This window comes from Micromonospora sp. D93, from assembly GCF_018070365.1.
Classification (GTDB): Bacteria; Actinomycetota; Actinomycetes; order Mycobacteriales; family Micromonosporaceae; genus Micromonospora; species Micromonospora ureilytica.
The window spans coordinates 1-54,568 of sequence record NZ_JAGPXW010000011.1; the positions used below are offsets into that span (position 1 = coordinate 1).

61 protein-coding genes (1 of these 61 cut by a window edge) are annotated in these 54,568 nt (G+C 72.5%); 32 read left to right on the forward strand and 29 right to left on the reverse strand.

Annotated features, from left to right (window positions below; genetic code table 11):
* Positions 1-144 precede the first annotated feature (144 nt).
* The 4 genes from KBX71_RS14650 to KBX71_RS14665 all read right to left on the reverse strand — a co-directional run bounded on the left by KBX71_RS14650 (position 145) and on the right by KBX71_RS14665 (position 3,741).
* The gene (locus KBX71_RS14650) at positions 145-1,245 is read right to left on the reverse strand and encodes a magnesium and cobalt transport protein CorA (RefSeq protein ID WP_210818434.1); all 1,101 of its coding nucleotides are present in this window, start codon (positions 1,243-1,245) and stop codon (positions 145-147) included.
* Between the two features lie 135 nt (positions 1,246-1,380).
* Positions 1,381-1,992 (reverse strand): class F sortase, encoded by a 612-nt coding sequence (locus KBX71_RS14655; RefSeq protein WP_210818435.1) that lies wholly within the window; start codon positions 1,990-1,992, stop codon positions 1,381-1,383.
* Between the two features lie 86 nt (positions 1,993-2,078).
* Positions 2,079-2,564, reverse strand: coding sequence for a hypothetical protein (locus KBX71_RS14660; RefSeq protein WP_124821057.1), 486 nt, complete (start codon positions 2,562-2,564; stop codon positions 2,079-2,081).
* Between the two features lie 343 nt (positions 2,565-2,907).
* Complete coding sequence (locus KBX71_RS14665; RefSeq protein ID WP_210818436.1) at positions 2,908-3,741, reverse strand: metalloregulator ArsR/SmtB family transcription factor; 834 nt, start codon at positions 3,739-3,741, stop codon at positions 2,908-2,910.
* Between the two features lie 154 nt (positions 3,742-3,895).
* Between KBX71_RS14665 and KBX71_RS34280 the strand changes: the two genes are divergently transcribed.
* Genes KBX71_RS34280 through rnhA form a run of 3 tightly spaced genes read left to right on the forward strand, consistent with a single transcriptional unit; the run spans position 3,896 to position 5,841 of the window.
* On the forward strand, positions 3,896-4,024 hold the full coding sequence (locus tag KBX71_RS34280) for a hypothetical protein (RefSeq protein ID WP_256442041.1): 129 nt from the start codon (positions 3,896-3,898) through the stop codon (positions 4,022-4,024).
* A gap of 55 nt (positions 4,025-4,079) precedes the next feature.
* Positions 4,080-5,357, forward strand: coding sequence for a lycopene cyclase family protein (locus KBX71_RS14670; protein ID WP_210818437.1), 1,278 nt, complete (start codon positions 4,080-4,082; stop codon positions 5,355-5,357).
* Between the two features lie 10 nt (positions 5,358-5,367).
* Positions 5,368-5,841 carry a ribonuclease HI gene (rnhA, locus tag KBX71_RS14675; protein ID WP_091406604.1) on the forward strand — a complete coding sequence of 158 codons (474 nt, stop codon included), beginning with the start codon at positions 5,368-5,370 and terminating at the stop codon, positions 5,839-5,841.
* A 7-nt stretch (positions 5,842-5,848) separates the two neighbouring features.
* On the opposite strand, the gene KBX71_RS14680 is transcribed toward rnhA, so the two are convergent.
* The 3 genes from KBX71_RS14680 to KBX71_RS14690 form a co-directional block, all read right to left on the reverse strand.
* On the reverse strand, positions 5,849-6,085 hold the full coding sequence (locus KBX71_RS14680) for a preprotein translocase YidC (RefSeq protein WP_124821059.1): 237 nt from the start codon (positions 6,083-6,085) through the stop codon (positions 5,849-5,851).
* Positions 6,086-6,157: 72 nt separating this feature from the next.
* The gene (locus KBX71_RS14685; RefSeq protein WP_210818438.1) at positions 6,158-7,045 is read right to left on the reverse strand and encodes a pentapeptide repeat-containing protein; all 888 of its coding nucleotides are present in this window, start codon (positions 7,043-7,045) and stop codon (positions 6,158-6,160) included.
* A 73-nt stretch (positions 7,046-7,118) separates the two neighbouring features.
* Positions 7,119-8,216: a DUF5919 domain-containing protein gene (locus tag KBX71_RS14690; RefSeq protein ID WP_210818439.1), complete on the reverse strand. Its 1,098-nt coding sequence runs from the start codon at positions 8,214-8,216 to the stop codon at positions 7,119-7,121.
* Between the two features lie 73 nt (positions 8,217-8,289).
* Here KBX71_RS14690 and KBX71_RS14695 point away from each other — a divergent pair, with 73 nt between their 5' ends.
* Together KBX71_RS14695 and KBX71_RS14700 are read left to right on the forward strand one after the other, a co-directional pair.
* Entirely contained in the window at positions 8,290-8,898 is a 609-nt protein-coding gene (locus KBX71_RS14695) for a hypothetical protein (protein ID WP_210818440.1), read from the forward strand.
* A 23-nt stretch (positions 8,899-8,921) separates the two neighbouring features.
* The gene (locus KBX71_RS14700; RefSeq protein ID WP_210818441.1) at positions 8,922-9,524 is read left to right on the forward strand and encodes an MBL fold metallo-hydrolase; all 603 of its coding nucleotides are present in this window, start codon (positions 8,922-8,924) and stop codon (positions 9,522-9,524) included.
* On the opposite strand, the gene KBX71_RS14705 is transcribed toward KBX71_RS14700, so the two are convergent.
* A complete protein-coding gene (locus KBX71_RS14705) occupies positions 9,497-10,228 on the reverse strand; it encodes a B3/4 domain-containing protein (RefSeq protein WP_210818442.1) in 732 nt (243 codons plus the stop codon). The genes KBX71_RS14700 and KBX71_RS14705 overlap by 28 nt on opposite strands.
* Before the next feature lie 7 nt (positions 10,229-10,235).
* Positions 10,236-10,847 (reverse strand): LysE family translocator, encoded by a 612-nt coding sequence (locus KBX71_RS14710; protein WP_196926937.1) that lies wholly within the window; start codon positions 10,845-10,847, stop codon positions 10,236-10,238.
* A 62-nt stretch (positions 10,848-10,909) separates the two neighbouring features.
* On the opposite strand from KBX71_RS14710, the gene KBX71_RS14715 reads away from it, so the two are divergent.
* Together KBX71_RS14715 and KBX71_RS14720 are read left to right on the forward strand one after the other, a co-directional pair.
* Entirely contained in the window at positions 10,910-12,382 is a 1,473-nt protein-coding gene (locus tag KBX71_RS14715) for a PLP-dependent aminotransferase family protein (RefSeq protein ID WP_210818443.1), read from the forward strand.
* 35 nt (positions 12,383-12,417) lie between these two features.
* Complete coding sequence (locus KBX71_RS14720; RefSeq protein ID WP_210818444.1) at positions 12,418-13,128, forward strand: helix-turn-helix domain-containing protein; 711 nt, start codon at positions 12,418-12,420, stop codon at positions 13,126-13,128.
* On the opposite strand, the gene KBX71_RS14725 is transcribed toward KBX71_RS14720, so the two are convergent.
* Entirely contained in the window at positions 13,110-13,688 is a 579-nt protein-coding gene (locus KBX71_RS14725; protein ID WP_210818445.1) for a dihydrofolate reductase family protein, read from the reverse strand. The two genes, KBX71_RS14720 and KBX71_RS14725, sit on opposite strands and share 19 nt — an antisense overlap.
* Before the next feature lie 386 nt (positions 13,689-14,074).
* On the opposite strand from KBX71_RS14725, the gene KBX71_RS14730 reads away from it, so the two are divergent.
* Positions 14,075-15,106 carry a PHB depolymerase family esterase gene (locus KBX71_RS14730; RefSeq protein WP_210818446.1) on the forward strand — a complete coding sequence of 344 codons (1,032 nt, stop codon included), beginning with the start codon at positions 14,075-14,077 and terminating at the stop codon, positions 15,104-15,106.
* A 30-nt stretch (positions 15,107-15,136) separates the two neighbouring features.
* Here the strand turns inward: KBX71_RS14730 and KBX71_RS14735 are convergent, their stop codons facing one another.
* The 7 genes from KBX71_RS14735 to KBX71_RS14765 all read right to left on the reverse strand — a co-directional run bounded on the left by KBX71_RS14735 (position 15,137) and on the right by KBX71_RS14765 (position 24,341).
* Positions 15,137-16,558, reverse strand: a complete 1,422-nt coding sequence (locus KBX71_RS14735) for a DUF6297 family protein (RefSeq protein ID WP_210818447.1) — start codon at positions 16,556-16,558, stop codon at positions 15,137-15,139.
* Positions 16,555-17,172, reverse strand: coding sequence for an ABC transporter ATP-binding protein (locus KBX71_RS14740; protein ID WP_307847077.1), 618 nt, complete (start codon positions 17,170-17,172; stop codon positions 16,555-16,557). The genes KBX71_RS14735 and KBX71_RS14740 overlap by 4 nt, the downstream gene beginning before the upstream one ends.
* A 46-nt stretch (positions 17,173-17,218) precedes the next feature.
* On the reverse strand, positions 17,219-19,603 hold the full coding sequence (locus KBX71_RS14745) for a tetratricopeptide repeat protein (RefSeq protein ID WP_210818449.1): 2,385 nt from the start codon (positions 19,601-19,603) through the stop codon (positions 17,219-17,221).
* A complete protein-coding gene (locus KBX71_RS14750) occupies positions 19,600-21,366 on the reverse strand; it encodes an ABC transporter permease subunit (protein WP_210818450.1) in 1,767 nt (588 codons plus the stop codon). The genes KBX71_RS14745 and KBX71_RS14750 overlap by 4 nt, the downstream gene beginning before the upstream one ends.
* Positions 21,363-22,643 carry an extracellular solute-binding protein gene (locus KBX71_RS14755; protein WP_210818451.1) on the reverse strand — a complete coding sequence of 427 codons (1,281 nt, stop codon included), beginning with the start codon at positions 22,641-22,643 and terminating at the stop codon, positions 21,363-21,365. Before KBX71_RS14755 ends, KBX71_RS14750 begins: the two co-directional genes overlap by 4 nt.
* Positions 22,640-23,272, reverse strand: coding sequence for an ATP-binding cassette domain-containing protein (locus KBX71_RS14760; RefSeq protein WP_196926930.1), 633 nt, complete (start codon positions 23,270-23,272; stop codon positions 22,640-22,642). The genes KBX71_RS14755 and KBX71_RS14760 overlap by 4 nt, the downstream gene beginning before the upstream one ends.
* Before the next feature lie 91 nt (positions 23,273-23,363).
* Positions 23,364-24,341, reverse strand: a complete 978-nt coding sequence (locus KBX71_RS14765; RefSeq protein WP_210818452.1) for a YafY family protein — start codon at positions 24,339-24,341, stop codon at positions 23,364-23,366.
* A 44-nt stretch (positions 24,342-24,385) separates the two neighbouring features.
* On the opposite strand from KBX71_RS14765, the gene KBX71_RS14770 reads away from it, so the two are divergent.
* From KBX71_RS14770 to KBX71_RS14785, 4 genes are all read left to right on the forward strand, one after another.
* Positions 24,386-24,865, forward strand: a complete 480-nt coding sequence (locus tag KBX71_RS14770) for a hypothetical protein (RefSeq protein WP_210818453.1) — start codon at positions 24,386-24,388, stop codon at positions 24,863-24,865.
* Positions 24,865-25,320, forward strand: coding sequence for a hypothetical protein (locus tag KBX71_RS14775; protein WP_210818454.1), 456 nt, complete (start codon positions 24,865-24,867; stop codon positions 25,318-25,320). The genes KBX71_RS14770 and KBX71_RS14775 overlap by 1 nt, the downstream gene beginning before the upstream one ends.
* A 73-nt stretch (positions 25,321-25,393) precedes the next feature.
* Complete coding sequence (locus KBX71_RS14780) at positions 25,394-26,902, forward strand: NAD(P)/FAD-dependent oxidoreductase (protein ID WP_210818455.1); 1,509 nt, start codon at positions 25,394-25,396, stop codon at positions 26,900-26,902.
* 22 nt (positions 26,903-26,924) lie between these two features.
* Complete coding sequence (locus KBX71_RS14785) at positions 26,925-27,836, forward strand: SDR family oxidoreductase (RefSeq protein ID WP_210818456.1); 912 nt, start codon at positions 26,925-26,927, stop codon at positions 27,834-27,836.
* Positions 27,837-27,871: 35 nt separating this feature from the next.
* Here the strand turns inward: KBX71_RS14785 and KBX71_RS14790 are convergent, their stop codons facing one another.
* Positions 27,872-29,053, reverse strand: a complete 1,182-nt coding sequence (locus tag KBX71_RS14790; protein ID WP_210818457.1) for a low temperature requirement protein A — start codon at positions 29,051-29,053, stop codon at positions 27,872-27,874.
* A 24-nt stretch (positions 29,054-29,077) separates the two neighbouring features.
* Entirely contained in the window at positions 29,078-29,497 is a 420-nt protein-coding gene (locus tag KBX71_RS14795; protein ID WP_124822560.1) for a DoxX family membrane protein, read from the reverse strand.
* A 185-nt stretch (positions 29,498-29,682) separates the two neighbouring features.
* Here KBX71_RS14795 and KBX71_RS14800 point away from each other — a divergent pair, with 185 nt between their 5' ends.
* The 4 genes from KBX71_RS14800 to KBX71_RS14815 all read left to right on the forward strand — a co-directional run bounded on the left by KBX71_RS14800 (position 29,683) and on the right by KBX71_RS14815 (position 33,178).
* Positions 29,683-30,771, forward strand: coding sequence for an S-(hydroxymethyl)mycothiol dehydrogenase (locus tag KBX71_RS14800; RefSeq protein WP_210818458.1), 1,089 nt, complete (start codon positions 29,683-29,685; stop codon positions 30,769-30,771).
* Entirely contained in the window at positions 30,768-31,397 is a 630-nt protein-coding gene (locus KBX71_RS14805) for an MBL fold metallo-hydrolase (protein WP_124822558.1), read from the forward strand. Before KBX71_RS14800 ends, KBX71_RS14805 begins: the two co-directional genes overlap by 4 nt.
* Positions 31,398-31,497: 100 nt before the next feature.
* Positions 31,498-31,968 (forward strand): VOC family protein, encoded by a 471-nt coding sequence (locus KBX71_RS14810; RefSeq protein WP_210818459.1) that lies wholly within the window; start codon positions 31,498-31,500, stop codon positions 31,966-31,968.
* A 496-nt stretch (positions 31,969-32,464) separates the two neighbouring features.
* Positions 32,465-33,178 carry a hypothetical protein gene (locus KBX71_RS14815; protein WP_210818460.1) on the forward strand — a complete coding sequence of 238 codons (714 nt, stop codon included), beginning with the start codon at positions 32,465-32,467 and terminating at the stop codon, positions 33,176-33,178.
* Between the two features lie 67 nt (positions 33,179-33,245).
* Here KBX71_RS14815 and KBX71_RS14820 read toward each other — a convergent pair whose 3' ends face one another.
* Positions 33,246-34,613 carry a hypothetical protein gene (locus tag KBX71_RS14820; protein WP_210818461.1) on the reverse strand — a complete coding sequence of 456 codons (1,368 nt, stop codon included), beginning with the start codon at positions 34,611-34,613 and terminating at the stop codon, positions 33,246-33,248.
* A 189-nt stretch (positions 34,614-34,802) separates the two neighbouring features.
* Here KBX71_RS14820 and KBX71_RS14825 point away from each other — a divergent pair, with 189 nt between their 5' ends.
* From KBX71_RS14825 to KBX71_RS14840, 4 genes are all read left to right on the forward strand, one after another.
* Positions 34,803-35,126, forward strand: a complete 324-nt coding sequence (locus KBX71_RS14825; RefSeq protein ID WP_210818462.1) for a MazG-like family protein — start codon at positions 34,803-34,805, stop codon at positions 35,124-35,126.
* A 396-nt stretch (positions 35,127-35,522) separates the two neighbouring features.
* The gene (locus KBX71_RS14830; RefSeq protein ID WP_210818463.1) at positions 35,523-36,107 is read left to right on the forward strand and encodes a hypothetical protein; all 585 of its coding nucleotides are present in this window, start codon (positions 35,523-35,525) and stop codon (positions 36,105-36,107) included.
* 280 nt (positions 36,108-36,387) lie between these two features.
* The gene (locus tag KBX71_RS14835; RefSeq protein WP_210818464.1) at positions 36,388-37,404 is read left to right on the forward strand and encodes a hypothetical protein; all 1,017 of its coding nucleotides are present in this window, start codon (positions 36,388-36,390) and stop codon (positions 37,402-37,404) included.
* Positions 37,405-37,524: 120 nt separating this feature from the next.
* Positions 37,525-38,499, forward strand: coding sequence for a pirin family protein (locus tag KBX71_RS14840; protein ID WP_210818465.1), 975 nt, complete (start codon positions 37,525-37,527; stop codon positions 38,497-38,499).
* A gap of 303 nt (positions 38,500-38,802) precedes the next feature.
* On the opposite strand, the gene KBX71_RS14845 is transcribed toward KBX71_RS14840, so the two are convergent.
* A complete protein-coding gene (locus tag KBX71_RS14845; protein WP_210818466.1) occupies positions 38,803-39,471 on the reverse strand; it encodes a DUF1345 domain-containing protein in 669 nt (222 codons plus the stop codon).
* A 41-nt stretch (positions 39,472-39,512) separates the two neighbouring features.
* Entirely contained in the window at positions 39,513-39,785 is a 273-nt protein-coding gene (locus KBX71_RS14850; RefSeq protein ID WP_030332551.1) for a DUF2795 domain-containing protein, read from the reverse strand.
* A 155-nt stretch (positions 39,786-39,940) separates the two neighbouring features.
* Here KBX71_RS14850 and KBX71_RS14855 point away from each other — a divergent pair, with 155 nt between their 5' ends.
* From KBX71_RS14855 to KBX71_RS14880, 6 genes are all read left to right on the forward strand, one after another.
* Positions 39,941-40,351 (forward strand): DUF2267 domain-containing protein, encoded by a 411-nt coding sequence (locus KBX71_RS14855; RefSeq protein ID WP_210818467.1) that lies wholly within the window; start codon positions 39,941-39,943, stop codon positions 40,349-40,351.
* Positions 40,352-40,570: 219 nt separating this feature from the next.
* Positions 40,571-41,596: a TerC/Alx family metal homeostasis membrane protein gene (locus tag KBX71_RS14860; RefSeq protein ID WP_210818468.1), complete on the forward strand. Its 1,026-nt coding sequence runs from the start codon at positions 40,571-40,573 to the stop codon at positions 41,594-41,596.
* Positions 41,597-41,671: 75 nt separating this feature from the next.
* A complete protein-coding gene (locus KBX71_RS14865) occupies positions 41,672-42,271 on the forward strand; it encodes a sulfite oxidase-like oxidoreductase (RefSeq protein WP_124819386.1) in 600 nt (199 codons plus the stop codon).
* A gap of 7 nt (positions 42,272-42,278) precedes the next feature.
* Positions 42,279-43,043 (forward strand): ferredoxin reductase, encoded by a 765-nt coding sequence (locus tag KBX71_RS14870; protein ID WP_210818743.1) that lies wholly within the window; start codon positions 42,279-42,281, stop codon positions 43,041-43,043.
* A 35-nt stretch (positions 43,044-43,078) separates the two neighbouring features.
* The gene (locus KBX71_RS14875; RefSeq protein WP_210818469.1) at positions 43,079-43,372 is read left to right on the forward strand and encodes a DUF6510 family protein; all 294 of its coding nucleotides are present in this window, start codon (positions 43,079-43,081) and stop codon (positions 43,370-43,372) included.
* Positions 43,373-43,406: 34 nt separating this feature from the next.
* Entirely contained in the window at positions 43,407-43,853 is a 447-nt protein-coding gene (locus KBX71_RS14880) for a hypothetical protein (protein WP_210818470.1), read from the forward strand.
* Here KBX71_RS14880 and KBX71_RS14885 read toward each other — a convergent pair.
* The 3 genes from KBX71_RS14885 to KBX71_RS14895 form a co-directional block, all read right to left on the reverse strand.
* Positions 43,832-44,476: a hypothetical protein gene (locus KBX71_RS14885; protein WP_210818471.1), complete on the reverse strand. Its 645-nt coding sequence runs from the start codon at positions 44,474-44,476 to the stop codon at positions 43,832-43,834. The genes KBX71_RS14880 and KBX71_RS14885 overlap by 22 nt on opposite strands.
* A 23-nt stretch (positions 44,477-44,499) precedes the next feature.
* Entirely contained in the window at positions 44,500-44,907 is a 408-nt protein-coding gene (locus KBX71_RS14890) for a pyridoxamine 5'-phosphate oxidase family protein (protein ID WP_210818472.1), read from the reverse strand.
* 77 nt (positions 44,908-44,984) lie between these two features.
* Positions 44,985-45,329, reverse strand: coding sequence for a helix-turn-helix domain-containing protein (locus tag KBX71_RS14895; RefSeq protein ID WP_210818473.1), 345 nt, complete (start codon positions 45,327-45,329; stop codon positions 44,985-44,987).
* 71 nt (positions 45,330-45,400) lie between these two features.
* Here KBX71_RS14895 and KBX71_RS14900 point away from each other — a divergent pair, with 71 nt between their 5' ends.
* From KBX71_RS14900 to KBX71_RS14915, 4 genes are all read left to right on the forward strand, one after another.
* The gene (locus KBX71_RS14900; RefSeq protein ID WP_210818474.1) at positions 45,401-46,165 is read left to right on the forward strand and encodes a group II truncated hemoglobin; all 765 of its coding nucleotides are present in this window, start codon (positions 45,401-45,403) and stop codon (positions 46,163-46,165) included.
* 96 nt (positions 46,166-46,261) lie between these two features.
* The gene (locus KBX71_RS14905) at positions 46,262-46,984 is read left to right on the forward strand and encodes a VOC family protein (protein ID WP_210818475.1); all 723 of its coding nucleotides are present in this window, start codon (positions 46,262-46,264) and stop codon (positions 46,982-46,984) included.
* Positions 46,985-47,064: 80 nt separating this feature from the next.
* Entirely contained in the window at positions 47,065-47,592 is a 528-nt protein-coding gene (locus tag KBX71_RS14910; protein WP_307847078.1) for a GNAT family protein, read from the forward strand.
* A gap of 42 nt (positions 47,593-47,634) precedes the next feature.
* Complete coding sequence (locus KBX71_RS14915; protein ID WP_210818476.1) at positions 47,635-48,936, forward strand: NAD(P)/FAD-dependent oxidoreductase; 1,302 nt, start codon at positions 47,635-47,637, stop codon at positions 48,934-48,936.
* Between the two features lie 9 nt (positions 48,937-48,945).
* On the opposite strand, the gene KBX71_RS14920 is transcribed toward KBX71_RS14915, so the two are convergent.
* The 3 genes from KBX71_RS14920 to KBX71_RS14930 all read right to left on the reverse strand — a co-directional run bounded on the left by KBX71_RS14920 (position 48,946) and on the right by KBX71_RS14930 (position 51,978).
* Positions 48,946-50,031 (reverse strand): AI-2E family transporter, encoded by a 1,086-nt coding sequence (locus KBX71_RS14920; RefSeq protein ID WP_210818477.1) that lies wholly within the window; start codon positions 50,029-50,031, stop codon positions 48,946-48,948.
* A gap of 58 nt (positions 50,032-50,089) precedes the next feature.
* The gene (locus tag KBX71_RS14925; protein ID WP_210818478.1) at positions 50,090-50,884 is read right to left on the reverse strand and encodes a spermidine synthase; all 795 of its coding nucleotides are present in this window, start codon (positions 50,882-50,884) and stop codon (positions 50,090-50,092) included.
* Between the two features lie 116 nt (positions 50,885-51,000).
* Complete coding sequence (locus KBX71_RS14930; RefSeq protein WP_210818479.1) at positions 51,001-51,978, reverse strand: DUF2267 domain-containing protein; 978 nt, start codon at positions 51,976-51,978, stop codon at positions 51,001-51,003.
* Positions 51,979-52,179: 201 nt separating this feature from the next.
* Between KBX71_RS14930 and KBX71_RS14935 the strand changes: the two genes are divergently transcribed.
* Entirely contained in the window at positions 52,180-52,482 is a 303-nt protein-coding gene (locus tag KBX71_RS14935; protein WP_210818480.1) for a hypothetical protein, read from the forward strand.
* A gap of 86 nt (positions 52,483-52,568) precedes the next feature.
* On the opposite strand, the gene KBX71_RS14940 is transcribed toward KBX71_RS14935, so the two are convergent.
* Positions 52,569-52,907 (reverse strand): STAS domain-containing protein, encoded by a 339-nt coding sequence (locus KBX71_RS14940; RefSeq protein ID WP_210818481.1) that lies wholly within the window; start codon positions 52,905-52,907, stop codon positions 52,569-52,571.
* A gap of 213 nt (positions 52,908-53,120) precedes the next feature.
* Between KBX71_RS14940 and KBX71_RS14945 the strand changes: the two genes are divergently transcribed.
* On the forward strand, positions 53,121-54,568 hold the 5' portion of the coding sequence (locus KBX71_RS14945; protein ID WP_210818482.1) for a PP2C family protein-serine/threonine phosphatase. It continues 310 nt past the right edge of the window; the window shows 1,448 of its 1,758 coding nt (coding positions 1-1,448); it begins with the start codon at positions 53,121-53,123; its stop codon lies beyond the right edge, outside the window.

The window sequence follows — 54,568 nt, forward strand, 5'->3', positions numbered from 1 at the left end:
GCCCCCGCCCCCGCGATCTTGCACTTTCTGTGGCGACAAAGGTTGATGAAAGGTGCGAGTCGACGACACATAATGCAAGATCGCCGGGCTGCGGGCTGCGGGCTGCGGGCTGCGGGCACCGGGGGCTGGGGGCCGCAGCGGCGTTCAGAGCCAGCCGGAGCGGCGGAACAGGCGGTACAGGAACAGGGCCGCCGCCGCCATCAGGGTGAGGGCCCCGGCGTAGCCGTAGCGCCAGGCCAGCTCGGGCATGTGGTCGAAGTTCATGCCGTAGATGCCGGCGATGCCGGTCTGGGTGGCCGCGATGGCCGCCCAGGCGGCGATCTTGCGCATGTCGTTGTTCTGCTCCACGGCGAGCTGCGCCAGTCGCGACTGGACGATCGAGGTGAGCAGGTCGTCGTACGCGGCGACCCGATCCACCGCCCGGCTCAGCCGGCCGTCGACGTCGACGAACCAGCGGTGCAGGGCACGCGGTGGGCCGCCGGGTTCGAGCAGCGTACGCATCGGCGCCTGCAACGGCAGGACCGCCCGCTTGAACTCCACCACCTCGCGTTTGAGCTGGTAGATGTGCTGGATGTCGGCCGAGCGGTCGCGGGCGAACACCGCCTCCTCGACCCGCTCCAGGTCCCGTTCCACGTGCCCGGCCACCTCCAGGTAGGAGTCGACCATGCGGGCGCAGACCGCGTACGCCACCGCCCACGGGCCGGCGGCCAGCAGCGCGGGGCGGCGCTCGATGTCGGCGCGGACGCTGCGCAGCGCCCCGGCGGCGCCGTGCCGCACGGTGATGGCGAAGCGGTCAGCGAGCAGCACCATGACGTCCCCGGTGTCGATCACCTCGGAGGTGTCGGTCAGCTCGTCGTGCTCCACGTACCCGGCGGTGCGCAGGACCAGCAGCGTGACCGGCCCGTGGCGCTGCACTGTGGGCCGGTGCCCGTCGGCGAGCGCCTGTTCGACGGTCAGCTCGTCGAGGCCGAAGGTCTGGCCGACCGCGGCGAGCACGGCCGGGCCCGGATCGTGCAGTCCCAGCCAGACGAAGGCGTCGCGGCCGTGCCGCGCCCGGGCGTACGCGTCGGCGTAGTGCGGTTGACCGGGTTCCCGGCGGCCGTTGACGTAGACGGCGCAGTCGACAACGGCGTCCGGGTTGGACCGGCGGAGGGTGGGGGAATCGCCCTCGACCCGTCCGAGCAGTCGACGGGCCAGGGCGCGTACGCCTCGACCGGTCCGGTCCCGTACCGGTCGCTGATCCACCGCGTGCCTCCCCGTCGCCGGCGCACCGCCCCGTCCAGGGGATGGTGCCACCGCATTCTGCCGAGCAGGGTCCGGCTCCCGACAGCGGGGCGGTGACTCGGTGGGTGCGGGCGGGTTCAGGTAGTGCGGTCCGGTTCAGGCGGTGCGGGTGGCGAAGACGACGACGTTGTCCACGTAGTTGCCGGTCGTGGCGTCGAACCGGCCGCCGCAGGTGATCAGGCGCAGCCCGGCGGCGTCCGCCGGGCCGTAGACCAGCGTGGTGGGGAAGTGCTCCTTGGGGTACGCCCGGACGTCGTCCACTGTGAACGTGGCGACCCGTGCGTCGGCGCGGGTGACCTGTACCTGCTGCCCGGCGCGGAGCCGACCGAGGTCGAAGAAGACCGCCGGGCCGGCCGGTGAGTCGACGTGTCCGACCAGGACGGCGTTGCCGGTCTCTCCGGGGCTGACCCCGTGCCGGTACCAACCGGCGAGGGTGGGCCGATCCAGTGGCGGCACCTCCAGCACCCCGGCGGCGTCCGCGCCGACGGGGACGATGTCGGCGCGGACGTCGATGGCGGGGATCTGCACCCGGACCGGCGCGGCGTGCGGCAGCGGCGCCAGGTCCGGTGCGGGGTGGGTGCGTGTCGGCGCGTCGGCCGACGGTCGTGGTGGCCGCGCCGGGTCGGCGGTGAGGCCGACGGTGATCAGCCCGAGCCCGGTCACGCCGAGCAGGGCGACCACGGCCGGTAGGGTCCGCCGCCACCACACGTGTGCACCTCCGTACGGGATCGTCGGGGTGCCCGCACCGGTGTCACCGGCGCGGGCACCCGTCTCAGGGATGGAGCGGTCGCCGATCAGGCGACAGTGGACACCGGACGACGCCGGCGGATCAGGACCACCGCGCCGGCGAGGGCGGTGCCGAGCAGTGTGCCGCCGGCGGCGAGAGCGCCGGTGTCACGGTTGTCGCCGCCGGAGCCGGCCGGCGCGCCGCCGATCGGGGTGACGGCGAACGTGGCGGTGCCGGCCGAGCTGCCGTCGCCGCAGGTCGCCGCCACCGTGTAGGTGCCCAGGGTGAATCCGGCGGTGAAGAGTTCGGCGCTCAGTCCGCCGCCGGCGGCGGCCGTGGTGGATCGCACGTTCTGGTCGCGGTTGGGGCCGGTGACCCGGAAGATGGCGTCACCCGACTTCGGGTTGCAGGTCGTCGCGGTTAGCACGACGGTCCCACCGACCGGGGTGGTGGCCGGTGACACAGTGGTGTCGGCCAGTGCGGCGCCTGGCAGCAGGAGCGTGCCGAGGCCCACGCCGAGCGCCGCCGAGCAGAGTGCTGTTGAGACCTTCATACGCGTCTTCCCTCACTTTTCGTCCGCTGACTGCGTGGGACGTCGTTCGGGTGGCCAACTCCGTGACTAGCACCGGTGTGCCCAACACTAGGTGGGTTGGGTCCTCGATCAGGTGAAAATGAGAAATCCTCGTTGCCGTCACGTGTCCACCCGAAGGCGGGGAGAGCTGCGGAAAGGCCCGGACGGCCCGACCGGCACCGGTGCTCCCATCGATGTCCATCCGGTCGGGCTGTCGTCGCTGGGTCGATGGCGAGGTATTGCCGGAGACGGCGGAAATGCACCCGCCTGGCCGACGCGATCCGCTGCGGGGCCCGGTCCGAAATTGGACCAGGGCGCGCTCGGGTCAGCGGGCCTGGGCCTGGGTCGGGTCGGGCATCGGCTCGCCGGTCTCCAGCAGGGTCTTGAGGCTGGCCAGCAGTTCCGGCCAGCCTCCGCTGCCGTCGAGTTGGCCGCTGATCGCCCGGTGCATCTCGCTGTCGGGGGAGAAGTCGTCGTGAATGACGGTCAGCCGGACGGTCGACCCGCTGTGCGGCTCGATCTCGAAGGTCACCGTCGACCGGCGCTCGCCGAGCCGGGCGGCCAACTCCTCCGCGGACCAGCCGAAGTGCTCGGCGTGCTCGGGTTGGAAGCCGTGCCAGCTGTAGGAGAGGCGACGGTACGGCTCGGCGACGAGCACCCGCTGGCCGAGGTCGCGCGGCTCGCCGTCCGGTGCGTCCTGCCACAGCACGGGTGACCCGACCTGCCAGTCCGAAACCAGCGCGACTCCACCCCAGTAGCGACGGGTGAACGCCGGTTCGGTGAGCGCGGACCACAGTCGCTGCGCGGTGGTGGTGACGTAGGTCGTGTAGACGAAGGTCGGGCTCTCCATGGGTTGTCGCTCCAATGCGGTGGTCAGGTCGGCGAGGGTGGCGGCGCGCTCGCGGTCGTAGCGGCTGAGCCACCGGTCGGCGATGGCATTGATCGGGGCGGCGTTGAGGTAGTGCAGCTTCTCCCGGCCGCGCCGCACGGTCGTGACGAGATCGGCCGCCTCCAGCACCGACAGGTGCTTGCTGACGCCCTGGCGGGTGGTGGCCAGCCCGTCGCACAGCTCCCGCAGGGTCTGGCCGTTGCGCTCGTTGAGGCGGTCCAGCAGTCGACGCCTGCTGGGGTCGGCCAGCGCCCGAAACGCGTCGTCCATCGACCCTCCCCGCAACAGGAAACCATTCGGTTGCTTCTCAACTTAGGCAACCAATGGGTTGCCTGTCAACCTGGCCGAGGCCAGCCTTCTGCCGGAGGGATAAACCACCGTCGCCGCGCCACTCTTCGTCGCGTCGCGTACCGATGACCCGCTCGTGGTCGCCGGGGCGTCCGCCGTGGCGATCGGCGTCTCCGCCGCCACCTGGCAGGTCTTCAACCGCGCCGCTGTCGCGCGCGCCTACGCCGACCCGCCCCCGGTCGAGTCGCCCGCCCCGGTGGCCTGAGCGCCGATCCGGCCCGTCCGGTGGTGGCGGGCGGCGGTGTGGCAGCGTGATGCGGGTGACCGACTCCGCGCCGCTCGACGTCGACCTCGCGCTGCTCGGTGGCGGCGGCGCGGCCTCGTTGCTGCTCGCCGCACTGGACCGGCACGGCGTCCGGGACCTGCGGATCGCCATCGTGGACCCGGTGCGCCGACGCGGCCAGGACCGCACCTGGGCGTTCTGGGGCCACCCCGACACCGACCTGGACCCGCTGCTCAGCGCGAGCTGGCGGCAGGTCGAGGTGGCGACGGCGGCGCGGCGCCGCGTCCTGGACCTCACCCCGCTGCGGTACGCCATGCTCCGCTCCGGCCCGGTCTACGACCGGGCTGCCGACGCCGAGCGTCGCCTCGACGCCACCCGCATCGTCGCGCCCGCCGAAACGGTGCGCGACGACGGCACCCGGGTGCTGGTGCGTACCGGCGACGGGAGCGCCGTACGGGCCGCCTGGGTGCTCGACTCCCGCCCCCGCCCGCCGGCGCGAGCGGGGCGAACCACCTGGTTGCAGCACTTCCGGGGGTGGTGGCTGGAGGCTGACCGGCCGGTGTTCGACCCGAGGCGGGCGGTGCTGATGGACTTCCGTACCCCGCAGCCGCCCCGGGGCGTCTCCTTCGGGTACGTGCTGCCGGTCAGCGACCGCTACGCCCTGGTCGAGTACACCGAGTTCTCGCCGGACCTGCTCACCGACGCCGGGTACGACTCGGCGCTGGCCGGCTACCGGGATCTGCTCGGGTTGGACCCGGCCGGGCTGCGGGTGCGCGAGGTGGAGAACGGGGTGATCCCGATGACCGACGCGCCGTTCCCGGCCCGTCCCTCGCCCCGCGTGGTCCGCCTCGGCACGGCCGGTGGCGCGACCCGCCCCTCCACCGGCTTCACCTTCTCCGCCATGTACCGCCAGGCCGACCAGGTGGCCCGCGCCCTCGCCGAGGGTCGCGCGCCGGTGCCCGCGCCGGCGTACCCGCCCCGGCACCGCTGGATGGACGCGGTGGCGCTGCGCGCCCTGGACCGGGGCGGGGTGGGCGGCCCCGAGTTCTTCGACCGGCTCTTCGACCGCAATCCGGCCGAGCGGGTGCTGCGCTTCCTCGACGGCGGCACCACCCCGGCCGAGGAGGTCGCGATCATGAATTCGACCCGGCTGTTGCCGATGATCGCCGCCACCGCCGGTGACGTCGTACACCGCGTCCGTGACCGGCTGCGCCCCACCCGGCCCGCGCCGGCGATCCCACCCGCGGTGGGTTCGACGCTGACGACTCGGCGCGCCGGCCCCCCGAGCGGGGAGGACGACGTCCGCGCCCGGTAGGTTGCCGGGCATGGTGGACGCGGCGGCCGGCAGGGGCGTGCAGATCTGGACCGACGGGGCGTGCAGTGGCAACCCCGGGCCGGGTGGTTGGGGAGCGCTGCTGCGCTACGGCGATCACGAGCGCGAGCTGTGCGGCGGTGAGGCCACGCCCACCACCAACAACCGGATGGAGCTGATGGCGGCCATCCAGGCGTTGGAGAGCCTGAACCGGCCGGTCACCGTGGAGCTGCACACCGACAGCACGTACGTGCGCAACGGCATCACCAGTTGGCTGGCGTCGTGGAAGCGCAACGGTTGGCGGACGGCCGCGAAGCAGCCGGTGAAGAACGCCGACCTGTGGCAGCGGCTGGAGGCGGCCTGCGAGCGGCACGAGGTCACCTGGCTGTGGGTCAAGGGGCACAACGGGCACCCGGAGAACGAGCGGGCCGACGGGCTGGCCAACAAGGGCATGACCGAGGCTCGGGGCGCGCTGACCAGCCGCTGAGCCGGGGTCAGCGGGTCGCGTCGGGGTGCCCCGGCATGGTCGACCCGCCGCCGCTGCTGCCGGACGAGCCACCGGCGACGCCCGAGTTGTCGGGCTCGGTCACGATGTCCGGCTGGACGTCGGTGTCCGCCGGTGCGGGGACCTCGGTGTCCGCCTCGACCTGTACCAGTGGCACCTCGCCGGCCTCGTCCTCGCTGTGCTGCGGGTCGCCCGGCTGCTCACCTTGGCGATTTCGGTAGCCCACGCCGTGCCCCCCGTCGATGCCGGTCCGCGTCGGCGCTGGCTACCCGGCGTCGTCCCGGCCGAAACCTCGCGGTCAGCGGCGGCGGCCCCGGCGGGCGGGTGCGGGGGAGCGGTCCGGCTGGCGGACCGGGGTGAGCGGCAGCGCCGTCCAGTGCGCCGGCCGGGTGAGCGTCTGCGGCAGCCCGGTGCGCACGTCACCCCGGGCGGCGTCCAGTTGGGTCTGGTGCAGGAAGAAAGTGTGGCGCAGGTCCGCGCCCCGCAGGTCGGCCCCGCGCAGGTCCGCGCCGGTGACGTCGGCCAGGCCGAGGTCCGTCCCACGCAGGTCGGCGCCGATGAGCAGCGCCCCGCGCAGGTTGGCCCGGCGGAGGTCGGCGCGGCGCAGGTCCACCCCGAGCAGGTGCGCGCCCCGACGGTCGGCGCCGCCGGGGGCGCGGGCCGCGTCGCTGGCCCGGGACAGCAGCGGGTTGACCCGGTCCCGGTGGCCGGCGACGTCCACCGCGCGAAGCTGCGCCGGGTCACCCTCGGTGAGCGTCAGCGTCTCGGCGCGGGCGCGTTCCAGTTCGGCGCGCAGGTCGGCCGGCGGGCGCAGCGCCACCGCCTCGGTGAGATACCAGAGCAGTTCGTGCAGCGGTCGCAGCACCGCGAACGCCTCAGCCATCGCCGGCAACGTCTCCGGGGCGTCCCGCCAGTCCCGTCCGCCGAAGGTCACCTGGGCGACCTGCTGCCCGGCGCCGAAGCAGTCGAACACCGTGCAGCCGGGAAACCCGCGTTGCCGCAGCTCGGTGTGGATGCCGCAACGGTGGTCGGGGCGCAGGTTCGGGCAGGGCGAGCCGGCCGGCTTGTCGATGGCGAAGTCGGTCGACGCGGCGAAGGCGGGCACCACGCAACACAGGCCGAAGCAGCGTCCGCAGTCGGCGCGCAGCTGCGCCGCCCCGGACGGCGGTGCGGTGCGGTGCGACACGCCGACGATCCTCCTGGCGATCAGGGTGGACCACCATTGTTTCCTGTGCCGAGCCGACCGGGCAGGTCGGGGGTCACCGTGCGTGCGTGTCGCCGGCCGTCGCGGGGCGGGGCGCCGGGGTACGGGTGTCGCCCGGCGGCGGCACCAGTCGGCGGACGTCCCGCTCGCCGTCGCCGGGCCCGTACTTCTGGTCGAAGTGCCGTTTCACGACGGCGGCCGGGGTGCGGTCCCCGTCGGCGGGCTCGGCCAGCGCGAACACGCCAGGGGCCGCCCCGGGCGCGCGGGGCGGCAGCACGGCGCGCACCGTCAGCGGCCCGGTTACCCGGAACCCCCGGCAGTCGACGTAGTGCTGCCCGTCCACCGTCACGTACGGCACGCGCACCTCGACCACGTCCGACTCGTCGTGGCGCAGCGTGACCGTGACCGACCAGTACCGCTGCAGGTCGAGAGTGGCCTGCTCGTGCTCCCACAGCTCCTCGAACCGGGCGTGCACGAAACCGCCCCACGGGCTGTCCATGTCCACCTCGAGCTGCGGCACGTTGAACGACAACTTCCCGATCGGGAAGAACGAGATCAGCGCCCGCCCGTCCCACTGGTAGAGCTGGATCGACGGGGACGCGTCGTAGAGCCGAACCTGTAGGCGGTGGCGCAGCCGCGAGTCGAGCGCGTCGGCGAACGCGGCCAGGTGACGCAGGTTGGTGCGGATCTGCCGGGGCACGTCCACCCGTTGCCGTTCCAGCTCCTCGGAGCGTTGCTGGGCGGCGGTGCAGTCGGGGTCGAGGAGGAGCAACTGCACCTGGGCGCCGTTGGCGAGCGCCGCTCGCACCGCGCTCAGGGTCTCCTCGCGGTGCCGTTGCTCCAGCAGGATCGTCCAGGTGTCGAGGATGCGCACCCGGCGACCGGAGCGGTGCAGCCGTGTCACGAACGCCTGCTGGTCGAAGCTGAGGTGCTCCTGCACCCGCGCCTTGCGGGCCTCCTCGAACATCGGGTCGAAGATGACGTACGAGATGGCCGCGAGGACCACGCTGGCTCCGAGGTTGAGCAGCAGATCGCTGAGGAAGCCGGTGCTGCGCCAGGCGGCCAGCAGCATGACGACGGCGACCGCGAAGAGTGCCCCACCGACCACGAAGGCGCGTCGCTGCCGCTTGCCCCGACCAGCCCACCCGGGCATCCGGTCCCCTTCCGCCGTCGGTCGCTCGTAGGGTGACGGTAACGGAGTCGTGCGACCACGGAGGGGCGGCGGGGTGGACGAGAGCGAACGCGAGCGGGCGCTTCTCTCCGTCCTGACCACCGAGCACTACGCGTTGCAGACGTCCCGCGCCGGCACCATCGCCGAGGCCACCGGCCGCGCCACGATCTTCCTGTCCGTCCTGTCGGCGGCGCTGATCGGCCTCGGTTTCGTCGCCAGCAACGACAAGCTGGTCCGGCCGTACCTGGCCGCGGTGCTGCCGACCCTGGTCATCATCGGGGTGCTGACGTTTCTGCGGCTGGTGGAGACCACCGTGGAGAACTCGTTGGACCTGCGGCGGATCCAGCGCATCCGGGCCTACTACCAACATCAGCTCGCCGGCGAGCACGACTTCTTCGCCGACGCGGTGGTCGCCGACGACGCCATGAGCACGGCCTGGAACCTGGTCGGCACCCGACCGGGGCGATGGGAGTTCCTGCTGACCACTGCCGCACTCGTGGGCGCGGTCAACGCCGTGCTGAGCGGGCTCGGCATCGCCCTGGTGGCCACGACCGTCGGGGCCGGGGGCGTGGTGGCGGTAGTGGTCGGGGTGCTGGTCGCGGTCGTGGCGTTCGCGGTGCAGTTCGTGTACATCGTGCGGATGTCGGCCGGGCGGCGACGCTGACCGACAGGCGTACCGTCGGCGGGGTGCGGATCACCCGGTTCACCCACTCGTGCGTGCGGGTCGAGCACGACGGCGGGGTCCTGGTCGTCGACCCGGGAACGTGGAGCGAGCCGCGAGCCCTGGTCGGCGCGGACGCCGTCCTGGTCACCCACGAGCACACCGACCACGTGGACGTGTTGCGGCTCGCCGGTCTCGGCGTCCCCGTGTACGCCCCGGAGGGCGCCCGACTGCCGGATCTCGCCCCACTGCCGGTGACCCGGGTGCGCGCGGGGCAACGGTTCACCGCGGCCGGAATTCCGGTCAGCGCGCACGGCGGCCGGCACGCCGCGATCCACCAGGGGCAGCCCGACTGCCCGAACCTCGGCTACCTGATCGGCGACGAGCTCTACCACCCGGGTGACGCGCTGTACGTGCCGGACGAGCCGGTGCGCACAGTGCTCGTCCCGGCCCAGGGGTCCTGGCTGCGCCTCGACGAGGCGATCAGGTTCGCCGGCGCCGTGGGCGCGGCGGCGGCGTACCCGATCCACGACGCGCAGCTCAACGAACGCGGCCTGGCCAGCGTCGCCGGCTGGTTCGCCGAGACGATCCCCGGCTACCGTCACCTGGCGCCCGGCGACACCGCCTGACCACCTGCCGTCGGGGTACGGAAACGGGGCGCGGCGGCGGTGAGCACCGCGGCGGCCGTCGGGGCGGCCCATCCGTCGGTCAGCTCCGTGACGAGGTCGGCGACCAGCCGGGTCACGGCCGGTTCGCCGCCCGGGTGCAGCGCCTCGGCGACGATCAGCACCGACGAGGTGCCCGACCGCACGGCCGACCAGCCGCTCTGCCGGTTCGTCCACCGCCGGGCGTGTGCGCGACCGGCGGAATCGACGAAGGTCACCTCGCCCGGCTCGGGATGTTCGGTGTCACCCGCGAAACTCAGGTACGCCTCGTCGCCGTGTGCCGGCCGGACCACCAGGTCGCCGTCGACCCGGTCCAGGTCGAGCACCGCGACCGGGATGGCGTACGCGGCCGAGATGGCGTTGCAGAGATCGACGAGCGGGTGCACCCGGGGCAGCTCGCCGTCCAGGCGCAGCCGACGCAGCAGGGCCTCGGCGGCGCACCGGTACCTGGTGGGCCGCAGCCCCATCGCCGCGTACGCCCGGCGCCACGCCTGGATCTCGGGGAACCCGCTCTCGGCGCCGCCGGCCAACCGCCGCCGCGCGTCGGCGAGATGATCGGCCGTCCGTCCTGTCACGTCGGCGGTGGCGGTGATCCCGGCGACCTGCACCACGCCGGCGACCAGGTCGGGGTACGCGTCGCGAAGCTGCGGTGAGTGTTCGAAGTGCACTGTGGTCCTATCGTTCGGTGAGGGCGAGGGTCACGCCGAGCGCGACGAATGTGCCGGCGGCGGATCGGCGCAGCCAGTCGGTGACCCGGGGTCGGGTCAGCACCCGGTCGCGTACCCGGGCCGCGAAGACGCCGTAGCCGCTGAACACCACGAAGGTGAGCAGCATGAACACCGCGCCGCAGCCGAGCATCGCCCGGGTCGAGCCCGGTGCCGTGGTGTCCACGAACTGTGGCAGGAACGCTACGAAGAACATCGTCGGCTTCGGGTTGAGCAGGTTGACCAGCACCCCGGAGACGATCACCCGGATTGCCGAGCGGGGTGGGGCGTCGGTGGTCACCGCGAAGGCGTCGCGGTCCCGCGCCATGGACCAGGCCAGGTAGAGCAGGTAGCCGACGCCGAGGTAGCGGACGGTCTCGAACGCCGCGGCGCTGGTCTGCATCAGCGCGGCCAGCCCGGTCATCGCGGCCAGCAGGTGCGGCAACGTCCCCAGCGTGCACGCGAACGCGGCCAGCACTCCGGCCCGCGCACCCCGCGACAGGCCGGCGGAGAGCGTGAAGATCACCCCGGTGCCGGGGGTGACCACCACGATCAGCGTGGTGATCAGGAACGGGATGGTCACGATCGTCCTCCGGCGGAGTTGGCAGGTCTGGCTCCTGCTCACTCTGCTGCCACAATGGTCCGATGGGCAGAGCCAAAGCGACTGCGTCCGAGGGGTCCATATCGGCCGGGTCCGACTTCCTGCACCTGACCGTCACCGACGCGGCGCCGGGCGGGCGCGCCGACTGGCTGACCGACAGGCTGCGGCAGGCCATCGCCGAGGGCCGGGTGCCGGTCGGTGACCGGTTGCCCCCCACCCGGGTGCTCGCCGCCGACCTCGGCGTCTCCCGGGGCGTGGTCACCGAGGCGTACCAGCGCCTCACCGAGGAGGGGCACGTCTCCGGTCGGGGTCGGGCCGGCACTGTGGTCGTCGCCGCGCCGGCCACGCCCACATCCGCCCCGGCCGCCGCGCCGGCACCGGTCGCGATCTTCCCACCGACACCGGGCACCGACATCTTCGACGCGGTACGCGCGGCGCACGCGACCATCGACCTGACGCCCGGCGTACCCGATCTGGCCGCCTTTCCGCGCGCGGACTGGCTGCGCGCCGAACGGACCGTGCTGCGCCACCTCGCCGCGGCCGACCTCGGCTACGGCGACCCGGTTGGCACGCCCGCGCTGCGGCAGGCCGTCGCCGCCTGGTTGGCCCGCAACCGCGGCATCAGCGTCGACCCCGCCGAGGTGATCATCGTGGCCGGCGTCTCCCAGGCGCTGGGGCTGCTCGCCCAGGCACTCACCGCTGTCGGCGTCGACCGCATCGCGGTCGAGGACCCGGGCTCGCTCGGGGTACGGCAGCACCTGAACAACTGGCGGATGGACACCCCGCCGATCACCGTCGACGACGCCGGGCTGCGGGTCGACGAGTTGGCCGCCAGCGGTGCACCGGCCGTGATGCTCACCCCCGCGCACCAGTTCCCGACGGGCGTGGTGCTCGACGGTGACCGTCGCCGCCAACTCGTCGCCTGGGCCCGGGCCGGCGGTCTGATCATCGAGGACGACTACGACGCCGAGCACCGCTACGACCGTCCTCCGGTGCCGGCGCTGCGCGGTCTGCTGCCCGAGCAGGTCTGCTACGCCGGCAGCGTCTCCAAACTGCTCGCCCCCGCCCTGCGGGTCGGCTGGCTGCTCGTGCCGCCGCGACTGCGCGAGGCGGTGGTGGCCGCCAAGCGCAACGCCGACCTGGGCAACGCCGTGCTACCGCAACTGGTGCTGGCGGAGTTGATGACCTCCGGCGCCTTCGAGCGGCATCTGCGGCTGCTGCGCCGTCGACACATCCGCCGACGCGACACCATGATCGCCGCTCTGGCCCGCGCGTTGCCATCGGCGACGGTGCACGGCGCCGCCGCCGGTCTGCACCTGATGATCACGCTGGACGACGCCGTGGTCGACACCGAGCTGGCCGCGGCGACGCTGGCGCGCGGGGTGAAGGTGCAACCGCTGTCCTGGCACTGCCAGCGTCCCTACCGGCCGGGCCTCGTGCTCGGCTACGCGGCCCGGACGCCCACTGAGATCGAGGACGGAGTCGCCGCTGTCGCCGCCGGGCTCGCCTCCGGCTAGACCGTCCAACGTTTTCGCCGGCGTATCCTTCGCCAGTGGGACTGCGGTTCGAGACGCGCGGGTCCGACTCGCCATGGGTCGACACCGTGTGGACCTGCACGAGCGAGCAGGTCACCTCGATGACGTCAGTGGCAGGGGTGCGCTGGGGCCTGGTGTTCTGGGAGCAGGCTGGCCGGACGTACGCGAGCATCACCGGTCCCGAGACCCGCACCGGCACGGCGCCGGTGCCGGAGGGCGCGACCTTCACCGGCATCGAGTTCGCCGTGGGCACCTCGCTGCGGGCCGTGCCCACGCCGACGCTTGTCGACGGCGGCATCGAGCTTCCCGACAGCACGCGCCGGACGTTCCGGCTGGACGGCGCGCGCTGGGAGACGCCCGACCCCGACGACGCCGAGGCCCTGGTCGACAGCCTCGTCCGGGCCGGGACCGTGGTCCGTGACCCGCTCGTCGCCGAGCTGCTGAGAGGCCACCGTCCGGCCGTCTCGGCGCGTACCGTCGAACGCCGGTTCCGCGCCGCGACCGGGCTGACGCGCGGCGTGGTCCGGCAGATCGAGCGGGCCCGCGCGGCGGCGGAGCTGCTGGCTACCGGAGACCCGGCCGCCGACGTGGTCGCCAGGCTCGACTACTTCGACGAGCCGCACCTGGCCCGGGCACTGCGCTGCTACCTCGGACGCACCGTCCGGCAGCTACGCGAGGGCACCGGCGGCGCCATCGCCCTCGACCTGGGTCAGCGCCTGACGTCGTAGACCACCTTCAGGATCCCGTTCGAATAGCTCTCCGACTCCCGCAGCGTCAGCATGTGCTTGTCGCGGTCGGCCCGACCGAACAGGCTCTTACCGGCGCCGAGCAGCACGGGGAAGACGAGCAGGTTGTACTGGTCGATCAGCCCCTCATCGGACAGCCGTCGGGCCAGCTCCGCGCTGCCGTGGATGAAGATCGCTCCGCCCTCGCTCTGCTTGAGCGCGGCGATGTCCCCGGTCGAGCGCAGAATCGTGGTCGGGCCCCACCCGTCGACGAGCGCGTCGTCGGGCAGCGTGCTCGACACCACGTACTTGGGCAGCTCCTTGTAGTCGGCGTGGTCCTCCGAACCAGGCCAGACCGGTGCGAACGCCTCGTAGCTGCGACGGCCGAACATCAACGCCGTCGTGTCAGCGAGTTCCTCGCCCTTCAGCGACCAGGCCTCTGGGACGAACTCGAGGTCCTTGAACACCCAACCGCCGCTGCGGTGCTCCTCGCCAGGCCCGCCGCCGGGCGAGTCCACGACGCCGTCGAGCGACATGAAACCGGTGTAGACCAGGTCACGCATTGTGGTGTCTCCTCATGCTCGGAGCGGGCTGCCGGGTCCACGCTAGATCGCTGTCGCGCCGCTGTCTTGGACGGAAACGACATCGGGTCCCGACGCGCTGCCGGGCGTGGTGGTGCGCCCGGTCGGCAAGTGTGGTCAACCCGCTTTGCTCTGCTGCAGCGAAGGAAACACCCGTTGTCCGGATATCGGACGCGGATGTTGCCTCGGTTGAAGCAGAGCAAAGGTGGCGATCTGGAGTAGCCGCGCTTTCCCCGATCCAGACGTGGGCGTGGGGGACACCTCGACGCGGTTGGACGTGGCGGTTACGCTCATATCTGGTGTGGTCTATGTCACGGTAGCTTCGGCGCACGCCGACGCCCCCGTTGGCGCTGCCGAGGAGAGCGCCCATGCCCACACCGCTGAAAGCCGCCACCACCCTCGCGGCCTTGTTCCTGCTGATCCTGACCGCGGCGGCACCCGCCCAGGCCGCCAACCCGCCCACCAAGCCCCCGGTCTCCGGGTCGCTGGGCACCTACAACGTCTCCGGCGTCTACGTCGCCGGGGTCTCCTCCGGTGGCTACATGGCCACCCAACTGCACGTCGCCTACTCGTCCCGGATCCGGGGAGCGGCCGTCTTCGCCGCCGGACCGTACTACTGCTCCCAGAACACAGTCGCCCAGGCGCTCTACGGCTGCGGCGACAACCGGTACCCGACAAACGTGTCAGCGCTGCAGACGTACACCCGGACCTGGGCGTCGTACGGCTGGGTCGACCCGGTCGGCAACCTGTCCGGCGACCCGGTGTACGTGTTCCACGGCGGCAACGACACCACCGTCAAGAAGTCCGTCACCGACGACCTGGTCCGGTACTACCAGCACTTCGGGGCCAGCGTGCAGTACGACAGCGGCTCCGCCGCCGGTCACTCCTGGGTCACGCCGTACGGCACGCTCGGATGCGCGGCGACCGCGTCGCCGTACCTCAACGACTGCGGCACCGACCCGCAGAACGCGCTCCTGCGCAAGCTGCTCGGCGGGGTGACCGCACCGAACACCGGGACGCTCGGCGGCTCGCTCATCAGGTTTAGCCAGAACACCTTCGCAGTCAACGGCTGGGCCAACGGGCTGAGCATGGACGCCAACGGCTTCGCCTACGTCCCATCGGCCTGCGCGGCCGGCCAATCGTGCCGCCTGCTGGTCGCCCTGCACGGCTGCGTGCAGTCCTCCGGCGCGGTGGGCACTGCGTTCGCCGACCGGGCCAACCTCAACCAGTACGCCGACACCAACAACCTGATCGTCCTGTACCCCCAGGCGAGCACCTCCCTCAGCAACCCGAACGGCTGCTGGGACTGGTGGGGCTACCTGGGCGCGACCAACTTCCCGATCAAGGGCGGCACGCAGGTCGAGACCATCATGAACATGGTCCGCCGGCTGGACGGCTGAGTGCCCCGGGCTGGCCGGACGGATGGCCGGTCAGCCCAGGAACAACTGGACGAGGACCAGCACGGCGAGCAGCGCCGGCCCCCGTGACCCCTGCCGCATCAGGTCGACCGGGATCATGCCGAACGGTGTGTTGACAGTCGCGCCGCCGTAGTCGATAGGCGGGCGGGTGCCGGCCCGGAACGCGGCGGCCACCACCCCCAGCGCCAGTGTCGGCGCCAGCCAGGCCGGCCCCGGGTCGACGGTCGGCAGGGTCAGCAACCACCACACGCCCGCGCCGACAGCCGGCACCACCACGTGGATCCCGCGCAGCAGGTTGTCGCTGCCGCCGAGCGCCCGGCGCAGCCCGGGTGAGCGGCTGACCGACCGCAGACCGCCGGTCAGCCGGTTGGCGGCGAGGTACGCGAACACCACCTGCGCGGCCCCGGCCAACCCGGGCAGGGCGAGCGCGGCAGCGTACTGCACCCCGATCAGCGCCGCCCAGATCAGCACGGCGCTCGGGTGGCGGCGCAGCCGGCGTACGTCGGCCTGGAGCAGCGCCCACCAGCCGGGGCCGGGCCGGAACCGGCGGCTGCGAACCCGGCCGATCCGGCGCCAGCGGCGGCTCTCCACCAGACCGGCGAGCAGGCTCGGATCCAGCAGGATCGTGGCCGTGGCGGCGGCGTTGGCGAACTGCGCGCCGGTGGTCAGGGTGGCCCGGTCGACCCGGGGCAGCGCGAGTACCGCGAGGATCATGCCCACGCCCGCGAGGGGCACCGCGGCGGCGAACAACGCGACGGTCGGCGTCGTCGCCGGCCGGGACAGCCCGTCGCCGAGGCGACCGACGAGCACCACCAGGGCGGTGATCACGGCCGCCGCCACCATCGGCACCGCCCCGACCACTGTCGGCCAGCGTCGCCCCGACCGGCTGCCCTGGGCGACGACGCTGAGCGCCAGCGCGGCCGCGCCCCACCCCGCGCCCGCCGCCGCCGCCCAGCCCAGGACGGACAGGTCGGTGACCCCACCGAGCGCCGCCACGGCCACTCCGAGCGCCGCGGTGCCGGCCGCCGCGCCCAGCGTCAACAGGACGAAACGCGGCGCCAACCAGGCCCGCCGGTCGATGGGCGCGCTGGTCGCCCAGCTCTGCGTCGCCGGGGTGACCAGCAGCGGGCCCAGCGCGCGCAGACCGCGCCAGGCGAGCCCCGCGCCGGCCAGCAGCGCGGCCACAGCCAGCCACCACCGCACGCCCGGCTCGGCCTGCCCCACGGTGGGGGAGTCCAGCAGGTCGCGGCTGGCGCTGATCGCGAACCAGCCGTACATGCCCACGAACAGGACCATGACGTACGCGTCGCCGAGCACGTCGCCGAGCGAATGGTCGTGGTGCCGGCTGCGGGCCTTGCGCAGGTGCGTCCGCACCTGTCGGGCGGTCGGCACCCCGGCCGGCGTGTCGGCGATCGTGGCCGGCGCGGCGGTCACTTGCCGATCTCGATGCGCTCGTCGACCACCGCGTCGATCAGCTCCGGGTCGTGCGAGGCCAGCAGCACGGCCGTACCCGCCGCCCGTTCCCGGAGCAGTCGGTCGGCGAGCCACTGTCGCCCGCGGACGTCCAGCCGCTGCTCGGGCTCGTCCAGGATCAGCACCCGGCGTGGCCGGACGAAACAGGACGCCAGCGCCAGTCGGCGGCGCTGCCCGCTGGACAGCGTCACCGGCAGCTGGTCGCGGGCCGGCTCCAGACCCAGCTCGGCGAGGACCTCCTCGACCGGCTCGGCGTCACCCCCGTGGGCGTACGCGACCAGCTCCAGGTGCTCGACCACGGACAGGTCGGGGAAGAAGTCGATGTCGTCCAGGGCGGCCGCCACCAGCGCCCGCACCTGAGGATCGGTCTCGTCGGCCCGGCGACCCTGCACCAGCACCTCACCCGAGTCCGGCCGATCGGCGCCGACGACACAGCGCAGCAGGGTGGTCTTGCCGCTGCCGTTGGGCCCCAGCACCACAGCGATCCGGCCCGCCGCGAGCGAGAAGCTCACATCGTCGAGCACGACCAGGTTGCCGAAGTTGCGGCTGAGTCCCCGTACCGAGAGCGCGTCCACGATCACAGAGTCTCTCAGAGCCGTGCCACCGACCAACCCGAGCGACCTACGTCACGCGGTCGCTGGCATCGTCTTCGAGTCGGGCGTCGGCGGCGGCCAACCCCTGGGCGTCGGCGACCTCCTCGGCCACCGCCGCCGCGTCCGCCCAGTGCCGCCGCGCCTCGGCCCGGTCGCCCAGCGCGGCACAGGCGTCACCCAGGTAGAGCAGGGTGCGGGCCAGCCCGGCGGTCGGCCGCGTCTCCTCGCGCAGCCGGCGGCTCTCGGCCAGCAGCTCGTACGACGTCCGCGCCTGCCCCGGGGTGCTGCTCAGCAGTGTCGCCCCGGCGTTGAGCAGTGCCGTCGCCCGGCTGGTCGGATCGTTTACCGACTCGTACTCGCGGAGCGCGGCGCGCCACGCCTGGGCGGCGTCCAGGTGCTCGCCGAGCGCCGCGTGCACCAGCACCAGGTTGGTCAGCGCCGCAGCGTACCCGCGCGCGTCGCCCACCGACCGGAACGTGTTGGCCGCCCGCACCAGGTGGTGGTGCGCGGTGTCCGGTTCTCCCCGGGCCAGCTGGGCCGCGCCCAGGCCCAGCTCGGTGAGGGCGTGGCCGGCGCGGTCGGCGCCGGAGCGGTGCCGGCGGGACATCTCCAGGTGCTCGACCGCGTCGTCGAGCTGCCCCAGGTCGAGCAGGGCCAGGCCGAGGTTCATCCGCGCCTGGGCGTTGCCCCGCCGGCCCCGCTCGTTGACCGCGAGGGTGAGAGCGGCGGCCGCCCCCTGGGGGTCGTGCCGGCGTCGGCGCAGCACCCCCAGCTCGTTGTGCGCCCACCCGGCGATCTCCGGGCGGTCGTCGGCGGTCGGGGTGGCCAGCACGGTGCGGCAGACCTGCTCCCACTCGTCGAGCCGCTCGGCGTACGCCAGCCACCCGCACAGCGCCACGGCCAGCCGGAACCACCACCGGCGGACCCGGCGGGGCAGGGTCTCCTTCGCGCCGGCCGGCACCCGCACCACCGCCAGCAGCAGCTCCTGGTGCAGGTCGAACCAGCCGTACGGGTCGTCGTCCAGCGGCAGGGACCACTCCCGGTCCGGTGGGGAGCCGAGCACCGCCAGGTTGGCCGCGTGCCGTTCGGCTCGACGGGCCAGGTGCCGGGTCAGTCGGGCCTGCGCGGCGACCCGGGCCCGGGCCGGATCCGCGTCCCGCAGGTGCAGCCGGGCGCTGCCGGCCAGCAGGGGGCGGATCTCGTACCGGTCGCCGGGCGCGCCGACCACGAACGCCGCGGCGGCCAACCCGTCGAGCAGTGCGGTCACCAGCTCGGGGTGCCGCCCGGCCAGCGCGGCGATGGTGGGCCGGTCCACCGGGGCGGGGACCAGCGACATCAGCCGGTACAGCCGTCGGGCCTGGCGGGGTAGCGCCCGGTACGCGATGTCGCGTTCGGTGACCAGGCGGGCCGCCGGTGAGACGGCGAGCCGCTGGTGCGGTGGCGTCTGCACCGCGCGGCGCAGCGCGTCCAACACGTCGGAGTGCCGCCAGCCGTGTTGGGCCGTGCGGTAACCGAGGGCGCGGACGGTGCGCGGCTGCCGCCCGCACAGGTCGACGACGTCGCGTACCGCCGGGTCGGTGCGCGGGTCGGCGCGACGGACCCGGGCGGCGGGCGCGGCCCCGCCCGCCGTCGCGAACAGCTCCACCGCCTCGGACGTGCCCGGTTCGGCGATCCAGTGCGCGACCACACCCTCCAGACCGACAAGCGCCGGACCGCCGGCGAGGAGCAGACGGCAGGTACGCGCGGTGGGCGGCAACAGTGGCCGGACCTGGTCGGGACGGTCGACGTTGTCCAGCACCAGCAGGATCTTGCGACCGTCGAGCTGGCCGCGCAGCGCGTCGGCGGCGGCGGCGAGCGCGTCCGGCCGGCCGGAGGTCGGCGGGGCGGTGCCCAGGATCCGGGCCAACGCGGTGAGCACCTGCCGGGCCGAGCGGGGTCGGCCCCGCCGCCGCAGGTCCAGATAATATTGCCCGTCGGGGAAGTCCTCCCGGCACTGGTTCGCGGCCTGCACCGCGCACGCGGAGGTGCCCACCGCGCGTCGGCCCAGCACCGCCACCGCGTGCTCGCGCGCCAGCAGACCGACCACCGCGTCGACGTGTTCGCCGCGACCGGTGAACTCGGCCGTGTAGGGCAGGGTGGGGGCCCCGGTGGCCGGTGTGGTGAGCACATCCGTCGGTTCGGGGCCGACCTCGCGGCCGGCGCGGCGGCGGCGCACCTCGTACACCACGTAACCCACGACGCCGCTGGCGGCCAGGACGATGGTCACCGGCCCGAGCACGCTCGCCGCCAGCTCGGAGAGGAGATTGCCGGCCAGGTTGCTGGCCACGTTGGCGAGGATGCTGCCGACCACGCCGCCGATCGCGATCAGCGCCGGCCAGCGCGAGCCACCGCGCGCGCCACCCGGCCCGGTCACCGGACGCCCCCGGAGACCAGCCCGGCGACCAGGTGCCGCCGGGAGAGCACCACGAGCACCACCGGCAGCACCGAGGCGAGCACCGAGCTGGCGGCCAGCGCGCCACTGTTGCTCACGAAGCTGCGGGTCTGCTCGGCCAGGAACGGCCCGAGCGGCGACGCCCCCGGCCCACCGAACAGCCGACCCACCACCAGGTCGTTCCAGACCTGGACGAACTCCAGCACGGAGACCGCCACCACCGCCGACCGGTTGTGCCGGGCCAACCGGCGCAGGGTGTGCCACCACCGGCGCCCACCCAGCCGGGCATCGCGGACCTGCTCGACCGGCAGGTCGGCGAACGCGTTGCGCAGCACCAGCACCGCGAACGGCACGCCCAGCGCGATGTGCACCAGGGCCAGGCCCTGAGCCGTGCCGGAGGAGAGCACCAGGCCCAGCACCTCGTTGACCGGCCCGGCGATGACCTGGATCGGCACGACGCTGGCCGCCAGCAGCAGCAGCCCGGTGGCCTGCGCGGCCGGCCCGGTCAACCAGGCCAACGGGTACGCGGCCAGCAGCGCGACCACCAGCACCGCGGCGGTCACCGCGGTGGCCAGCAGCAGGGTGAAGCCCAGCGTGCGCCACAGCTCCGTGCCGGTGACCAGGTTGCGGTACGACTCGCCGTTCGGCGCGGCGGACCACCAACCGCGCGCGGCGGCGTCCACCCTGCCGTGCGCCGACGTGGCGACCAGCACCGCCAGCGGCACCAGCCAGGCGATCGCGGCACCCGCCGCGAGCAGCCGGAACACCCGCCGGGGCGGGGCGACCGGGGCGGGCTCCGGTGCCGCCTCGACGCGCGGCGGGGGCCATGCCTGCCGGACGAAGAGCGCGGCCACCATGATCCCGCCGATGACCGCCACCAGCCACACCACGCCGAGCGCGGCGCCGTCGCCGGTGGTGGTGCCCCCGGACGTCTGCCAGATCCGCAACGCCAGCACCGACGCCTCGTCGCGGACCGAACCGGGGGTCATCACCAGGATGAGGTCGAACGTGCGGCTGGTGCCGACCGCCACCAACGCGAAGACCACAGCTGTCGTCCGCAGCAGCAGTGGCCGCCACTGCGCGTCCCACAGCACATGGCGGCGCTTACCGCCGTAGGCGCGGACCGCGTCGGCGAGGCTCGGCGGCACCGCGTCCAGTGCGGACCGGAAGACCAGCACCGCCAACCCGACCCAGGCCCAGACGAACGCCGACATCAACGCGACGGTGACCATCCCCGGCCCGAGCAACTGCGGCGCGTCCTCGACCGAACGGCCGGTCAGTCGGGTCGCGATCAGGGTGGCCAGGCCCCGGCTCGGGTCCGGGTCGTACATCAGCCGGAAGGTGACCCCGGTGACGACAAGTGGCAACGCCACCGGCACCAGGAGGATCAACCGGACCAGCCCGCCCTCCTGGGAGCGGCGGGACGCGGCGGCGAGCAGATAACCCAGCGCCGTCACCACCGCCGGCACCAGCAGGGCCCAGAGGACCGTCCGGCCGACCACCGCGCCGGTGCCCGGGGCGGCGAGCGCGGTCCGGAAGTGCGCCGCGCCGACCCAGCGACCGTCGGTGGTGACGCTGGCGTGCATGGTCCGCAGCACCGGCCACAGCACCAGCCCGCCGAGCAGCACCGCGGCCGGCAGCAGCAGGGCCGACGTCGCGCCCGCCGCCGGATACGCCCGGCCCCGCCGGGCTGGACCGACGTCGTCGAGGACCGCCAGCTCACCGAGGACCCGCACCTGGCTCATCGGCCGCCCCCCGCGCTGCGGGCCGCCGCGGCGAGCAGGCCGGTGGCCCGACGGATCGCCTCGCTGGCCCGGACCCCGTCGGTGACGTCGGCGAAGAAGCCCTGCATGATCCGCCAGATGCCGACCCCGTCCGAGCCGGTGAACGCGCCGGGCAACTGGTCGGAGAGGTCGAAACGCAGGGTGCCGGGAGTCCGCATCTCCTCGGCGAGCCCCTGGCCGACGCGGTCCCGGTAGCTGGCGATCGCGACGTTGGTGTTGGGCGAGAGGTAGCCGCCGGCGCGCAGCCACGGCTGGAACGAGTCTGCCCTGGTGAGCCACTCGACCAGCTCGACCCCGCCCCGGGCGTCGGCGAACGCCACGGCCGCGTCCCCGCCGACGATCAGGGGGCCGCCGCCCGGCTCGGCGCCCGGGAACCGGAACGTGACAGGCGCCTCCGGGCCGCGCTGGAACGGGTCGGCGACGTCGGCGGTGAAGTCGGCCCCGACGAGCATCACCGCCCGCTTCGTGTGCACCACCTGGATCACCGACTCCTCGTACTGGGTGAGCAGGGCACGACGGCCGCCGCCGACGAACGCCCCGTTTATGCTCCAGAGCCCGGCAAGCCGGTCCAGCGTGTCGCGCACCGGTCTGCCCTGCCAGTCGGCGTCCGCTCGGGCGAGGGCGCTGTAGCTCTCGGGTGCCACGTCGGCCAGGACGTTCTCGAACCAGTCGGTCAGCACCCAGCCGTCCGCGGCGCCGATGGCCAGGGGTGCCGGCCCGCCGGCGCGCCGGGCGAGCCCGCCGAGCTCCTGGGTACGCCGGACCAGCGCGTCCCAGTTGGCCGGCTGCACGGGCAGCACCGAGGGCAGGTGCCAGACCAGCGACTTGTGCGCCGCCTTGACCCAGACGCCGTAGCGCTGGCCGCTCTCGGCCGTCAGCAGCTCGCCCAGCCCGGCGGGTACGGCGTACTCGGTGGAACCGCGCACCGGGCTCAGCCACCCGCGCTGGGCGTACTCGGTGACCAGGCCGGGGCGCGGCAGGATCGCCACGTCCGGGCTGGTGCCGGCCAGGTGTCGGGCGCGCAGGAACGCGTCGATGTCGTTGCCGGCGCTGACCACCTGCACGGGAGCGGGGTAGCCGGCGACGACCTCGCGGAACCGGTCCAGTTCGCTGGTGCTCCAGACCACCGCGACTTGCACCGACCGCGCCCCGCCGGAGCAGCCGGCGGCCAGGGCGGTGGCGCCCGCGGCGGCGGCGCGCAGCAGCGTACGACGGCTCGTTCGGGCGGCCGGCCTCATCGGGGCGCCTCACTCGGCTCGGTGATCAGCTCGTGCCGCACCGGGATCTCGGCCAGGGTGGCCGGGTCGGCGGTGCAGACCAGCACCGCCACGCCGGGGGCGTCCGGTGGTGAGAGTCGAGGCATCAGGTCACCGAGGCGGCTGTCGCCCGCCGAGCCGGCCGGCAGGTCGACCACCAGCACCTCGGGCAGGCAGGCCGCCGCTCGGGCGAGCGCCACCCGGAACCGCTGGGCGGCGGAGATCTGGTGCGGCAGCAGGGCGAGCGAGAGCGCCAACTCGAGCCGGTCGACCACGGTGGCCGTCCAGTCGTTGGCCACCTCGTGCACCCGTTCGCGTTTGCGCTGGCCGTACTCGATGTTGCGCCGCACGGTGAGCTGCGGCAGCAGCGCGCCGCCGGCGGGCACGTAGCCGATCTGCCGGCGGGGCGGCGGCAGGCCGGTGACGTCCCGGTCGCCGACGAGGACGCGCCCGGTCACCGGCGGGGCGAGCCCGGCCAGCACCCGGGCGACCGCCGTGCCGAAGCGGGGCGGCGCCACCAGGGCGGCGAGCGTGCCGGCGGGAACGTCGAGGGTCACCGGCCCGGTGCCGGGGACGGCGACCAGTGCGCGTAGCCGTAACGTGGCCCTCACCTCCGGTAACCATTGATGACCGTCCCAGGGTGGCACACCGTGCCGACAATCGACGTCCCCCACGCTTCCACTGTGGAGAGGGCGCGGCTGTTCAGGCGGGGGAGTAGAGCGCGGCGAGCCCTGCCGCCGTGGCCGCCAACCGTTCGCGCAACGCCACCGGGGTCAGCACCTCGACGTCGGCGCCGAGGCGCAGCAGGTCGCCGTGGGCGTGGGTGAGCGACTCGATCGGCAGCACCGCGGTCACCCAACCCCGCGCGTCCGGTGGTCCGGCGCTGGTGTCCATCGCTGTCACCACCGGATCGCTGCCGATCTCGCGCAGCCGCTCCCGCCCGCCGGGGGAGAGCCGGACGTGGGCCTCGTCGCGGTGCAGCCGGGCCCGGAACTGCACCACGTGCGCCCGCCACCAGGCCGGCAGGTCGAAGTCGGCGGGCCGGTCGAACTCCTGGGCGAGGGGGGTCAACGCGAGGATCTGGTTGACCCGGTAGGTCGCCGGCGCGCCCCGGCCGGGCTGGTCGGCCACCACATACCAACGGCCGCCCTTGAGCACCAGGCCGTACGGCTCCAGGACCCGGGTCACCTCGCCGTTCCAGCCGCGGTAGCGCACCTCGACGCGGTGCTGTCGCCAGACCGCCTCGGCCGTGCGGGCCAGCTCGGGGGAGGCGTCGCCGTCGGCATACCACCCGGGAGTGTCCAGGTGGAAGCGTTGTCGCAGTTGGGTCGCCCGGTCGCGCAGCGGCGCGGGGAGCGCGGCGTGCAGCTTGAGTTGCAGCGCGGCCACCACGTCGCCGTAGCCCAGTTCGTCGGCGGGGCCCGGCAGCCCGGCGAGGAACAGCCGGTCGGCCTCCTCGGCGGTCAGCCCGGTCAGTCGGGTTCGCCAGCCGTCGACCAGTTGGTAGCCGCCGGCGTGCCCGGCCTCGCCGTAGAGCGGGATGCCGGCGGCGTGCAGTGACTCGACGTCCCGGTAGATGGTGCGGGGGGAGACGGCCAACCGTTCGGCGAGCTGTGTGGCGGTCAACCGCCCGTGCGACTGGAGCAGCATCAGGAGGGAGAGAAGTCGACTGGCTCGCACTTCACTGACACTAGTTGTCAGGGGACCCGTCCTACCGTCCGGACATGGCATTTCGCGACAAGGAACTACGAACGCCCGGGTCGGTGCTGGTGGACGGCCGGCGCCTCAAGCGTTACCACATCGACCAGCCGGAGCGACCCATCGAACCCGAGGTGGAGAAGGCCGCGTACGACCAGCTGCCGCTCCTGTTGGTCGACATCGTCGACGACGGAACCCCGGCCGCCGGGTGGGTGGTGCTGCACCGGGGCGCGGACACCGGCGCCTACCTGCTGGCGTACACCTGGGTGTGGGACAACGCGGTGGAGGTCCGTGTCGCCGCGGCCGGGCAGCCGGCGCTGGACTGCCCGGACGACGACCCGACCCACTTCGTCGAGGTACGTCGACCCGCCGTCGGCTGCGTCTGGGAGCTGGCGGTGCTGGAGCACGAGCGGGCCGCCTGGGTGCGGCACATGCTTGCGCCGGAGGCTCCCGACCTGGCTGGATATCTGAACGACTCGCGAGCGGAAGGGCCGGTGGGCCACTGATGGGCGACTTCGACTTCTTCAAGGGCACCTGGAACGTCGTCAACCGGCGGCTGCGCAAGCGGCTGGTCGGCTCCGACGAGTGGGAGGAGTTCCCGGGGGTGTCGGTGGCGCACGGCTTCTTCACCGGCGGCGGTCACTTCGACGAGATCACGTTCCCGACCAAGGGCTCCGCCGGCGCCACGATCCGGGTCTTCGACCCGGCCCGGCAGGAGTGGTCGATCTACTGGACGAGCAGCGACACCGGTGTGCTGGGACTGCCGCCGATGGTGGGTCGCTTCGTCGACGGGGTCGGCCACTTCTACGCCGACGACCAGCACGAGGGGCGCCCGGTCCGGTGTCGGTTCATCTGGTCCGACATCAGCGCCACCACCGCACGCTGGGAGCAGGCGTTCTCGGTCGACGGCGAGCAGACCTGGGAGACCAACTGGATCATGGAGTTCACCCGGGCGTCCTAGGGTTGTCGTGACAACTTCCGGCCCAACGGGCGTGGTGTTAGGGTCCGACCACCGCCCCGGATGAAGGAACGCGATGGCCTCCGACCACGTCGACGTGCTGATCGTCGGCGCGGGCCTCTCCGGCATCGGCGCCGCCTGCCACCTTCGTCGTGACTGTCCCGACAAGACGTACACGGTGCTGGAGGCACGCGACGCCATCGGCGGCACCTGGGACCTGTTCCGCTACCCGGGCATCCGCTCCGACTCGGACATGTTCACCCTCGGCTACGCGTTCAAGCCGTGGACCGCACCGAAGGCCATCGCCGACGGCACGACCATCCGGGAGTACGTGCGGGAGGCCGCCCGGGAGTACGACGTGCCCCGACACATCCGCTTCCGCCACCGGGTGCTGCGGGCCGAGTGGGACAGCGCCACCGCCCGCTGGACGGTGCACGCCCAGCGCACCGACACCGCCGAAAGTGTGGTGCTGACCTGCTCGTTCCTCTTCGCGTGCGCCGGCTACTACCGCTACGACGAGGGTTACACCCCGACCCTGCCCGGTGTCGACGCGTACGCCGGGCGGCTGGTGCACCCGCAGCACTGGCCCGACGACCTCGACCACAGTGGCAAGCGGGTGGTGGTGATCGGCAGCGGGGCCACCGCGGTCACAGTGGTGCCGGCGCTGGCGCGGCGGGCCGCGCACGTGACAATGCTCCAGCGCTCACCGTCGTACATCGTGGCGATGCCCGCCCGCGACCGGCTGGCCGACGCGTTGCGGCGCCGGCTGCCGGCGCAGGCCGCGTATCCGGTGGTGCGCTGGAAGAACGTGTTGCTGTCCACCGTCAACTTCCAGCTCAGCCGGCGTGCGCCCGGCCTGGTGAGGCGGGTGCTGCGCCGGGCCGCGCGGGGCCGGCTCCCGGTGGGGTACGACGTCGACAGGCACTTCTCGCCCCGCTACGACCCGTGGGACCAGCGCCTCTGCGTGGCACCCGACGGTGACCTGTTCACGGCCGTGCGCGACGGCACCGCGTCGGTGGTCACCGACACCATCGACACCTTCACCGCGCACGGTGTCCGGCTGACCTCCGGCGCGGAGGTGCCCGCCGACATCGTGGTCACCGCCACCGGGCTCAACCTGCTCGCCCTCGGTGGCCTGACGCTGCGCGTGGACGGCGCCGACGTCGACCTGCCGAACACCGTCGCCTACAAGGGCATGATGCTCTCCGGTGTGCCGAACTTCGCGCTGACCGTCGGCTACACCAACGCCTCGTGGACGCTCAAGGCCGACCTGGTCGCCGGCTACGTCTGTCGACTGCTGCGGCACCTGGACCGCACCGGCCAGCAGGTCGTCACCCCGCTCCCGCCGCCCGACTCCGAGCGGGTGCCGCTTATCGACCTGCGCTCCGGCTACGTGCTGCGCGCCGTCGACACGCTGCCCAAGCAGGGTGCGACAGCGCCGTGGCGGCTGCACCAGAACTACGCCCGCGACGTGCTGCTGATGCGGCACGGCCGGCTCACCGACGAGGGTGTGCGGTTCTCGCGCGCCGGCGAGGTGACCTCGCCCGACCGCACCCCGCGTCCCGTCGGGTCCGAGCGTCGGTAACCGCCAGCAGAGGAGCAGGATCGTGCAGAGGTTCGACTTCACCGGCGCGACCGCCGTGGTCACCGGGGCGGCCAGTGGCATCGGCGCGGCGCTGGCCCACGCGTTGGCCCGCCGAGGCAGCGATCTGGTCCTGCTGGACCGCGACGCCGAGCGGCTGGACGCGGTCACCGGCGCGATCCGTGCCGAGCACCCGGATCGTCAGCTCGCCACGTACCTCGTGGACCTCGCCGACCAGACAGCCACCGCCCAGGTGGCCGCGGAGATCGGCCAGCGGCACCCCCGGGTACGCCTACTGATCAACAACGCCGGCGTGGGTCTCGGCGGTCGGTTCGACCAGGTGACGTTCGACGAGTTCAGCTGGGTGATCGACGTCAACTTCCGGGCCGTGGCGCAGCTGACCCACGCGTTGCTGCCCGCCCTCCGGGCCGAGCCGGGCGCGCACCTGGTCAACGTCTCCAGTCTGTTCGGGCTGATCGCGCCGGCCGGGCAGACCGCGTACGCGGCGAGCAAGTTCGCCGTCCGCGGCTTCACCGAGGCGCTGCGCCACGAGCTGGTCGACGACGGGATCGGGGTGACCTCGGTGCACCCCGGGGGCATCCGCACCCGGATCACCGAGAACGCCCGGATCGGCAGTGGCGTCTCCCACGACGAGCACGCGGCCGGTCGGGCGCAGTTCGAGAAGCTGCTGACCATCGCGCCGGAACGGGCCGCCGAGGTGATCCTGCGCGGCGTCGAGCGGCGTCGGGGCCGGGTGCTGATCGGCTGGTCGGCGAAGCTGCCCGACCTGCTGGCCCGGGTGATGCCGGCCTCGTGCAACCGGCTCCTGGTCACCGGCCTGAACCGGGGCGTGGTCCGCCCGGCTCTGCCAGGCCCCGGTGTTCCCGCGCAACGCCCCGCCGCCGACGCCGCCGATGCGGCCCGTGAGGTGGCGTGAGGGCAGCTCAGGCCGGGCCGCTCAGGCCGGGCCGCTCAGGCCGGGCCGCTCAGCGTCGCGCTCGGTCCCAGGTCGCGGCGGCGTAGCAGCACTGTCAACGCCACGAGGACGACCAGCAGCGCCGCCACGGCGTACACCGGGGCCGGACCGAGCGGCGCGAGCAGCGCCAGCAGCGCGACGGCCGGGAACGCGACGATCACCGCGCCGTGCTGCTGCCGACGTACGTGCAGCACCCAGACCGTGAGCAGGAAGACGGCGACCGGAACGGCCACCGCGTACCCGGCGATCCTCTCCGAGATGTGCGCGAGGTGCCGCTCGTGGTCCACCGACACGTTCAGACCCGCGCCGACCGCGGCGACCGCGGCGAAGATCAGGTAGTGGCCATATCCCCAGACCAGCGTGTACGGCATCCGGTCGGGCGCGTCGATGGGCCGGTCGAAGTAGAGCCACCACAGGGCGAACACGATCACGGTGGCCGCCGCCGCCAGCGACCAGAGGTGCCGGTCGCCGGCGTCCACTCCGGTCTGGATGGCCACTGACGTGGCCAGCACCACGTCACCGAGCACGATCAGGGTGAACAGCCCGTACCGCTCGGTGATGTGTCGCGGATGCCAGGGCGTCATGCCCGGCCGCTCGGCCACCGCCGGCACCAGCAGATCGGCCAGGACCAGCAGCAGCAACGCCGCGGTCCCCCAATCCTGCGGCAGGGCCAACCGGAGCAGCCAGCCGAGCTGGACGACGGTGACGCCGATCGCGTACCGCCGGGCCGCCCGACGGTGCGCCGGATCGCCGGCGGCGGCCCGGCACCACTGCACGACGAGCGCGATCCGCATCACCACGTAGCCGTACGTGATGACGCTGAAATCGCCGTCGGTGAACGCCCGTGGCACCCCGGCGGCAATGATCAACGCCCCGGCGATCTGCACCAGGGTGGTGATCCGGTAGAGGTCGTCGTCGGTGTCGTAGGCCGAGGCGAACCAGGTGAAGTTCATCCACGACCACCAGATCGCGAAGAACACCATCAGGTACCTGCTCAGCGCGTGACCGAGGTGACCCTCGGAGACGTCGTGGTGCAGGTTGCCGGCGGCCTGCGCCACGGCCACCACGAAGCACAGGTCGAAGAAGAGTTCCAGCGGCGTGGCCGCGCGGTGCGGCTCGTCGCGACGACGTGGCCGCATCGGCCGGTAGAACGGCCGCACCGACCGAGGCTGGGTCACCGCAGATCCTCCGGCGCCCGCCGGTCAGCCGCGCCGACGGCCGTGCGTGAGCCCCTCCAGCACCAGGGTCAGGCCCGCCCCCACCAGCCAGACATCCTTCGCGAGCCCCGCGCCCTGCTGGGTCGGGCGGATGCTGCCGGGTTCGCGCATCCCCGGCGTCTTCAGGTACAGCTGCGCCAGGCCCGCGCCGAACGCGGTCAGGCCGAGCCCGACCAGGGGCGCCGGGACGAACGGTGCGATCAGCGCGGCCCCCAGGGCGATCTCCGAGTACGCCAGCAGCTTGGCGAAGCGCGCCGGCTCCAACTGGCCGAGCTGGGGCATGGCGGCGACCGCCATCCCGTGCAAGCCCTCCGCGGCGGTGCCCTCCAGGGTGCGCTTGCCCAGACCCGAGTTGAGGAAGTACGCGCCGATGCTGACCCGCAGCGGCAGGTGCGCGAATTTCATTGTCACTCCCGTTGGCCGTGGTCGAATGCGGCCCGCGTACCCCGGACCGCCCGCGATAACCGCCGGGCCGGCTGGGCTGGCCGTGGTGGTCGCGGTAGGTTCGCCGGGGGGTCCACCGCCGGGCCCGTGGCACACCCGCCCACCCCGGCGCCCGGCCCTGCCGCAGACCACCAGCAGGAGGCGAAGTGAGCCAGGAAGTCCGGGGAGTCATCTCCCGCAGCAAGGGCGCGCCGGTCGAGGTCACCACCATCGTGGTGCCCGATCCGGGGCCCGGTGAGGCGATCGTCCGGATTCAGTCGTGCGGTGTCTGCCACACCGACCTGCACTACCGCGAGGGTGGCATCAACGACGAGTACCCGTTCCTGCTCGGTCACGAGGCGGCCGGCATCGTGGAGCAGGTCGGCGAGGGCGTCACTGATGTCGCCCCGGGCGATTTCGTGGTGCTCAACTGGCGGGCGGTCTGCGGAGTCTGCCGCGCCTGCCGCCGGGGTCGGCCCTGGTACTGCTTCAACACCCACAACGCCACCCAGCGGATGACCCTCACCGACGGCACCGAACTCGCCCCGGCGCTGGGCATCGGGGCGTTCGCCGAGAAGACCCTGGTGCACGCCGGGCAGTGCACGAAGGTGGACCCGGCGGCCCGTCCCGCCGCCGTGGGTCTGCTCGGGTGTGGGGTGATGGCCGGGCTGGGCGCGGCGATGAACACCGGCAACGTCACCCGGGGCGACTCGGTCGCGGTGATCGGCTGCGGCGGCGTCGGGGACGCGGCGGTCGCCGGCGCGGCTCTCGCCGGCGCCACCACGATCGTCGCCGTGGACACCGACAGCCGCAAGCTCGAGTGGGCCCGCAAGTTCGGCGCCACGCACACCGTGAACGCGTCCGAGACCGACCCGGTCGAGGCGATCCGTGCCGCCACCGGTGGCTTCGGCGCGGACGTGGTGATCGACGCGGTGGGCCGACCGGAGACGTGGAAGCAGGCGTTCTACGCCCGCGACCTGGCCGGCACCGTGGTGCTGGTCGGCGTACCGACCCCGCAGATGCAGATCGAGCTGCCGCTGCTCGACGTCTTCGGGCGCGGGGGCGCCCTCAAGTCCAGTTGGTACGGCGACTGCCTGCCCAGCCGGGACTTCCCGATGCTCACCGAGCTGTACCTGCAGGGCCGGCTCGACCTCGACGCGTTCGTCACCGAGGAGATCGCGCTCGACCAGGTCGAGAACGCCTTCGAGCGGATGCACCACGGCGACGTGCTCCGCTCGGTGGTGGTGTTCCCGTGACCGCCCGCGTCGACCGCGCGGTCACCTCGGGCACGTTCTCCCTGGACGGGCAGACGTTCGACGTGGACAACAACGTCTGGGTGATCGGTGACGACCACGAGTGCGTCATCCTGGACGCGCCGCACGACGTGGCGGCGATCCTCGCCCTGGTGGGCGACCGGCAGGTCCGGGCGATCCTGGCCACCCACGCCCACGACGACCACGTCCGGGTGGCGCCCGAGCTGGCCGAGGCCACCGGCGCGCCGGTGCTGCTGCACGCCGAGGACCGGGTCCTCTGGGACATGGTCCACCCGCACCTGCCCCCGCACGGCGAGCTGCACGACGGGCAGAGCATCGAGGTGGGCGGCACCACGCTCTGGGTGCTGCACACCCCCGGGCACAGCCCCGGCGCGTGCAGCTTCCACGCGCCGGAGCTGGGCGCGGTGTTCACCGGCGACACGCTCTTCGCCGGTGGCCCGGGCGCGACGGGCCGCTCGTACAGCGACTTCGACACCATCGTCGGGTCGATCCGCACCCGCCTGCTGACCCTCCCGGCGGAGACGGTCGTGCACACCGGCCACGGCGACGACACGACGATCGGTGCGGAGGCGCCGCACCTGCAGGAGTGGCTGGCCCGCGGCCACTGAGCCCGCGGGCGTCTTCAGTTCGGGACCGTCCCAGGATCGGCTTCGCTCCCTCCTGGACGGTCCGACCGACCCCCCCCCGCCGCGACGCTAGGATCCGCTCATGGCCGCCGACTCGCCCGTCCCCGTCGTCCGTCAGCTGCGCCTCGTGGTGGAGGCCGCCGACCACGAGGCCGCCGTCGCGTTCTTCCGTGACGCGCTGGGCCTGCCGGAGGAGGCGGCGTTCAGCGGGGAGGGGGATGCGCGAGTGGTGATCCTGGACGCCGGCCGCGCCACCCTGGAGATCGCCAACCCCGCGCAGAAACGCCTGATCGACGAGGTCGAGGTGGGTCGGCAGGTCGCACCGCGCATCCGGGTCGCCTTCGAGGTGGACGACGCGGAGGCGACGACGGCCCGACTGGTGGCCGCCGGGGCGAGCGAGATCGCGCCGCCGACGCGTACGCCGTGGCAGTCGCTCAACTCCCGCCTCGACGCCCCCGCCGACCTGCACATCACCATCTTCCAGGAACTCGTCACTCCGGACGAGGGTGTCGGGACGCGGGATGAGCAGCCCGAAGGTGACGGCGACAACTGAGCCAGGCGGCGGGTGGACCGGTGCCCGACCTGACCCTCCGTGCTGGCCTAAACGCCCACTCACGGTAGCGACAAACTGCTAGCCACCTGCCTCCCCATCACCCTTCCGTGGCCCTTTGCTCTGCTTACCTATACGCACCACGTCCCGTGAGCTGCGAATGGACCCTTTCCGCCAGCCACGGAGGTTTCCCACCGTGGTCACGGAAAGTGGCCGGTGCGTATAAGTAAGCAGAGCAAAGGCTGGCGTTCGGACATTGCCCCCGGGCTCCGAAAACACCCACCGTCACCGCTGTCTGACCTGATGTCGAACGAGCCCTCACGTCCGACTCTGCGCCGTGACCGGGACCGCACCGGCCGACGCGCGGGGCATTTCCGGAATGCCCGACAGGTGAACCCGGTTGTGTCCCCCGTACCGCCGGAGCCCAAACCCTTTCCGCGGTCATCTCCCGAGGAGCGTTCACCCCGGAGCGTTCCGCACGATCGAAAGGGCAACCATCGTGAAGCTCGACTTCACTCGATGGCTCCCCGCCATCGCTAAGGACTCGTACCGCAAGACCGCGCTGAGCGTGGCGGGTGTGGCCGCCCTCGGCGGTTTGGCGCTCGCGCCGACCGCAGCCGCCGCCCCGGTCACCGCCGGACCGCACCAGGGCGCCGTCGCCGCCATCGACCTCGCCACCGGCAAGGCCGCGACCTCGGCACACCAGGATGAGCAGCCAGTCGAGTCGGGCCTGACCACCGGCTCCGCCACCGGTAAGCCGCCGGCGGGCAAGCCGAGCCGTTCCCAGCTGATCCCGCACGGCATCGAGGGCGCGCAGTCGCGCGTACCCCTCGACGACGCGCAGCTTGCCAACGCCCGGGCCATCGTCGACGCCGCCAAGAAGACAGGCGTCGGTGACCGGGGCGCGGTGATCGGCGTCGCCACCTCGCTACAGGAGTCGAAGCTGTACAACCTCGGCCACCTCGGCGCGTACAACGACCACGACTCGCAGGGCCTGTTCCAGCAGCGTCCGTCGTCCGGTTGGGGCACGCCCGACCAGATCACCGACCCGGAGTACGCCGCCACGGCGTTCTTCACCGCACTCAAGAACGTCGGCGGCTGGCAGGACCTGCCGCTGACCGCCGCCGCGCAGACCGTACAGGTCTCCGCCTTCCCGTACGCGTACGCGCAGTGGGAGGAGCAGGCGGCGGACGTCGTCCAGCAGATCTGGTGACACAGGCACACGAAACCGGCCGGCTCCCTTCGACGGGAGCCGGCCGGTTTTTCGTGTTCCGCGTTCCTCAGCAGGCCGGGTAGAGGCGGCGGGTGCCGACCCCGGCCGCGTACGCGTCCCGGTCACTGAACCGGCAGCCGTAGTCGGGTCGGGCCACCACCGCCGGATCGGTCACGGTGTCGCCGGCCGGGCGCTTCCCGGCGCGTACCCAGGACACCAGGTCGTCCCAGGCGGCGCCGGCCTCCGCCGGGGTGAACTCGCAGTGCTGCGTGGCGCGGATCGCCCGCTGCACCACCAGCTTGGTGCGACCGTTCCGCGCGACGTCGGTGGCGTACGCCTGCTCCATGCTGAACGGTACGAACAGGTCGCCGAGACCGTGCAGGCTGAGCACCGGCGCCGTTGGGCGGCCGGCGATCCGCGGCACCTCGGTCAGCGTCGGCAGGAGCCGCTGCCACACGTTCTCCGGGGCGACACGCTGCACCGTCGCGTTGACGTTGACCGGGCTGTTCGGGGTGTAGCGGGTGAGCAGGTTGGTGGAGAGCTGGCCGGGCCGCTGCGCGGGGGAGTCCCCACCACTGGTCACCATGATCGAGAAGAGGAAGTCCTTCCAGACCGCGAACGCGGCGTCCGTCCCCGGACGGGGCCCGCCGGAACGGTTCACCGTGATCGCCCGCAGCTGCTTGCCCCGGTCCGTGGTGGTGTCCTGCCCGGTGGGGGTCAGCCCGGCCAGGCCGAGCGCCACCTGGATGCGGGGCACCGCGTTGGTCAGATAGTCAGCCGGCGTGGGATAGGCCGGCACCCCGGCGAGCGCCTGCGCGACAAGGTTGTAGTCCAGGTAGAAGTCGAGCAGCGTCTGATCGCCGAGCACCCCGCACATCGGCAACGCGCCGTCGTAGAAGCCGGGGTACTGCTCCAGCGAACGGCCGATGACGTACCCACCCATCGACACGCCGGCGACGTAGGTGTGCTGCGGCCGACGGACCGTGCGCCCGAAGTGGTCAGCGAGATCCTTCGTCCCCAGCACCCCGGAGCGGATGTCGAAGCCGTTACGGTCGTACGAGGACGATGCCCACGCGTACCCCTGCCCCAGCAGACGCTCGCGCAGCCCGAACGCCGGCGGTTCCGGCGAGAGCACCGTGCCCTGGCCGCGGTAGCCGTGCGCCCACAACACCAGGTCGCCGTTCCACCGGGCGGGGACCTCGATGATGTACCCGGCGTGGCGGTGCACGCCCTGGCGTACCGTCGTCGGCTTGCCGCCCACGACCAGCGGGGCCACCGGCGGATTCTCGATGGTGTAGCCGGGCAGCGGCTCGCCGCCCCGCGCGTCGCGACCGGTGGCGCCGGCCGGCGCGGCACCGGCCAGCCCGACCGCGAGGGTCAGCGTCGCCGTGGCGGCCAGCAGCCGGCGAAGGCTACGAACGGGTGTGGACAGCATCGACGCTCCCGATCGGACGGTTGTCGCCCGGGGGCGACCAGCGGGACGGTTGCCTACCGGCCGGTAGCGTCCTGAACCTAGAACCGCCGTCGACAGGTGTCAATGGGTACGCTGATCGGTCGGTCAACACGACGGTCATGCCGTACCCGGTCGTTCGGGTCGGCGGGCCGATCGGGTTGACTGGTCGTCGTGAACGAGTCGATCTGGGAGGCGGCCCGCGCGTCGCGCAGCTGGCTGGACGCGGCGAACGGCACCGGGCAGACCGAACTGACCTGTCGCATCCTCAAGCTGACGGAGGAAGCGGGGGAGGCGTCGGCCGCCTGGATCGGTGTGCTCGGGCAGAATCCACGCAAGGGTGTCACCCACACCCGCGAGGACGTCGCGGCGGAGTTGGCCGACGTCGCCTTCACCGCGCTGGTGGCCATCGAAAGCCTGGGGCTGGACGCGCAAACCGCCCTGGACACCTGCGCCGCAAAGGTGCGCACCCGCCTGACAAGCCAGGAACGCCCCTAGCCTCCGGTCGCCGCCGTCCGACTGTCCGCCAGTCGCCATGCCGGCCGCTGGGTGAACTTTGCCGGGATTGGTCGAGTCTCGGCGTTGCGCGTGGAATTCTGTCCGTGTTTGGGTGCTTTTGCATAGTGATCGGTCGCACCCGTGGGCCGGAATCATGGCCGGGCCGGGGTCGTTGAATACCCTGACGATCGCAGCACCACCGACCCGCCAGGTGGCCCCCCGGAATGACCCCGGCCCCCCGGTCGTTACACATGGATCCGGCGCCACGAGCCCCCGCTCGCAGGTCGCCGACCCGAAGACTTTCCCCTTGTTTGTGCAGCGCCGGACGAGGTGCTCACACCCTGCCGCCGTCCCCTTTGGCGGTCGGGGTGTCCTACCCCCGAAGGAGCTACCCCCATGAACACGATCATGCGTAAGAGCATGCTGTCCGTTGCTGGTCTCGCGTTCGCCGGTGGTGTCTTCGCCGGCCCGATCGCGCACGTAACCAACCCGGTCGACAGCAAGCCGGTCGCGGTTGCGGTCCAGGCCGACAAGCCCGACACGAGCAAGCTGATCCCGCACGGCACCCAGGGCGACCAGTCCCGGATCACCCTGAACGACGAGCAGACCGCGAACGTCAAGGCCATCATCGCCGCCACGAAGAAGGCGGGCCTGCCTGAGCGGGCCGCGGTCATCTCGATCGCGACGAGCCTGCAGGAGTCGAAGCTGGAGAACCTGGGTCACCTCGGCGACATGAACGACCACGACTCGCTGGGCCTGTTCCAGCAGCGCCCGTCCAGCGGTTGGGGTACGCCGGAGCAGATCACCGACCCTGAGTACTCCACGACCGCGTTCCTGAAGGGTCTGAAGCAGGTCGACGGTTGGCAGGACATGCCGCTGACCGACGCTGCGCAGACGGTGCAGGTCTCGGCTTACCCGGACGCGTACGCCCAGTGGGAGCAGCAGGCCGCCGACCTGGTCGGCCAGTACTGGAACAGCTGACCCGCGTCACCGCACCACAGCAGGACACCGACCGCTGGCCGGCACCCGCAAGCCCGGGGTGCCGGCCAGCGGCCTTTCTGCTCTCGCCGGGCGGACGACGTCGTTTGGTCGACCGTTATCCGTAGATCTTGGACACTTTCCGTTCCGCGCTAACGGAAAGTGTCCAAGATTCACGTTGGCGAACGTGGCGAACGTGGCGGCGTGACGTGATCGGCGGCGGGTGATCCGATCGGCTGGCGGGTACGTACCCCTGGACGGGGACCGGCGGAGGGATAGAGGCATGGCCGCAGTGGGGTACGGCGCGGATCGCGGACCGGAATCAGAGCCGGAACCCTCCGGCGAGGCCACACCACGGCGGTGGTCCAGCGGTGCTCGCCTGCTGGTGGCTGCCGCCGCCGTCGTGCTGCTCCTGGGTGCGGCAGCGGTGGGCGTGATCATTGTCGATCCCGACCGTCTCGGCATGACCTACTCCGGCCAACCCGACGGCACCCGCCCCGACGGCACCCGCCCCGACGGCACCCGCCCCGACGGCACCCGCCCCGACGGCACCCGCCCCGGTGACGGCGGCCGTCCGGGAGGCATCGCTGACCCGGACGCCGGTGGGGACCGCCGCGGCGGTGCGGGTGCCGCGGACGAGCAACTGTTGACAGCTCCGCTGGCAGGTCGGCAGAACGGCACATTCGTGCTCGCGGATGGGCTGTCCTCGTTCGAGCTGCGGGTGGCCGAGTTGGGCGACGACCTGTACCGGATCAGTACCCCGGCCGGCTCGGGTGTGGCCGGCCGAGCGGCGGTGCAGGGGGAGACCGTGCGGCTTGACCTCGTGGAGTCCGGGACGCGCGGGCCGCGGGCCGTGCGGGTGTTGCTCAACGAGCGGGTCGCCTGGCGTCTCCACCTCGTTGGCGGGGTGAGCAGTCAGGTGTTGGACCTGACCCGGGCCCGGCTGCTGGGGGTGGAACTGGCCGGCGGCTCCAGCCGCACCGAGATTCTCCTGCCACCGATCACCGCCGCCGGCTCCGGCAACCCCGCCGGTTCCCACTCGGACCAGCCCGCCAGCATGCTGACCGTACGACTCACCGGTGGGACCAGCCAGCTCGACGTCCGGGTTCCCGGGGAGACTCCGGTCCGGGTTCGGGTGGAAGCCGGGGCCGGCTCGGTGGTGGTACGCGAGGACCGCTGGGATGGGGTGGCCGCGGGCTCGGTGCTGGGTACGCCGGGTTGGGACCGGTCGGCGGCACGCCTGTACCTGGACCTGGTCGCCGGCGCCAACAGCGTGGTCGTGTCCTCCAGCAACCGGTGAACCCACGCCGGGTCAGCCCCGACCCGGTCAGCCCCACGCCGGGTCAGCCCCACACCGAACCCTGCCCGCCCTGGTTCGAAGCGCCGCGGTCGTGGGTGGGCGTGCGCGTACAGTCGGGCGGTGGAGCGTACTGAATCGATGCTGGCGCAGACCCGACCGCCTGGCGTGGCCGACGTCGATCCCGGCAGTGTGTTGTTGCCCGGCCACGACGTGCCGTTGGGTCGCTACACCACGGTGCGGCGGTTGCTTCCGCAGCGCGCGCGTCGGATGGTCGGCGCGTGGTGTTTCGTGGATCATTTCGGCCCGGACGATGTGGCACAGCGGCCCGGTATGGAGGTGCCGCCGCACCCGCACACCGGGCTGCAGACGGTGACGTGGCTGCTCGACGGTGAGATCCTGCACCGGGACAGCCTCGGCAACGTGCAGCCGATCGTGCCCGGCCAGCTGAACGTGATGACGTCCGGGAACGGCATCGCCCACTCGGAGCGTTCGCCGGCCACCCACCCTCCGGTGATGCACGGTGTGCAGCTCTGGGTGGCGCTGCCGGACCCGGCGCGGGCCGGAGCGGCGGATTTCGCGCACCACGCCGACCTGCCGCGCTGGCGGGACGGCGATCTGGACGTCACAGTGCTGGTCGGCGAGTTCGCCGGGGAGCGGTCACCGGCGGTGGTGCACACCCCGCTGGTGGGGGTGCAGCTGGAGCTGCGCGGCGAGGCGCCGTCGACGATGTCGTTGCGGCCGGATTTCGAGTACGCGGTGCTGGCGATGTCCGGGTCCGCGGAGGCGGCCGGGGTCGGCTTCGAGCCGGGGGCGCTGCTGTATCTGGGCTCGGGCCGCCGGGAGCTGACCGTGCGGGGCGGCGCTGGGGCCCGGTTGTTGCTGCTGGGCGGTACGCCGTTCGAGGAGCCGTTGGTGATGTGGTGGAACTTCGTCGGCCGGTCGCACGAGGAGGTCGCCGCCGCCCGGGAGGACTGGATGGCCGGCGACGGACGCTTCGGTGTGGTCGCCGACGATGCGGCGCCGCCGCTGCCGGCGCCCGTCCTGCCCACGACCCGCCTGAAGGCCCGGGACCGCACCGGCGGCCTGCACGGCTGAGCACACCGGGGCACCCAGCCGTGACGTGCTCTGGCCCACACTTCCCCAAATTCTGACCAAACGGAGGATGTTCTGCCGTATGGTTGGACCCGGCAGTGCTGGCCGCTCGGTTCGAGCGCACCTCCACCGCCTGGTGACCCGCGACCGGTTCGGATGCGGTTCACCGCCTGGGCAGGCTTGCGTGGCGCCCTGGGTCGCGGTTCGTGACCAGGGGGCGCCCGCCTGTCCCGGCCCTTCGATCGGCCCCGCCCCGTGTCGCACTCCGGGGACCGCGCGGCCGAAAGGGATACAAAGCCGGCACCCTCAGCGGGCCAGGCCCGCCAGCAGGTTCACGGTGACGGCGATGATGAACGCGCCGAACAGGTACGACACCATCGAGTGGCGCAGCACCGTACGACGCATCTCGTTGCTGGTCAGGTTGGTGTCGGAGATCTGGAACGTCGTGCCGATGGTGAACGCCACGTACGCGAAGTCGGAGTAGCGCGGCGGTTCGGGCTGGTTGAAGTTCACCCCGCCGTCGGGGCCCGTGTAGTAGATCCGGGCGTACCGGGCGGCGAACAGGGTGTGCACCACGAACCAGGAGAGCACCACACTGAGCACGCCCAGGCCGCTGTGCAGTTCCCGGGCCGTCCCGGGGGGCGCGCTCTGCGCGCCGGCCACGACCAACCCCACGGCCAGCAGGCTGGCCAGGCAGGCGACGAGCAGCAGAGCGTCCCGGATCGCCCGGTTCGGGTCCTCGTGGACGGCCAGTTGGGCGGTCCGCTCGGCGTCCATCGGCCAGATTTTGTGCCAGACCAGCACGAGCCAGCTCAGCGCGCCCACGTCCCAGCCGGCCAGCGCGGCGAGCGGCAGTGGCAGCAGCAGCGCGAAGGCGCAGCCGGAAATGACGCCGACCACCGCCACCACGGCGAGCTGCTTCGCAGCAGCCGGGAAACGCACGTCCGCTGGCCGGTCGGGGCCGGTCTGGGTCATTCGGGACGCTCCCGGGTCGGGGTGGTGGGCGTCACCGCCGGTCAGATGCCGCGCAGGTGCTGCGATACCCGGTTGTGCTTCTTGTCCCGGGCCTGCTCGGCCCGCTGGGCGGGGCCGACCTCGGGCGCCGCCTCGATCCCGGCCGACCGGGCCACCTCGGTCCCGTTGGCGTAGTCGACGGGCGGCAGGGCGCGCAACGCCTTCAGCACGTCCGGCGGGGCACCCTCCCGTTCGGCCTCACGGACCACGTCGTCCTTCTCGGCCGGGTAGTCCAGGCTCGACAGGTACTGCAGGACGTCGGCGTAGCTCGCCATGGCGTGGGCTCCCTCGGGCATCGATGTGGTGACGACCGGCGGCGGTTACCCGCCCGCCGGCCGGTCACGCCCGCCCGGCGGAGGAAACCCGGCGCCGTTTCTCCTCCTCCGCCGCGGGTACCCGCAGACGCCGACGCGAGCCAAGGGAGTACGCGATGAACTACGACACCTTCATCGACCAGGTTTCCCAGCGCACCGCCACGTCGTCCGAGCGGGCGGTCGAGCTGACCCGGGCCGTGTTGGAGACGTTCGCCGAGCGGTTGACCGGCGGCGAGGTCCTGGACCTGGCCGCCCAGTTGCCCCAACCGTTGCAACTCGTGCTCAAACCGAGCCCGAGCACCGAGCAGGCGGACCGGTTCGGCGCGGCGGAGTTCGTCGCCCGGGTCGCGTCGCGCGCCGGTGTGCAGGAGCCCGCCGCGCGGGACGCCAGTCGGGCGGTTTTCACCACCCTGCGCGAGGCGATCACCGGCGGTGAGTTCGATGACGTGGCGACGCAACTGCCGCGTGACTATCGGGGTCTGGTCGAGCAGGCGATGGCCCCGGGCGCGACGCTGCGCCGCGCCTGACACAGCGCTCGTACCGGGCACGCACAGCGGTTTACCAGGGCAACCATCGATGTCCCGCTTGGCGTGGCGATTCCGCCTGGCCTAACCTTGTCGTGCGAGGGGAGTACTTCCCACGAACCATTCCGGTCAGTACGGCGCGCCCGGCGCGCCTCGGGTGGTTGCCCACCAGGTGGTGGGTGAAGGAGACCTCGAACATGACGGTGTTCGAGGAGACCCCACATGAGCCAAGTGTCGTATCTGTCCGCCGCCAGTGACCTGTCGTCGGTGGGCACGCCCACGCTGTGGGCGGTCACCATCATCGGGGTCCTCCTGCTGTTGGTGCTGGACTTCCTGGTCACCCGTCGCCCGCATGAGGTGTCCATGCGGGAGGCCATCGGCTGGTCGGCGTTCTACATAGCGCTGCCGCTGGCGTTCGGCGGCTGGATCTGGTGGCGATTCGGCTCCCAGCAGGGCGTCGAATACCTGACCGGTTACCTGGTGGAGAAGTCGCTCTCGGTCGACAACCTCTTCGTCTTCATGTTGCTGTTGGCGGCGTTCGCTGTGCCGGCGGTGCTCGCCCAGCGGGTGCTGCTCTACGGCATCGCCGGTGCGCTGGTGCTGCGGGCCGTCTTCATCGCCCTCGGGGCGGCGGCGTTGCAGACCCTCGACTTCGCCTTCCTGCTCTTCGCGATCATCCTGATCGCGACGGCGGTGAAGCTGCTGCGCGATGCCATGTCCGGGCATCAGCAGGAAGTCGACATCAACAAGATGCGGTCGGTGAAGCTGCTGCGCAAGGTCATGCCGGTGGTCGACGACTACCACGGCACCAGGATGACCGTCCGGCAGGGCGCGAAGCGGGCACTCACGCCGTTCGCCCTGGTGGTGGTCGCGGTGCTGGCGACCGACATCGTCTTCGCTGTCGACTCGGTGCCGGCGGTCTACGGCATCACCGAGGACCCCTACCTGGTGTTCGCCACCAACGCGTTCGCCCTGCTCGGCCTGCGGGCGCTCTACTTCGTCCTGCACGCGGCGCTGAGCCGGCTCGTGCACCTCAGCTACGGCCTGGCCATCATCCTGGCGTTCATCGGCCTCAAGCTGGGTCTGCACTGGGCCCACGGCATCTGGGACAGCGTGCCGCAGATCCCCACCCTGGCCTCACTCGGCGTGATCATCGGTGTGCTGGTGGTCGTCACGCTGACCAGCCTGCGCGCCACGCGGGGCGGCGACCTGCCCGAAGACCGCAAGGTCGTCGCGGACCGGCACTGACCGCGCCGCGCCGGCTGACGAGGAGGTACGCGGGAAAGCTCCCGCTCCGGCGCGCGCGGGTGGTACGACTGTGCAATGGGAATCGTGTCACCGGGCTTTCAGGGTCGGCCCCGCACTCAGGAGCCGGCCCTGCCACCCGGCCAGTATCTGACCGAGGACTATCCGGTGCTCTCGGCCGGTCCGACGCCCCGGGTGTCACTGGACACCTGGGAGTTCGTCATCTCCGCCGAGAACGGCAGCGAACACCGGTGGTCGTGGCAGGAGCTGATGGCCCTGCCGCAGGAGACCCCGACGGTGGACATCCACTGCGTCACCCGCTGGTCCAAGCTCGGCACCACCTGGCAGGGCGTCTCACTGGACACGCTGCTCGCCGACGTCGACACGGGGGCGCACTTCGCGCTCACGCACTCCTACGGCGGGTACACCACCAACCTGCCGCTGGACGACCTACGCGGCGGACGGGCCTGGGTGGTGCACACCTTCGACGGCGCCCCGCTGCCCGCCGAACACGGCGGTCCCGCGCGAATGTTGGTGCCGCACCTGTACTTCTGGAAGTCCGCCAAGTGGGTGCGCGGCATCCGGCTCAAGACGATGGACGAGCCGGGGTTCTGGGAGACCGCCGGCTACCACGACTACGGCGACCCGTGGCGCGAACAGCGGTACCAGGGTGACTGAGCGCGCCGTGGCGACGAACACCCAACGTCGGGCACCCAACCGTTGGCAGGTCGGCCGGCTGGTGGAGCGCCGAGTGGAGACACCGAGCGCGCAGACACTGGTGCTGGAGGTGCCGGACTGGCCGGGGCACCTGCCCGGGCAGCACGTCGACCTGCGGCTCACCGCCCCGGACGGCTACCAGGCGGCCCGGTCGTACTCTCTCGCCGGGCCGGCGGTGGACGGGCCGGGAGGCCCGCGCATCGAGGTGACCGTGCAGCGGGTGCACGACGGCGAGGTGTCCCCGTACCTCATTGATGTCTTTGGTGACGGCGACCCTCTGGAGGTACGCGGACCGCTCGGTGGCTGGTTCATCTGGCGGCCCGAGGAGACCGCGCCGGTGCAGCTCGTCGCCGGCGGCTCCGGCATCGTGCCGCTGATGGCGATGATCCGGGCGCGGCGGGCGGTGGGCAGCAAGGCGCCGTTCCGGTTGATCTACTCGGTGCGCACCCCTGGCGACGTGATCTACGCCGACGAGCTGCGCCGCCGGGGGCGCGACGACTTCGGGCTGGACGTCGCGTACGTCTACACCCGTGAGGCGCCCGAGGGCTGGCGCGGCGAGCCGCACCGGATCGGGCTCGCGGACGTCAACACGCACGGGTGGCCGCCGGACCTGGAACCACTCACCTACGTCTGTGGCCCGACCGCGTTCGTGGAGACCGTGGCCGACCTGCTGGTGGGGCTGGGTCACCCGTCCCGTCGGGTCAAGACCGAACGCTTCGGCCCCACCGGCTGACCACTAGCTCGCTCACGCAGTGTCGAGGAGATTCAATGACCGAGATGTCGTACTTGGACGGCAACATGCTCGACGGCCCGATGCGTGAGCTGTTCACCGTCGACCTGAGCAGCGCCATGGGCCGCTGCGAGAACTGCGGGATGACCGGCTCGATGGCCAGCCTGCACGTCTACTCGAACGCCCCGGGCCTCGTCGCCCGCTGCCCCTCCTGCGAGGAGGTGATGGTGCGCCTGGTGCGCGGGCCGGACCGGGCCTGGCTGGACATGCGCGGCACCACCTACCTCCAGGTGCCGATGCCGATGGAGCAGACGTTCCCCGGCCCGCTCTGACGGATCGGTCGCCCGGCTGAGGCAACATGGCCGGATGAGCACCTGTCGATGGCGTGGTGTGCCGCTCGCGGTCCGGTGCGTGGTGGCTGTCGCCGTGCTGGTCTTCGCCTACGGCACCGCGGTGCACGTGGTGCAGTTGCTCCTGCCCCAGTTCGGGCCGCAGCTCGCCCTGCCCGGGTGGCTGACGTTCTACTTCACGTCCCTGACACTGTGGGATCCGTTGGCGGCGTTGCTGTTGGCCGCTCGCCGGGTGCAGGGTCTCGTGCTGGCTTGCGCGGTGCTGGTGACGGACGCGGCCGCGAACGGTTACGCCAACTACGTGCTGGACCCGGCGGTCGGTGTCACCCCGGGCCGGATCGGGCAGGCCGTCATCACCGCCCTCGCCGTCGGTTTCGTCGCGCTCAGTCCGTGGCTGGCACCGTGGTTCATCGGCTCGGGCGGCCGAAGCGGCGCGACCGCTCAGACGCGGAGGAGATCGTAGGCCTGGGCGAGGTCGTCGGCCCACTGTGAGTCGTAGTCACGTTCCCACGCGCGGTGCAGACGGTCGCGGGTCGCCGCTCGGCGTAACCAGTCGCCGACGGTGCTCGGCCGCTGGTTCGTGAAGTTGAGTCTGGCGACCGTCTCGGCCAGGTGACGGTCCGCCGACGGGGTGAGCGTGGCGTCCCAGACGTCGAGGAATCGTTCGACGCGCTCGCCGGCCGCGCGAGCCGCGTCGAGGAAGGTCGCCGGACCGGTGAACGACCCGAGCCGCGACGGGTGATCCGCCAACAACGACCGCCACACCGCGTCGAGGTACGCGTCGACGGCGTCCTGCTCGACCCGCGGCCAGGTGCGCCACTCCTGACCGGGGAGTTTGCCCAGGACGATGATCGGTTCCAGGTCCTCGGATACGAGTAGGCGCTCAAGGAGAACGGGGAGCAGGGCCTTCACGTCCGCCCGGCTGCCGACCGTGTTGCCGAGGCTGATGGTCAGCGAGAACAGGTCGTGCTCGTCGACCAGCACCGAGCCCTCGCAGTGCGGGCAGCCGTCGAGCACCGCACGGCGCGGGTACTGGGCGAACGCGTCCCGTACGCCGGCCAGGGCCGTCGTCAGCTCGTTCTCCACCGGTCGATTCTCGCATCGACGACTCACTGCGCGGTGCCCGCGAGCAGCCACCGTCGGACGGGGATCTCCAGCAGCGCCCGCTCGCCGTGCGGACCGACCTGCCGGCCGACGTCCCAACCGTCGTACTTGCGCGCGAACGCCTCGACGACCGCGCTCGGGAACCCACTTTGGTGCACGTGGGCGGCGCCCTCCGCCACCACTGGCGCGTCGCCGCTCTCCAGAGCCACTGACACCCGTGGCTCGGCCACGACATTGCGGGCCTTGACGCTGCGGCTCTCGCAACCGACCCAGAACGTCGCCGAGAGGTAGACGAACCAGACCGGCGTCAGGTGCGGGGACCCGTCGCGCCGCACCGTGCACAGCCAGACGTTCAGCTCCCGCGACAGTCGCTCCTGGACGTCGGCCGGAGGGATCGAGGGGGTTCGGCTCACCGGGTCAGTGGATCACAACGCCGCACGTCCCGACGACGGTCTCTCGACTGCTGCGGGGCCGCGTGCGGCAGGTCGAGTCAGGCAGCGGAGGGTTCCTCGATGGTGGTACCGGTACGTGCGGCCCGCCCGGCGCCCCAGTCGTAGAGGGCCTGCAACACCGGGGCCAGGCTGAGTCCTTCCTCGGTGAGCTGGTACTCGACATGAGGTGGTGTGGTCTCGTGGTCGTGCCGCCGGACGAGCCCGTCGGCCTCCAACTCGCGCAGACGCTGGGTCAGCATCTTCTCGCTGATCCCGGGCATCCGGCGGCGCAGTTCGCCATAGCGGTGTACGCCCTCCTTGAGATGGGCCAGGATCACCGGTCGCCATTTTCCGCCGACGACGTCGACGGCCAGCTCCACCGGGCAGTGGTATCGCTTGGGCATCGTGGCCTCCCTCGGCACGTACCAAAAGGTGCGTACTTGATCATCGTCGCTGCGGGTGTTGAGCTGTACCCATGGTGATCGAGTACATCAGGTACCGCGTGCCGCAGGAACGGCTGGACGGTTTCGAGGCGGCGTACGAGCGGGCCGCCGGCGCGTTACGCGCCGCGCCGCAGTGTGTGGACTACGAGCTGAGCCGCTGCCTGGACGACCCTGCCTGCTACCTGCTGCGCATCACGTGGACATCGGTGGACGAGCACCTGTTGGGGTTTCGGGGCGGCCCGGTCTTCGGGCAGTTCTTCGCCGCGATCAAGCCGTACGTCGAGGACATCCAGGAAATGCGGCACTACGCCCGAACGTCGGTTGCCGGCCCTGGTGGCGCCGCGCCGCCGAGCTTGTACGAGTGGGCCGGCGGCACCGACGCGTTCAGGAAGCTCTGCGACGCCTTCTACCGGCTGGTCCGCTCCGACGACCTGCTCGCGCCGATGTTCGCAAACCTGCACCCGGACCACGCCCGGCATGTAGCGGTATGGCTCGGCGAGGTCTTCGGCGGACCGGCCACCTACACGATGGAGCACGGCGGCTACCGCCACATGCTCGGCCAGCACCTGGGCCTGGCGATCAGCGAGGCGCAGCGTCGGCGGTGGGTCAATCTGATGATGGACGCCGCGGACGAGGTCGGCCTACCCGATGATCCGGAGTTTCGCGCCGCCTTCGCGAGCTACCTCGAGTGGGGCACCCGGTTGGCGGTGGGCAACTCTCAACCGGACGCGGACCCGATCCGGCGGGCACCGGTCCCACGCTGGGGCTGGGGTGTGGCCCCGCCCTACCGGGCATGAGCCGCCGAAACTCGGGTGCGATCGACGTGGCGCACCCCTAGGCTCCCGCTCCGACGGCCGGCACGGCGTCCGGTCCGATGGGAGATGAGCGCAGCGATGACCGCACACCTGTTCGCCATCAGCTTCGACGCTGGCGTGCCTCTGCGGCTCGCGCGGTTCTGGGCCGGGCTTCTGGGGCGGGAAATCGTCGACGATCCACACGACGGCGTCCTGCTCCTACCCACCAACGACAACGAGTACCACCTCCGCTTCGCCCCGTACCAGCAGCCGAAGGTGGTCCAGAATCGGATGCACTTCGATCTGACCAGCAGTTCGCTGGAGGACCAGCGCCAGACGGTGGCCAGGGCACTGGAACTTGGCGCCCGGCACGCAGACATCGGCCAGGGCCCGGAGATCGACCATGTGGTGCTCGCCGACCCCGAGGGCAACGAGTTCGACGTCATCGCGCCGGGCAACAGGTTCCTCGCCGGCTGCGGCTTCGTCGGCGCGCTGGCCTGCGACGGATCGCAGGCGGTCGGCTACTTCTGGAGTGCGGCGCTGGGCTGGCCGCTGGTCTGGGACCAGGACGAGGAGACCGCGATCCAGTCACCGCTCGGAGGCACGAAGATCTCCTGGGGCGGTCCGCCATACATGCCGAACGGAGGCAGGGATCGGGTGCGTTTCGACCTCGTCCCAGGTGTCGACGTCGACCCGCAGATGGAGGTCGACCGTCTGCTCTCGCTCGGAGCGACCCGGGTCGACACCGACCAGGACGGGGCAGGCCGGTTGGTGCTGGCCGACCCCGATGGTCAGGAGTTCAGCCTGCTGACGCACCGCTAGCCCGGCCATCACTGCGTGCCACGACGCGCCCGGGCGGCCGGTTGGACAACGGCGGCACCTGTCGGTCAGAGTGATCCGCCGTGAGATACCTGCGTACCGGTGGTCCCGCCGCGATCCGGCGACCCCGGCCCACCGACTCCGACGAGTTCGTCGCCGCAGCCCGGCGCAGTCGGGACATGCACCACCCGTGGTTGGCTGCGCCGGCCAGCCCGGGGGAGTACGAGCTGTATCTGCGCCGGATCCGTCGCCGCGACAGCGCCGGCTACCTGATCTGCGACCGGGCCAGCGGCGAGATCGCCGGCTACGTGAACATCAGCGGGATCGTGCTTGGTGCGCTGCGTGGTGGCTACCTCGGGTACGCGGCGTTCCTGCCGTACAGCGGGACCGGGCACGCCTCGGCGGGTGTCGCCCTGGTGATCGACCACGCGTTCACCTCGGCCGGGTTGCACCGGCTGGAGGCGAACATCCAGCCGGGCAACGAGCCGTCCCGGCGGGTGGCCCGCAAGCTCGGTTTCCGGTTGGAGGGCTTCTCCCCGGACTACCTGTTCATCGACGGCGCCTGGCGCGACCACGAGCGCTGGGCGATCACCGCGCCAACCCCCGCCTGACCGCCGACGTTTGTCCGGGGCTTCGACGGGAAACGGCCCGCAATGACGAAACCTCGTGTGGTGATCGTGGGGGCCGGGTTCGCCGGTTACCACGCGGCGAAGACGTTGAGCCGGATCGCCCGGGATCGGGCCGAGATCGTGGTGCTGAATTCCACCGATTACTTCCTGTACCTGCCGTTGCTGCCCGAGGTCGCGGCGGGGGTGGTCGAGCCCAAGCGGATCGCGGTGCCGCTGACCGGGACGCTCAAGGGCGTACGGGTGGTGGTCGGCGAGGCGGACAACGTCGACCTGCAGAACCGCTGGGTCGGTTTCACACAGGCCGAGGGGGAGAAGAACCGGCTGGCGTACGACAGGTTGATCCTCGCCGTGGGCAGCGTCAACAAGCTGCTGCCCATTCCGGGGGTGACCGAGTACGCGCACGGCTTCCGCGGCCTGCCCGAGGCCGTCTACCTGCATGATCACATCGTCCGGCAGGTCGAGCTGGCGGAGCAGGCCGAGGACCCGGCCGAGCAGCTGGCCCGCTCCACGTTCGTGGTGGTCGGGGCGGGCTACACCGGTACCGAGGTCGCGGCGCACGGCCAGTTGTTCACCGACGCGTTGCACGCTCAGCGGCCCCGGCTCACCGTCCGCCCCCGCTGGATGCTGCTCGACGTGGCGTCGCGGGTGCTGCCCGAGTTGGACAAGCGGATGTCGGACACCTCGCACAAGGTGCTGAACCGGCGTGGGGTGGACGTGCGGATGGGCACGTCGGTGGCCGAGGCGACCTGCGACGGGGTGAAGCTCACCGACGGTGAGTACGTGCCGACCTGCACCCTGGTGTGGTGTGTGGGGGTGCGCCCCGACCCGTTCGTCAACGAGTTGGGTCTGCGGACCGACCGGGGTCGGCTGGTGACCGACGAGTTCCTCAACGTGCCCGGCTATCCGGAGGTGTTCGCGTGCGGCGACGCCGCCGCCGTGCCCGACCTTGTCAACCCGGGCAAGCTGTGCGGGATGACCGCCCAGCACGCGCAGCGGCAGGGCAAGCGGGCGGCGTACAACATCGCCGCGTCGTACGGCTTCGGCCGGCGTAAGCCGTACAAGCACCACGACCTGGGCTGGGTCGTCGACCTGGGTGGCAAGGACGCGGCGGCGAATCCGTTGCAGGTCAACCTGGCCGGGCTGCCGGCCAAGGCGGTCACCCGGGCGTACCACCTGATGGCGATGCCGGGAAACCGCACGCGGGTCAGTGCCGACTGGGCGTTGGACGCCGCGTTGACCCGGTCCGCGGTCCAGTTGGGGCTGGTGCCGGCCAACGCGGTGCCGTTGGAGAGCACCACACCCGAGGTCGCGAGCCGGTCCCGCTGAGCGGGCCGCTCAGTTGGTGGAGCCGGTCGGCCGCGCGGCCGGACCGGCCGGTGGGGCGGGCCGCAGCCGGCGCGGGCCGTACTCGCGCAGCAGGGTCTGGGTGATGCCGGCGGCGGGGATGGCCAGCAGCGCGCCGAGCAGACCGGCCAGCTCCGCCGCGAGCAGCACGCTGACCAGCACGGTCAACGGGTTCAGCCGGACCGCGCGGGCCAGGATGAGCGGCTGGAGCAGGTGGTTCTCCACCTGTTGGTAGATCACGAAGAAGACCAGCACCACCACTCCGGCGGTGGGGGAGTGCAGGAAGCCGGCGCCGGCCGCGATCACCGCGCCGAGGGTCGCCCCGACCAGCGGTATCAGGTCGGCCACCGCGACCAGCAGGGCGATCACGGCCGGGAAGGGCACCCCGGTGAGGGTCAGCACCACGAAGGTCAACGCCCCGCAGATCACGCTGATCAGCAGGTTCCCGGTGAGGTAGCCGGTGACGGTGCGCGACACCTCGCGGCCCACCCGGCGTAGCCGCTCGCCCTGACCGTCCCCGGCCGCCGCGAGCAGGCCGCGGGTGATCCGCGGCGCCTCCAACACCATGAGGTACGCGAGCACGATGACCGTGACCAGCCCGGCGACCGACTCGACGACGCCGCGCAGCACACCGACAGCGGGTTGGCGCAGTCGGCCGCCGAGGTCGCGCAGCTGTTCGGAGTGCTCGCTCACGTAGCGCCGTGCCCCGGTGCGCTCCAGCACCTGCCCCACCGGGCCCTGTCCCGCGCGGGCCTCCCGTACCAGCTCGGGCGCCCGGTCGGCGAAACGGCCCAACTCGCCGAACAGCGGCACCAGGATGAGCGCGGCCAGGATCGTCAGCAGCACGAACGCGGCGAGGAACACCAGCAGCGTGGCCAGGGCCCGACGCCGGACGAAGCGGCGTTGCAGCCGGTCGACGAGGGGTTTGAGGGCGACGGCGAAGAACGCGGCGACCACCGCCCAGACCAGCACGCGCCGGGTCGCGTACACGAAGCCCAGCGCGAGCACGGCCGCCAGCACCAGACCGATCACGATCACGGTTCGGCGGCCGGTCTCCCGATCGACGGCGTTGCTCATCCGGCGGGCCTTCCCCGCGCGCGCCGTCGGAAACCCGGCATTGCGGGCGCAACGGCGATCAGTGGTGGGAGTTGTCGTCCGCGTCGGTGACGGGATGGGCGCCCGCGACGAACGTGTCGAGCGCGGCGGCGTGCAGCAGGCCGCCCGGCACCGGGTCGCGTAGGGCGGCCACCGCCAGCCGGGCGACCGGCAGCCCGCCGGGGCGGGAGGTGGCGGCCAGCACCAGGTTGCCGTACCTGCGGCCGCGCAGCATCCGCCGGTCGCCGACCACGCACACGTCGGCGAACACCGCCCGCAATGTGGCCACCTGAACCCGGGTACCGACAAGTGGCGGCAGGTCTGTGACGTTGACCAGGTACAACCCGTCGGGGCGCAGGGCGCGAGCCACCTCGGCGGCGAACTCGACGGTACGGACGTGCCGGGGCATCCGGGCCGCCCGGTAGATGTCGGCGATGACCAGGTCGTACCGGCCGTCCGGGGTGGCGGCCAGGGCGTCCCGGGCGTCGGCGACCTCCACCCGCACCTCCGGGGGCGGTGGCGGCAACTCCCGGGCCACCAGCTCGACCACCGCCGCGTCCCGCTCGACGACCCGTTGCGGGGAGCCGGGCCGGGTGGCGGCCAGCCAGCGGGGCAGCGTCAACGCCCCGCCACCCAGGTGCAGGGCGTTCAGCGGGGCACCGGCCGGGGCCGCCACCTCCACCGCCGAGGCGATCCGCCGGACGTACTCGAAATGCAGGTGGCGGGGATCCTCGACGTCCACGTACGACTGTTCGACCCCGGCGGACAGCAGTGTCCGCCCGGTCCGGCGGACCGGGTCGGCGACCAGTTCCAGCCGGTCGGCGGCGCGGTTCATGTCCGGCACGCTAGCCGAGCCCACGGTCCACCCGGTCCGTGGGCTGGGCACGGCGGACGGGCCGGTGGAGCGGGGTCGCCCCCGGTCCGCCGGCCCGCCGATGTCACGGTGGCCGGTCAGCTGCCGGCCATCCCGGCCCCCACCTCGTCGATCGCGTCGTCGATCTGGCGGGCGAGGTCCACGTCGAGCGCGGTCACCCCGTCGGCCTGGCTGGTCCGCACTGTCAACACGGCAGCGGTGTCTCCCGGACGGCCGATGCTCGGGCCGCGGCCGTTGTCCTGACGCAGCCGGTCGAGCCGGGCGAGAACCCGGTCCAGGTTGTCGGGCGGCAGCGCTACCACCCGGTAGAGGCCCTGGCTGTCGCCGGCCCAGTAGGGCAGGTCGTCCAGCGCCGCGTCGATCTCGTCGGCGTCCAGGGTGGGTGTGGTGGTGGAGGCGCCCACGAGGCCGCCGCCGGCCTCCGGCGGGTTCAACAGGTCCCGCAACCCGTCGGGTACGTGCAACGACTCGACCAGGTCGCCGTCCTGCTCGGCGAGCGCGGCAATCGTCGCCTCCGCCTGGTACCGGGCCTGCTCCGGGGTGTTGCCGCTGATCCGGCCCACCTCGGCCAGGAAGCCGGGCAGGTCCTGGTGCCGCTCGATGCCGTCGACCGGCAGCACGTCGTGCAGCGACGCCGGCACCGCGGCGAGCAGCCGCTGCCGCTCGGCGGCCTCCAGGGCGAACGCGAGGACCAGCACTGTCGCCTCGGTGCCCACCTTGGCCGTCTTGAAGTCGACCCCGGCGCGACGCCGGACCTCGTCGACCAGCTCGTGGTAGCCCATGCCGCGCACACCGGCCGCGCCGCTCGGCGGGGACGGCTGCGGTCGCGGGTTGTCCGCGCTACCGACCGGCGGCGGTGCCGGCCCGCCGCGCGTGGTGTCCGACTTGTGCACTCCGGCCGGTGGTGGGCCGGCCCGCTTACCCGCATCGAGGCTCGTGAGCTGCTTGGAGGCACTCAGGCTGGCGCCGATCTCGCTGGGCTGGCGATTCTGTTCGCGGGCCTGCCGGGCCAGTGCCCGGCGCCTCTGGTTGTCGCCCTCCATCTGCTTGCGCATGCTGGCATCCCTTTCCGCTGGGGATCGTGGCTGCGCTAGTCGCCTTCCCGCCGTCCCGGAGAAGGAAACGGAGGCCGCCGGCCGGGTCGGCCCGGCCTCCGCCACGCTTCATCCGGCGGGGGTGAGGGGTGCTCACCCGCACGGCCGGCACGATCGGGTCAGGACCGGAGTTCTTCCGAGGTACGCGGAAGGAAGGTCGTCATGAAGGAGATCGTCGAGATCGTCCCCGCCCGACCCGGCTGGTACGCCCGCTGGCAGCTCACGCCCGAGGTCACCAGGTGTTACCCGGTGAGCCTGTGGGCGCTGCTGGAGGAGGCCGACGGGACCGGCCGCGAGGTGATCGGCATGGACTGCGTCGGTCAGTGGCCCGGTGCGGACGACAACGAGGCGGGTGGGCAGTTCGTCCGCTACCTGTACCAGACGCCCGATTCGGGGGAGCCCGAGGACGTCGACGCGACCCCGATCGGCGCACTGCGTGAGGACGGACCCGGCTCCAGCCGATGACGGCACCCTAGACATTCCTCCGGCCCCCGACCCCAGGTCCCAGGGTCGGGGGCCATCCCCGTTCGCATCCGGGGGTGGCCCGCGGATCAGCCGATGGCGCGCACGTCGCCGTCGGCGTACGCCTCGGCCAGCAGCTCACTCAGGCCGGTGCGGTCCAGCATCCGCTGGAGCTGGGCGCTGACCCCGATCAGTCGGATCGCCCCGGCGGCGCGCTGCACCACCAGCAACGCGCTGAGCCCGGAGGAGTCGCAGAGGGTCACCCCGGTCAGGTCGACGAGCACCGGGGCGTCGCCGTCGCCGCGCAACTCGGCCGCCGCGGCGACCAGCTCGGGCGCGGAGTCGTAGTCGAGTTCGCCGGTCAGCCGGAGTCGGACCTGCCCGGCGGCGAGCCGGGTTGTCTCGATGGTCAACAGCTGGTCGGGCATCCCGTCATTCTCCTTGTGGAGCGACGAAACGCAAAGCGGGGGGCGGCGACACGCGCCCGTGGCCGTCGTCCGGCACCCCCGTGGTGGCGGTGCCCGCCACCCGCCGTGAGATGCCGCTATCCGGGTTCGGGCGTAGGGTGGGCTGGAGAGTTTTGGCAGTGGACGCCGGTTCCGGCACGGGTTCGGTGAACGAGAAGGAGTGAGGCTCAGCTGGTGACTGCTTCCGACGTCAGGGACTGGGACCCGGGCGACGGACGGCTCTCCACGCCGAGCACGACACGATCCTCGGCGTGGTCCGCCGACGTCCGGCGCCCCACAGCGGCCCTGCCGCCGCTGGCCCCCGACCGGGGTCAGGCCACACCCGCCTGGTTCGAGGTCGTCGAGCATTTTCGTGAGGGTCTGGTGGTCTGCGACGCCGACGGCGTCGTGCGACACGTCAGCCCGGTGGCCGAGCGGTTGTTGCCCGAGGTGACGCCCGGCGAGCTGCTCAGCGCGGCCGGTGTGCCCGGCCTGAGCGAGGGCGCCCCCGGTGGCTTCACCCATCGCGGGCGTCGGCTCACCGCTCGCCAGGTGCCGCTCTCCGGTGCCCGCTGCTGCTGGTACGTCGAGGACGTCACCGACAGCGTCAGCCGCGCCGACGCGCTGCTCGCCGAACGGGCGCGCTCGGCGTTCCTGGCCGTGGTCGGCGACAAGCTGGGCAACCCTCTGCACCCCGACCGGGCCGCCGCCGCGGTCGTCCGCCTCGCCGTGCCGACCCTGGCCGAGGTGGCGGTGCTGGTGCTCGCCCCACGTGCCGGGCGCGCCCGCTGGTGGCGGGCCTCGCGCACCGACGACGAGGCGCCGACGGTGGACAGCGGCGTGTTGGCCGGCGGCGAGTTACCGACCGCCATCGCCGACGGGCTGACCGGGGCCGAGCCGCACGCTGTGGACTGGCTGGTCGAGCAGGCGGTCGACGCCGGTTGGCTGCCGGGGCTCGCCGGCACCGAGAGCGCCGCCCGGGTCGTCCCGCTGCCGGGCCGCGACGCGCCGGTCGGTGTGTTGCTGGTGGCCCGTCGCGCCAGCCGCTGGTACGACGAGGACGACGTGGAGCTGGTCCGCGCGTTCGCGGCCCGCGCCGGCGCGGCGTTGACCACCGCGCTGCTCTACCGCGACCAGGCGGAGGTCGCCGACACCCTCCAGGCCAGCCTGCTGCCTGTCGAGCCGGTCGAGGCCGTCGGCGTGCAGTGGGGCACCGCGTACCGGCCCGCGCAGGCGGGGCTGCGCATCGGTGGCGACTTCTACGGGTCGCACCGACTCCCCGACGGCGGCTCGGTGTTCTTCCTGGGCGACGTGTCGGGCAAGGGCGTCGAAGCCGCCGTCTTCACCGGCCAACTGCGCCAGTGCCTCCAGGCGCTGCACCGATTGGAGTCGCACCCCGCGCGGTTGCTGCGGCTGCTCAACGACGCGTTGCTGGAGACCACCCAGGCGCACGGCCAGGGCCGCTTCGCGACGATGGTGCTCGGCGTGGCCCGCCCGGAGCGCGACGGTGGGCTCACGCTCACCATGGCCGGCGGCGGGCACCTGCCACCGCTGGTGCTGCGCGCCTCCGGCGAGGTGGAGACGGTGCCGTTGCGCGGCATGCTGATCGGGGTGGTCCCCGATCCCCGCGTCGGGGAGGTGAC

What these genes read in the sequence shown, in the direction of transcription:
- KBX71_RS14660 (WP_124821057.1), bottom strand. Translation starts at nt 2,564, where the DNA reads ATGAAGGTCTCAACAGCACTCTGCTCGGCGGCGCTCGGCGTGGGCCTC.
- KBX71_RS14665 (WP_210818436.1), bottom strand. Translation starts at nt 3,741, where the DNA reads ATGGACGACGCGTTTCGGGCGCTGGCCGACCCCAGCAGGCGTCGACTG.
- rnhA (WP_091406604.1), top strand. Translation starts at nt 5,368, where the DNA reads ATGGTGGACGCGGCGGCCGGCAGGGGCGTGCAGATCTGGACCGACGGG.
- KBX71_RS14690 (WP_210818439.1), bottom strand. Translation starts at nt 8,216, where the DNA reads ATGCCCGGGTGGGCTGGTCGGGGCAAGCGGCAGCGACGCGCCTTCGTG.
- KBX71_RS14715 (WP_210818443.1), top strand. Translation starts at nt 10,910, where the DNA reads ATGGGCAGAGCCAAAGCGACTGCGTCCGAGGGGTCCATATCGGCCGGG.
- KBX71_RS14725 (WP_210818445.1), bottom strand. Translation starts at nt 13,688, where the DNA reads ATGCGTGACCTGGTCTACACCGGTTTCATGTCGCTCGACGGCGTCGTG.
- KBX71_RS14730 (WP_210818446.1), top strand. Translation starts at nt 14,075, where the DNA reads ATGCCCACACCGCTGAAAGCCGCCACCACCCTCGCGGCCTTGTTCCTG.
- KBX71_RS14750 (WP_210818450.1), bottom strand. Translation starts at nt 21,366, where the DNA reads ATGAGCCAGGTGCGGGTCCTCGGTGAGCTGGCGGTCCTCGACGACGTC.
- KBX71_RS14755 (WP_210818451.1), bottom strand. Translation starts at nt 22,643, where the DNA reads ATGAGGCCGGCCGCCCGAACGAGCCGTCGTACGCTGCTGCGCGCCGCC.
- KBX71_RS14770 (WP_210818453.1), top strand. Translation starts at nt 24,386, where the DNA reads ATGGCATTTCGCGACAAGGAACTACGAACGCCCGGGTCGGTGCTGGTG.
- KBX71_RS14775 (WP_210818454.1), top strand. Translation starts at nt 24,865, where the DNA reads ATGGGCGACTTCGACTTCTTCAAGGGCACCTGGAACGTCGTCAACCGG.
- KBX71_RS14780 (WP_210818455.1), top strand. Translation starts at nt 25,394, where the DNA reads ATGGCCTCCGACCACGTCGACGTGCTGATCGTCGGCGCGGGCCTCTCC.
- KBX71_RS14795 (WP_124822560.1), bottom strand. Translation starts at nt 29,497, where the DNA reads ATGAAATTCGCGCACCTGCCGCTGCGGGTCAGCATCGGCGCGTACTTC.
- KBX71_RS14810 (WP_210818459.1), top strand. Translation starts at nt 31,498, where the DNA reads ATGGCCGCCGACTCGCCCGTCCCCGTCGTCCGTCAGCTGCGCCTCGTG.
- KBX71_RS14820 (WP_210818461.1), bottom strand. Translation starts at nt 34,613, where the DNA reads ATGCTGTCCACACCCGTTCGTAGCCTTCGCCGGCTGCTGGCCGCCACG.
- KBX71_RS14830 (WP_210818463.1), top strand. Translation starts at nt 35,523, where the DNA reads ATGAACACGATCATGCGTAAGAGCATGCTGTCCGTTGCTGGTCTCGCG.
- KBX71_RS14835 (WP_210818464.1), top strand. Translation starts at nt 36,388, where the DNA reads ATGGCCGCAGTGGGGTACGGCGCGGATCGCGGACCGGAATCAGAGCCG.
- KBX71_RS14845 (WP_210818466.1), bottom strand. Translation starts at nt 39,471, where the DNA reads ATGACCCAGACCGGCCCCGACCGGCCAGCGGACGTGCGTTTCCCGGCT.
- KBX71_RS14850 (WP_030332551.1), bottom strand. Translation starts at nt 39,785, where the DNA reads ATGGCGAGCTACGCCGACGTCCTGCAGTACCTGTCGAGCCTGGACTAC.
- KBX71_RS14855 (WP_210818467.1), top strand. Translation starts at nt 39,941, where the DNA reads ATGAACTACGACACCTTCATCGACCAGGTTTCCCAGCGCACCGCCACG.
- KBX71_RS14860 (WP_210818468.1), top strand. Translation starts at nt 40,571, where the DNA reads ATGAGCCAAGTGTCGTATCTGTCCGCCGCCAGTGACCTGTCGTCGGTG.
- KBX71_RS14865 (WP_124819386.1), top strand. Translation starts at nt 41,672, where the DNA reads ATGGGAATCGTGTCACCGGGCTTTCAGGGTCGGCCCCGCACTCAGGAG.
- KBX71_RS14875 (WP_210818469.1), top strand. Translation starts at nt 43,079, where the DNA reads ATGACCGAGATGTCGTACTTGGACGGCAACATGCTCGACGGCCCGATG.
- KBX71_RS14880 (WP_210818470.1), top strand. Translation starts at nt 43,407, where the DNA reads ATGAGCACCTGTCGATGGCGTGGTGTGCCGCTCGCGGTCCGGTGCGTG.
- KBX71_RS14895 (WP_210818473.1), bottom strand. Translation starts at nt 45,329, where the DNA reads ATGCCCAAGCGATACCACTGCCCGGTGGAGCTGGCCGTCGACGTCGTC.
- KBX71_RS14900 (WP_210818474.1), top strand. Translation starts at nt 45,401, where the DNA reads ATGGTGATCGAGTACATCAGGTACCGCGTGCCGCAGGAACGGCTGGAC.
- KBX71_RS14905 (WP_210818475.1), top strand. Translation starts at nt 46,262, where the DNA reads ATGACCGCACACCTGTTCGCCATCAGCTTCGACGCTGGCGTGCCTCTG.
- KBX71_RS14915 (WP_210818476.1), top strand. Translation starts at nt 47,635, where the DNA reads ATGACGAAACCTCGTGTGGTGATCGTGGGGGCCGGGTTCGCCGGTTAC.
- KBX71_RS14920 (WP_210818477.1), bottom strand. Translation starts at nt 50,031, where the DNA reads ATGAGCAACGCCGTCGATCGGGAGACCGGCCGCCGAACCGTGATCGTG.
- KBX71_RS14925 (WP_210818478.1), bottom strand. Translation starts at nt 50,884, where the DNA reads ATGAACCGCGCCGCCGACCGGCTGGAACTGGTCGCCGACCCGGTCCGC.
- KBX71_RS14930 (WP_210818479.1), bottom strand. Translation starts at nt 51,978, where the DNA reads ATGCGCAAGCAGATGGAGGGCGACAACCAGAGGCGCCGGGCACTGGCC.
- KBX71_RS14935 (WP_210818480.1), top strand. Translation starts at nt 52,180, where the DNA reads ATGAAGGAGATCGTCGAGATCGTCCCCGCCCGACCCGGCTGGTACGCC.
- KBX71_RS14940 (WP_210818481.1), bottom strand. Translation starts at nt 52,907, where the DNA reads ATGCCCGACCAGCTGTTGACCATCGAGACAACCCGGCTCGCCGCCGGG.